This is a genomic window from Providencia sp. CIM-Carb-044 (assembly GCF_033901115.1).
Classification (GTDB): Bacteria; Pseudomonadota; Gammaproteobacteria; order Enterobacterales; family Enterobacteriaceae; genus Providencia; species Providencia hangzhouensis.
Window position 1 is genome coordinate 1 of sequence record NZ_JAXADV010000009.1, and the last position, 57671, is coordinate 57671.

44 protein-coding genes and 2 pseudogenes are annotated in these 57671 nt (G+C 39.7%); 22 read left to right on the plus strand and 24 right to left on the minus strand.

Features of this window, described 5'->3' with window-relative positions:
• Positions 1–217 precede the first annotated feature (217 nt).
• Positions 218–916, plus strand: a complete 699-nt coding sequence (locus tag SJ312_RS16300) for a FadR/GntR family transcriptional regulator (protein ID WP_096863685.1) — start codon at positions 218–220, stop codon at positions 914–916.
• Positions 917–963: 47 nt separating this feature from the next.
• Positions 964–2367 carry a multidrug transporter subunit MdtD gene (mdtD, locus tag SJ312_RS16305; protein ID WP_004906350.1) on the plus strand — a complete coding sequence of 468 codons (1404 nt, stop codon included), beginning with the start codon at positions 964–966 and terminating at the stop codon, positions 2365–2367.
• Here mdtD and rbsR read toward each other — a convergent pair.
• The 6 genes from rbsR to rbsD form a co-directional block, all read right to left on the minus strand.
• Entirely contained in the window at positions 2364–3365 is a 1002-nt protein-coding gene (gene rbsR, locus SJ312_RS16310; protein ID WP_164564183.1) for a ribose operon transcriptional repressor RbsR, read from the minus strand. The genes mdtD and rbsR overlap by 4 nt on opposite strands.
• A gap of 3 nt (positions 3366–3368) precedes the next feature.
• Positions 3369–4298, minus strand: coding sequence for a ribokinase (gene rbsK, locus SJ312_RS16315; protein WP_004906346.1), 930 nt, complete (start codon positions 4296–4298; stop codon positions 3369–3371).
• A gap of 80 nt (positions 4299–4378) precedes the next feature.
• On the minus strand, positions 4379–5269 hold the full coding sequence (rbsB, locus tag SJ312_RS16320) for a ribose ABC transporter substrate-binding protein RbsB (protein WP_004906343.1): 891 nt from the start codon (positions 5267–5269) through the stop codon (positions 4379–4381).
• 18 nt (positions 5270–5287) lie between these two features.
• Positions 5288–6250 (minus strand): ribose ABC transporter permease, encoded by a 963-nt coding sequence (gene rbsC / locus SJ312_RS16325; protein WP_319868092.1) that lies wholly within the window; start codon positions 6248–6250, stop codon positions 5288–5290.
• Positions 6247–7761, minus strand: coding sequence for a ribose ABC transporter ATP-binding protein RbsA (gene rbsA, locus SJ312_RS16330; RefSeq protein ID WP_096863684.1), 1515 nt, complete (start codon positions 7759–7761; stop codon positions 6247–6249). The genes rbsC and rbsA overlap by 4 nt, the downstream gene beginning before the upstream one ends.
• 7 nt (positions 7762–7768) lie before the next feature.
• Positions 7769–8188 carry a D-ribose pyranase gene (rbsD, locus tag SJ312_RS16335; protein WP_094962013.1) on the minus strand — a complete coding sequence of 140 codons (420 nt, stop codon included), beginning with the start codon at positions 8186–8188 and terminating at the stop codon, positions 7769–7771.
• Positions 8189–8468: 280 nt separating this feature from the next.
• Between rbsD and ravA the strand changes: the two genes are divergently transcribed.
• Both ravA and viaA read left to right on the plus strand, forming a co-directional pair.
• Positions 8469–9986, plus strand: coding sequence for an ATPase RavA (gene ravA, locus SJ312_RS16340; RefSeq protein ID WP_096863683.1), 1518 nt, complete (start codon positions 8469–8471; stop codon positions 9984–9986).
• Positions 9987–9988: 2 nt separating this feature from the next.
• Complete coding sequence (gene viaA / locus SJ312_RS16345; RefSeq protein WP_272574883.1) at positions 9989–11446, plus strand: ATPase RavA stimulator ViaA; 1458 nt, start codon at positions 9989–9991, stop codon at positions 11444–11446.
• Here viaA and asnA read toward each other — a convergent pair whose 3' ends face one another.
• Complete coding sequence (gene asnA, locus SJ312_RS16350) at positions 11447–12439, minus strand: aspartate--ammonia ligase (RefSeq protein WP_004906329.1); 993 nt, start codon at positions 12437–12439, stop codon at positions 11447–11449.
• A 161-nt stretch (positions 12440–12600) separates the two neighbouring features.
• Here asnA and asnC point away from each other — a divergent pair, with 161 nt between their 5' ends.
• The 15 genes from asnC (at position 12601) to glmS (ending at position 27549) form a co-directional block, all read left to right on the plus strand.
• On the plus strand, positions 12601–13062 hold the full coding sequence (gene asnC, locus SJ312_RS16355) for a transcriptional regulator AsnC (RefSeq protein ID WP_004906326.1): 462 nt from the start codon (positions 12601–12603) through the stop codon (positions 13060–13062).
• A 91-nt stretch (positions 13063–13153) separates the two neighbouring features.
• Entirely contained in the window at positions 13154–13594 is a 441-nt protein-coding gene (gene mioC / locus SJ312_RS16360) for an FMN-binding protein MioC (protein ID WP_094962009.1), read from the plus strand.
• 377 nt (positions 13595–13971) lie between these two features.
• Positions 13972–15861, plus strand: a complete 1890-nt coding sequence (gene mnmG / locus SJ312_RS16365; protein WP_110592755.1) for a tRNA uridine-5-carboxymethylaminomethyl(34) synthesis enzyme MnmG — start codon at positions 13972–13974, stop codon at positions 15859–15861.
• 1 nt (position 15862) lies between these two features.
• Complete coding sequence (gene rsmG, locus SJ312_RS16370; RefSeq protein WP_004906320.1) at positions 15863–16483, plus strand: 16S rRNA (guanine(527)-N(7))-methyltransferase RsmG; 621 nt, start codon at positions 15863–15865, stop codon at positions 16481–16483.
• A gap of 601 nt (positions 16484–17084) precedes the next feature.
• A complete protein-coding gene (gene atpI / locus SJ312_RS16375; RefSeq protein ID WP_004906317.1) occupies positions 17085–17462 on the plus strand; it encodes a F0F1 ATP synthase subunit I in 378 nt (125 codons plus the stop codon).
• Between the two features lie 33 nt (positions 17463–17495).
• A complete protein-coding gene (atpB, locus tag SJ312_RS16380) occupies positions 17496–18314 on the plus strand; it encodes a F0F1 ATP synthase subunit A (RefSeq protein WP_004906316.1) in 819 nt (272 codons plus the stop codon).
• 48 nt (positions 18315–18362) lie between these two features.
• Positions 18363–18602, plus strand: coding sequence for a F0F1 ATP synthase subunit C (atpE, locus tag SJ312_RS16385; RefSeq protein ID WP_004093904.1), 240 nt, complete (start codon positions 18363–18365; stop codon positions 18600–18602).
• A 58-nt stretch (positions 18603–18660) separates the two neighbouring features.
• On the plus strand, positions 18661–19131 hold the full coding sequence (gene atpF, locus SJ312_RS16390) for a F0F1 ATP synthase subunit B (RefSeq protein WP_004906301.1): 471 nt from the start codon (positions 18661–18663) through the stop codon (positions 19129–19131).
• 12 nt (positions 19132–19143) lie between these two features.
• Positions 19144–19677 (plus strand): F0F1 ATP synthase subunit delta, encoded by a 534-nt coding sequence (gene atpH, locus SJ312_RS16395; protein WP_004906300.1) that lies wholly within the window; start codon positions 19144–19146, stop codon positions 19675–19677.
• A 14-nt stretch (positions 19678–19691) separates the two neighbouring features.
• Complete coding sequence (gene atpA, locus SJ312_RS16400; protein ID WP_004906297.1) at positions 19692–21233, plus strand: F0F1 ATP synthase subunit alpha; 1542 nt, start codon at positions 19692–19694, stop codon at positions 21231–21233.
• Positions 21234–21284: 51 nt separating this feature from the next.
• Entirely contained in the window at positions 21285–22148 is an 864-nt protein-coding gene (atpG, locus tag SJ312_RS16405; protein WP_004906295.1) for a F0F1 ATP synthase subunit gamma, read from the plus strand.
• 34 nt (positions 22149–22182) lie between these two features.
• Complete coding sequence (gene atpD, locus SJ312_RS16410) at positions 22183–23565, plus strand: F0F1 ATP synthase subunit beta (protein ID WP_004906293.1); 1383 nt, start codon at positions 22183–22185, stop codon at positions 23563–23565.
• A gap of 21 nt (positions 23566–23586) precedes the next feature.
• Complete coding sequence (locus SJ312_RS16415) at positions 23587–24012, plus strand: F0F1 ATP synthase subunit epsilon (protein WP_094962008.1); 426 nt, start codon at positions 23587–23589, stop codon at positions 24010–24012.
• Positions 24013–24138: 126 nt separating this feature from the next.
• The gene (gene glmU, locus SJ312_RS16420; protein WP_094962007.1) at positions 24139–25509 is read left to right on the plus strand and encodes a bifunctional UDP-N-acetylglucosamine diphosphorylase/glucosamine-1-phosphate N-acetyltransferase GlmU; all 1371 of its coding nucleotides are present in this window, start codon (positions 24139–24141) and stop codon (positions 25507–25509) included.
• A gap of 207 nt (positions 25510–25716) precedes the next feature.
• Positions 25717–27549 (plus strand): glutamine--fructose-6-phosphate transaminase (isomerizing), encoded by a 1833-nt coding sequence (gene glmS, locus SJ312_RS16425; protein WP_036959190.1) that lies wholly within the window; start codon positions 25717–25719, stop codon positions 27547–27549.
• A gap of 62 nt (positions 27550–27611) precedes the next feature.
• Here glmS and SJ312_RS16430 read toward each other — a convergent pair whose 3' ends face one another.
• The 8 genes and pseudogenes from SJ312_RS16430 to SJ312_RS16465 form a co-directional block, all read right to left on the minus strand.
• Positions 27612–28022 carry a ParB N-terminal domain-containing protein gene (locus SJ312_RS16430; RefSeq protein WP_112308044.1) on the minus strand — a complete coding sequence of 137 codons (411 nt, stop codon included), beginning with the start codon at positions 28020–28022 and terminating at the stop codon, positions 27612–27614.
• A gap of 21 nt (positions 28023–28043) precedes the next feature.
• Positions 28044–29189, minus strand: a complete 1146-nt coding sequence (locus SJ312_RS16435; RefSeq protein ID WP_165880001.1) for an ABC transporter substrate-binding protein — start codon at positions 29187–29189, stop codon at positions 28044–28046.
• Positions 29173–30384, minus strand: a complete 1212-nt coding sequence (locus tag SJ312_RS16440; protein WP_165880003.1) for an MFS transporter — start codon at positions 30382–30384, stop codon at positions 29173–29175. Before SJ312_RS16440 ends, SJ312_RS16435 begins: the two co-directional genes overlap by 17 nt.
• A gap of 2 nt (positions 30385–30386) precedes the next feature.
• Positions 30387–31550 (minus strand): annotated as a pseudogene (locus tag SJ312_RS16445) (NAD/NADP octopine/nopaline dehydrogenase family protein).
• A 10-nt stretch (positions 31551–31560) separates the two neighbouring features.
• Positions 31561–32577 carry a PLP-dependent cysteine synthase family protein gene (locus tag SJ312_RS16450; protein ID WP_112308047.1) on the minus strand — a complete coding sequence of 339 codons (1017 nt, stop codon included), beginning with the start codon at positions 32575–32577 and terminating at the stop codon, positions 31561–31563.
• An 8-nt stretch (positions 32578–32585) separates the two neighbouring features.
• Positions 32586–33980 (minus strand): Y4yA family PLP-dependent enzyme, encoded by a 1395-nt coding sequence (locus tag SJ312_RS16455; RefSeq protein WP_094962000.1) that lies wholly within the window; start codon positions 33978–33980, stop codon positions 32586–32588.
• A 12-nt stretch (positions 33981–33992) separates the two neighbouring features.
• Positions 33993–36164 (minus strand): TonB-dependent receptor, encoded by a 2172-nt coding sequence (locus SJ312_RS16460; RefSeq protein ID WP_165880005.1) that lies wholly within the window; start codon positions 36162–36164, stop codon positions 33993–33995.
• An 84-nt stretch (positions 36165–36248) separates the two neighbouring features.
• Entirely contained in the window at positions 36249–37913 is a 1665-nt protein-coding gene (locus tag SJ312_RS16465) for an IucA/IucC family protein (protein WP_319868093.1), read from the minus strand.
• A gap of 790 nt (positions 37914–38703) precedes the next feature.
• Here SJ312_RS16465 and SJ312_RS16470 point away from each other — a divergent pair.
• The gene (locus tag SJ312_RS16470) at positions 38704–39870 is read left to right on the plus strand and encodes a hypothetical protein (RefSeq protein WP_165880009.1); all 1167 of its coding nucleotides are present in this window, start codon (positions 38704–38706) and stop codon (positions 39868–39870) included.
• 273 nt (positions 39871–40143) lie between these two features.
• Here the strand turns inward: SJ312_RS16470 and SJ312_RS16475 are convergent, their stop codons facing one another.
• Both SJ312_RS16475 and SJ312_RS16480 read right to left on the minus strand, forming a co-directional pair.
• Positions 40144–40695 carry a hypothetical protein gene (locus SJ312_RS16475; protein ID WP_219197697.1) on the minus strand — a complete coding sequence of 184 codons (552 nt, stop codon included), beginning with the start codon at positions 40693–40695 and terminating at the stop codon, positions 40144–40146.
• Positions 40696–40775: 80 nt separating this feature from the next.
• Positions 40776–41314, minus strand: a pseudogene (locus SJ312_RS16480) (TetR/AcrR family transcriptional regulator).
• Positions 41315–41409: 95 nt separating this feature from the next.
• Here SJ312_RS16480 and SJ312_RS16485 point away from each other — a divergent pair.
• Entirely contained in the window at positions 41410–42906 is a 1497-nt protein-coding gene (locus SJ312_RS16485) for an MFS transporter (RefSeq protein WP_110592760.1), read from the plus strand.
• A gap of 48 nt (positions 42907–42954) precedes the next feature.
• On the opposite strand, the gene SJ312_RS16490 is transcribed toward SJ312_RS16485, so the two are convergent.
• Positions 42955–44364: an MFS transporter gene (locus SJ312_RS16490; RefSeq protein ID WP_153673999.1), complete on the minus strand. Its 1410-nt coding sequence runs from the start codon at positions 44362–44364 to the stop codon at positions 42955–42957.
• 74 nt (positions 44365–44438) lie between these two features.
• On the opposite strand from SJ312_RS16490, the gene SJ312_RS16495 reads away from it, so the two are divergent.
• Complete coding sequence (locus tag SJ312_RS16495; protein ID WP_319868094.1) at positions 44439–45101, plus strand: transcriptional regulator; 663 nt, start codon at positions 44439–44441, stop codon at positions 45099–45101.
• A gap of 37 nt (positions 45102–45138) precedes the next feature.
• Here the strand turns inward: SJ312_RS16495 and SJ312_RS16500 are convergent, their stop codons facing one another.
• The 6 genes from SJ312_RS16500 to nagK form a co-directional block, all read right to left on the minus strand.
• A complete protein-coding gene (locus tag SJ312_RS16500) occupies positions 45139–47652 on the minus strand; it encodes a penicillin G acylase (RefSeq protein ID WP_110592762.1) in 2514 nt (837 codons plus the stop codon).
• A gap of 166 nt (positions 47653–47818) precedes the next feature.
• The gene (locus tag SJ312_RS16505; protein ID WP_004906266.1) at positions 47819–48394 is read right to left on the minus strand and encodes a rhomboid family intramembrane serine protease; all 576 of its coding nucleotides are present in this window, start codon (positions 48392–48394) and stop codon (positions 47819–47821) included.
• Entirely contained in the window at positions 48394–53331 is a 4938-nt protein-coding gene (locus tag SJ312_RS16510; RefSeq protein WP_319868095.1) for a DNA repair ATPase, read from the minus strand. The genes SJ312_RS16505 and SJ312_RS16510 overlap by 1 nt, the downstream gene beginning before the upstream one ends.
• 80 nt (positions 53332–53411) lie before the next feature.
• Entirely contained in the window at positions 53412–55613 is a 2202-nt protein-coding gene (locus SJ312_RS16515) for a flotillin family protein (RefSeq protein WP_094961989.1), read from the minus strand.
• A gap of 75 nt (positions 55614–55688) precedes the next feature.
• Positions 55689–56327 carry an OB-fold-containig protein gene (locus SJ312_RS16520; protein WP_110592764.1) on the minus strand — a complete coding sequence of 213 codons (639 nt, stop codon included), beginning with the start codon at positions 56325–56327 and terminating at the stop codon, positions 55689–55691.
• 389 nt (positions 56328–56716) lie between these two features.
• Positions 56717–57628: an N-acetylglucosamine kinase gene (gene nagK, locus SJ312_RS16525; protein WP_094962017.1), complete on the minus strand. Its 912-nt coding sequence runs from the start codon at positions 57626–57628 to the stop codon at positions 56717–56719.
• Positions 57629–57671 lie beyond the last annotated feature (43 nt).

The following is a 57671-nucleotide window of genomic DNA, read 5'->3' on the forward strand; positions in this document are numbered from 1 at the left end:
GCTTTCTTCTAACCGGTTTGTCGTGACAACGGATGCGCATTATAGGGAGTCGAAAAATTCTCGCAAGTGTTTTTTTGCGTTTTTATTTTGTTCGTGTTTTTTTTAGCCAAAAACATATTTATAAGTTAAATTAGGTCTATATGTTGACTATTTAAGCAGCAATCACACATCTACTCACGTAATATATGCATCTAAGAATTATGCTTTGAGATGAATTATGGAATTAAGTAAGCAACAAACAGCCTCACAAAAAAATCGCTCTTATATTATTGCAGAAAATCTTGGCCAGTTGATTTTAACCAGCGCCTATTTACCTGATTCCATTTTACCCAGCGAATTAGAATTATCAGAACAATTCCAAGCAAGTCGAACAGCAATAAGAGAAGCAATAAAAATATTAGCTGCAAAAGGTATGGTATTAGCTCGCCCCAAAATAGGTACCCGGGTTATGCCTCCCTCAAATTGGAATTTTTTAGACCAAGATCTCTTAACATGGTGGTCCAATATCGAAGAGCAATCTGTCGTGATGGAACACTTTAAAATGGTTAGACTAGCGATAGAACCTCAAGCTTGTTATCTTGCAGCTATACATGCAACAAAAGAACAAAAGCAATCATTACAACTGTTAGCAAGTGAAATGCAATTACTAGCCAAAGAATTTGACAGAGCGCATTGGGTGAAAGTTGATTATCATTTCCATTTAACTATTTACAAAGCTTGTGCCAATCCTTTCTTAATTTCTTTTGCTAATTTATTCCGTTCTATTTATCTGCGTTACTTTGATGTCATTACTAATAATGAGGTTATAGAGGTCGAAATTCATCAACAACTTGCCAATGCAATTATTCATGGTAAAAGTACAGTAGCACTCGACCTTTGCTATAACTTACTAACGATTACCCAAAAGCAAGACTAACAAAACAATATTCCATTAAAGCTTTCATTTATTTGTATAGGTAACTGATGTTCAAAACAGCGAAAAATATGTCTGGCCTTCCATGGATTGCGGCAATGGCCTTTTTCATGCAAGCGCTTGATGCCACAATTTTGAATACGGCTTTACCTGATATTGCAAGAAGCCTTGATCACTCGCCGCTTGCGATGCAATCAGCCGTAGTCAGTTATACGCTTACTGTTGCTCTATTGATTCCTGTTAGCGGCTGGTTTGCAGATAGATTTGGTACAAGACGTATATTTATTTTAGCGGTTTCTTTATTTTCTCTTGGTTCATTACTTTGTGCCCTTTCGCCTTCCTTAAATTTCTTAGTGACCTCTAGGGTTATTCAAGGAATTGGTGGGGCAATGATGATGCCAGTCGCCCGCTTAGCCTTAATAAGGGCTTACCCTCGAAGTGAGTTATTACCTATCTTAAATTTCGTCACCATCCCTGGTTTAGTTGGGCCAATATTGGGGCCTCTATTAGGTGGTATCTTAGTAACCTATGCAACTTGGCATTGGATATTTATCATTAATATTCCTATTGGTGTTTTAGGTATTTTTTATGCCTTAAAACATATGCCTGACTTTAAAATGCCAAAACGTAAATTTGATACTTTAGGGTTCTTATTGTTTGGTTCCGGCTTAGTCATGCTATCTGTCAGCTTAGACTTATTCAGTGATAAATCTCTTTCAACATCGATTCCAGTCACTATTGTCTTAGTCGGCTTTCTCTTCTTATTTGTTTATATTTTCCATGCAAGACGCACTAAGCACGCAATAATCCCATTGAATTTATTTAAAACGCGTACATTTTCTATTGGGATCAGTGGTAATATCGCGACACGCTTAGGAACAGGCAGTATTCCATTTTTAATGCCATTAATGTTGCAGGTGGGTTTTGGTTACGAAGCCGTTGTGGCAGGAATGATGATGGCACCACTAGCAATAGGGTCAATCACTGCTAAATCGGGAGTTACTCGGGTCCTAACTAAGTATGGCTACCGTAATACATTATTTGTTATCACCATTATTATTGGATTAATGATCGCACAGTTTTCCTTACAATCACCAAGTATGTCGATTTACCTGTTAATCGTACCTTTATTCATTTTAGGAATGGTAATGTCAGTGCAGTTCACCGCAATGAATACTATTTGCTTGGCTGATTTAACAGACAATAATGCAAGTGCGGGAAATAGTATGTTAGCGGTGACTCAGCAACTATCGATAAGCTTCGGTATTGCAGTCAGTGCTGCAATCTTAAACTTCTATGGTGGACAACCTAATAGCAATACGGTCGATAATTTTCACTACACTTTTATTACCGTTGGTGTCATTACGCTTATCTCAGCTTTTGTCTTCTTATTATTAAGTAAGACAGACGGTGATAATTTAATAAAAAACAAAACCAAAAAAGCGAAGAATTAATATTTTTTAACCGATTGGCGCTCAATTAGCTCAGGGGTAAGAACCAAAACGCTCGCCTTTGCCTCTGGGTTATCCATACGATAAATAAGTTGGTCAACAGCCTGTTGGCCTAACTTATCTTTTGGCTGATGAATTGTTGTTAGTGGTGGGATCATATAAGGTGAAAGATCGATATCATCATAACCAATAATTGAAATATCATCAGGTACTTTCAAGCCCTTTTGGTATATCGCTTGATAAGCTCCCACCGCCATCGCATCATTACCGGCAAAAATAGCCTCGGGAGGGACAGGTAAGCTAAGCAGTTTATTCATAGACTCAAACCCACCAGCAAATTCAAAATCACTGAAAATGATATAATCATCATAAATATTAATGCCGCCATCTGTCATGGCTTGAATAAAACCTTGATGGCGTGCCCTTGCTGGTGATTTGTCTTGTGGTCCTGCAATACATGCAATACGGGTAAAACCAGATTCAATAAGGTAACGAGTGGCTATTTCCCCACCAAGAAAAGAGTTATCTTGAATGATATCGCCATCTGATTCGAATGGTGACCAGTCCATCATAACCGTTGGCACAGCGGGGTAACGAGCCAAAACATTTTTTGATGGCCCTTGAACTTCTGTGCACATAATCAATAGCCCATCAACACGCTTTTGTAGCAACGTTTCTAAACTATGATTCATCCGCTGAAGGTCACCTTCAGTGTTGCACAAAATCAAACTATAACCGCGTTCGTAACAACTCCGCTCTACCCCCCGCACTACTTCTGCGTAGAATGGGTTATTACTTGTTGTCAGTAACATCCCAATCGTATTAGTACGATTCATTTTTAAACTACGCGCTAACGCAGAAGGGGCATAGTTTAACTCTTCAATCGCATTTTTAACGCGAGTGGTAATGCTCTCGCTGACATAGCGATTTTGATTAATAACGTGAGAGACGGTGGATGTCGACACCCCCGCAAGGCGTGCCACATCTTTCATTGTTGCCACAAGTTAATCCTGTTGAGTCAAAAACTGGTCAATTTCTTTACGCCATGGAACAGACGGTTGAGCTCCTGGGCGAGTCACAGCTATCGCCGCCGCCGCATGAGCAAAAATAATCGCTTCTTCGTCAGCCTTACCTTCAAGCAGTGCAGTAACGTAAGCCCCATTGAATGTATCACCTGCGGCAATAGTATCCACTGCTTTTACGCGAAATGCAGAAATTATTTTACCTTCTGCACCTTTTTCACTATACCAAACACCTCGAGAACCAAGTGTTATCATCACTTTACTAATACCTTTTTGATGTAAGGCTTCAGCTGCATCCTGAGCACCTTGATTATCATTAACCGCAATACCTGTTAAGTGTTCAGCTTCTGTTTCATTTGGTGTGATGATATCAACTAATGATAATAATGAATCAGGTAATGATTGAGCAGGTGCAGGGTTCAAAATGACTTTCGTATTGTTTTTCTTAGCTATTTCAGCGGCCATTTGTACTGTTTCAATGGGGGATTCCAGTTGCATCAATACCGCGTCCGCTTCCACAATTTTTTGCTGATAATGAGCTAACCTTGCCTTGGTTAGTTGCGCATTTGCACCTGCATTGATGCCAATTGTATTTTCCCCTTGTTGATTCACATAAATGAGGGCGACACCTGTCGTTTCACCTTCAATTGCATCAATACATTCAGTTTTAATATTATCGAGAGATAACTGTTTTTTTATACTCACACCAATATCGTCATCACCAACACAAGCAATAAACGTTATGTCAGCACCACTGCGACCTGCTGCAACAGCTTGGTTGGCGCCTTTCCCGCCAAATGCAACTTGGTAATGATCGCCTCTAACGGTTTCACCCGGCTGAGGGAAATGCTTAACATTTAATATATGATCCGCATTGATACTACCGAGAACCACCAGTTTTGCTGTACCCATAACGTTTATTTCCTTTTTTGATGACCCAATGAATTGCAAACTAAAATAAACCGCCGCAGTATGCCGCGGCGGTTTTTATCTTATTGTTTTACCACTAATTCTAATTCAACCGGAACCGTTGAATCCACTTTTTCGCCTTTTAAGACTTTATCTGCAATCTGAACACCAACAATCCCAATTTGGTCTGGGCGCTGTGCAATAGTTGCACCTAATTTTCCACCTTCAACAGCTTTGATACCATCATTTGTTCCATCAAAACCGACAACCAGAACATCAGTACGGCCTGCGGTTTGTAAAGCTCTTAATGCCCCTAATGCCATTTCATCATTTTGAGCAAATACCGCTTGAACAGCGGGATGTGCCGTTAACAAGTTTTGCATTACGTTCAAGCCTTTTGTTCTATCGAAATCAGCAGGTTGGCTCGCCAGTAAATTGAATTTGTGCTCTTTTGCTCCAGTACTAAAACCTTCACCGCGCTCACGCGCTGCTGATGTACCTGAAATACCTTCTAATTGAATCACTTTCGCTTCATTGCCTGTTTTTTGTGCAATATAGTCGGCAGCCATTTTCCCGCCCATGCGGTTATCTGATGCCACATGGCTGACAACTTCACCTTTGTTAGCTGCTCTATCCAAAGTGATGACAGGTATATTTGCTTTATTAGCCATTAATATTGAGTTACCCACCGCATCTGAATCCGTTGGGTTAATTAACATTAATTTTGTACCACGAACGGTTAAATCTTGAACGTTGGCTAATTCTTTAGCTGGATTATCTTGGGAATCTAAAACAATCAGCTCATAACCCAATTTATCCGCTTCTTTTTGTGCGCTATCTTTCATCGTCACAAAGAACGGGTTATTCAATGTAGAAATTACGAGTGCAATGCTATCTTTCGCCATCGCATTGACACTAACGGTTGCACTCAGTGCAACTGCAGATAATAACGTTGCTAGTTTGTTCAGTTTCATAATAATTTTCCTGTAGGGTTACTTTTTATTATCAACAAGTACAGCGAGTAAGATGACGACAGCTTTAACAATCATCTGGTAGTTTGACGAAATACCTAATAAGTTTAATCCATTGTTTAAGAAACCAAGGATAAGCGCACCAATCAATGTTCCGACGATACGCCCCTTACCACCAGCAAGGCTGGTACCACCAAGTACAACCGCAGCGATAGCATCAAGTTCATACCCATTACCTGCCATTGGCTGAGCTGATGATAAACGTGCAACTTCAATGACACTCGCCAATGCCGCTAGCAGTCCACATAAGGCATAAACCACTATTTTAATACGGTCAACATTAATACCAGAAAGACGGGTAGCCGCTTCATTCCCACCAAGTGCGTAGATGTAAAGACCAAGGCGAGTATGATGCAACATATACCACGCAGCAGCAAAAACGATGATCATTAACCAGACTGGAGTTGGAATACCAAATGGACGGCCAATACCAAACCAACCGAATAAATCTGCGTTATCACTAAATCCTGTATTGATAGGGCTGCCGTCTGTATAAACTCGTGTCACACCACGCAGTAGTAGCATCATGACTAAAGTCGCAATGAAAGCTTGGACTTTTCCTTTTGCAACAATCACTCCTGTACATGCACCGATAGCAGCACCAAGTGCTAGTGCTCCCGCAACAGCCACTAATGCGTTAACTTCCGCCCCGACCATGGAGGCTGCAACCGCTCCCGTTAAGGCCAATAAGGACCCAACAGAAAGGTCGATTCCTGACGTTAAGATAACTAATGTCATCCCAACCGCCATAATGGCGTTGACGGAGGTTTGTTGTAAGATATTGAATAGGTTATTAACCGTAAAAAAATTCGGGCTTAATGTTGATACGATTGCAATCAAAACTAATAGTGCGATTAATGATTTTTGCTCCATCAGCCATGCTTTGCTGAACCAGCGTTTTGATGATGCGGTAGTTGAACTCATACTGATAACTCCTGAACTGAGCCATAATTTTTACCCACTGCGGCAGCCATTAAGGCTTCCTGAGTCGCGTCTTTGGCTGAAAATTCGCCGCTGATATGACCTTCGTGCATCACCAAAATGCGGTCACTCATTCCTATTACTTCAGGCATTTCTGAAGAAACTAAAATGATACTCAGCCCTTCTTTTTTAAACTGGTTAATTAGTTGATAAATTTCTTTTTTAGCACCAACGTCTACACCACGAGTTGGCTCATCGAGGATCAGTACTTTTGGTCTTGTCATCAAACCGCGCGCAATGGCCACTTTTTGCTGGTTACCACCAGAAAGGTTGCCAATTATTTGGTCCATAGACGGGGTTTTAATATTGAATAACCGAATGAAATCGCTAACGGTTTGCTGCTCTTCACCATGCTTGAGACTTCCCCCCGCACGACTAAAATAACGTAATGCCGTCAATGACATATTTTCTTTCACTGACATGCCTAATACTAATCCATCACGTTTACGGTCTTCTGAAATATAAACAATGCCACTGTTTAAGCCATCTTGTGGTGTTTTCAGTGTTACGGGTTTGCCTTCCAGTTTTATCGTACCTGATTTTTTTGTCGCCGCGCCGTAGATGATTTTCATCAACTCTGTACGCCCCGCGCCCATCAAACCAGATACACCTAAAATTTCCCCACTCTTTAGGGTGAAATTGGCATTTGTTACACCAGGTCCAGATACATCTTCAAGCTGCAGCCTAATTTTTCCAGTTTCTACCTCAACCCTTGGATATTGGTCTTCAAGTTTACGACCAACCATCATTTCAATGAGTTTTTCTTCTTCTAATTCACTCACGGGTTTCTCACCAATAAACTGGCCATCGCGAAACACCGTTACATCGTCGCAAATTTCAAAAATTTCTTTTAAACGATGAGAAATATAAACAATGCCACAGCCTTGAGCTTTTAAGTCTTCGATAACTCTAAATAAGGATTCTGTTTCCGTGTCCGTTAGCGCATCAGTGGGTTCATCCATGATAATCACTTGTGATTGGAAGCTAAGGACTTTGGCGATTTCGACCATTTGTTGTTCGCCGATAGAAAGCTCTGCAATAGTTTGATGGCTATCATAATCAAGGTTAAGCCGTTTAAGCAGTTTGTCAGACTCACTGAACATTTTTTTCCAGTTAATTTTGCCAAATGCATTAACATACTCTCGGCCTAGAAAAATATTTTCAGCGATGGTTAATTCAGGGATCAGGTTGAGTTCTTGGTGGATAATCCCAATACCCGCCTCTTGGGAACTTTTGGGCCCATTAAACGCCACTTCTTTGCCTAAATAGCGGATTTGCCCGGCATCTTTTTTATAAATACCTGTCAGCACTTTCATCATGGTTGATTTGCCAGCCCCATTTTCCCCCACCAGCGCCATGACTTTCCCTGGATAGACATTCAATGTCGCACCACTGAGGGCTTTTACCCCTGGAAATGATTTATCAATCCCGATAAGTTCTAATAAAGGTTGCATAGTCACCTCAGAAAGTCACACCAGAACAAAGAATAACGTTAGCGAACGGTGAACATTCCCCTGTTCGGATCACTGCTTTACTGTCATGAGTGAGTTGTTTAAAACGTTCATGACTGCAATAAATAATTTCAATCGTATTGTTTTGAGTGACTTCTAACTGTTGTAAATGAGCCAAAATAGCGGCTTCCATTTGTGGGTTAATGGTGCTGATTTCCTCTGCTAGAATGGCTTTTTCAACTTGCATCTCTTGGGTGATGACACTTAAAACTGACATGAAATCTGGTAAACCTTGCGTAATGGCTAAATCAATACGTTCCGTTCCTTGATAAATGGGTAAACCTGCATCAGCAAGCGTTATTTGGTCTGTATGACCTAATCTTGCGATTACAGAGGTAACGTTGGCATTAAGTAAAACACCCTTTTTCATTTTTCACCGCCATTCCAGTAAGCGAAACGTTTCGCTCATGTAATAATAGTAAAGATAAGTCACAACTCAATATTGATGATTAATATTTGTGATCAATATCGAAACGTTTCGTTCGTGTTGAGAAAGTTTAAAAACAATAACTTATTGAATCACTTATAGCTGAATCGTTTTTTCTAATTTCTTGGAGCATATCAAAGAAAAATGGAAAAATAGGTCGCAGTATGTAATAAAAGAAATTGATAGTTTTAATATCAACGCTTCTACAATAAAAGGAATGAATATGCAGCTTGCTGAACGAATAGCCCAATTAAGCAATTACCTTGAAAGCGGTTTATATGAACGCCAGCAAGCTATTCGTTTGTGCTTATTAGCCACATTAAGCGGTGAAAGCGTATTTCTATTAGGCCCTCCAGGTATTGCCAAAAGCTTAATTGCACGAAGAATGAAATATGCTTTTCGTCACGCAAACGCTTTTGAATACTTAATGACGCGATTTTCAACACCGGAAGAAATCTTTGGTCCTCTTTCAATACAGGCGCTAAAAGATGAAGGACGATATGAACGTTTAACCAAAGGTTATTTACCAGACGCTGAAGTCGTATTTCTTGATGAAATATGGAAAGCGGGCCCAGCCATTTTAAATACCTTATTAACGGCGGTAAATGAGCGCAAGTTCCGTAATGGTGATGAAGAAAAATCCATCCCTATGCGGTTATTAGTAACTGCATCAAATGAATTACCCGATGCAGATAATAGCCTCGAGGCGCTATTTGACAGAATGCTAGTACGTATTTGGTTGGATAAAGTACAAGAGAAACAAAATTTTCGCGCACTGTTAACAGGAAAATCATCGCTGAATGAATCTCAAATGCCAGAGCATTTAAAAATCAGTGATGAAGAGTACCAACAGTGGCAACAAGAAATTCCTAAAATTACGCTACCCGATCACTGTTTTGAACTTATTTACCAATTACGCCAGCAGTTAGATGCTACAGATAAACAACTTTATGTTTCCGATAGGCGCTGGAAAAAAGCAGTTTACCTATTACAAGCAAGTGCTTTCTTTAATGGTCGCAACAGCGTATCTCCTCTAGATCTTGTGTTATTAAAGGATTGTCTGTGGCATGACATGCAATCGATGAATACTTTACCGCAACTATTGCAGTCATTATTACAAGAAGATGGCTGGCAACAGAGAAAGTTAACTCGCGAAATAGAGCAAATTTATCAGCAATGGATGTCATCGACCCAAGACCAAAACAACCAAGATGCATTTAAAGTCAATAAAAACAATGCGATGTTTGCTCGTAAAGCGTCTTACGTATTGCCCGAAAATATCAGTGACGGTCGAATTACCCTGTTTTTACATCGTCCACTTCAACTGCATAATATGAAAGTTACCTTTGTAACAACTGATAAAAAGTCACTAATAACCTTCTTAAATAAAGGAACGACACTGTCCGCTCATCTAAATGGGATTGGTTTTGCGCAAGACATTGCTGCTGAGGTAAATAATTTAAACCAGATACAGTTATTAGATGTAAGTCATCAATCATCTACTTTATATATTCAAGATAAAACCTCGTCACTTGCGCCAAATACAAATAACCAAGAGTGGCTAGACAAGCTAGATAAAATTCAAGGTGAGATTCAAGCCGCGCGCTATCAGTTTGAAAAACAGCAGCCCAACTTATTTATTGAACCACACTGGCTTGCGGATATTGAACAAAGTTTTATAAAGCTCACTGAAAAGCTAAACCAATTACGTAACCAAATCACGGGTAAAGTGGCCGAATAGCGATGATGAGTTTAGCCACATTAGAAATGCTGCTTTCGGTTAATGAAGGCCAATTAATTGAAGAGATAATTATATCTTTGCTAGCAACTCCTCAATTAGCGGTATTTTTTGAAAAACATCCTCGATTAAAAAAAGCTTTACTCAAAGATTTATCGGGTTGGAAAAAGGATCTCAAACAGCGTATGCAAGATGCGCTTGTTCCCGCACAACTTTCAGAAGAATTTGAACTTTATCGTCAGTCCCTTGGGATTTCGACAGATGCCTTTTTTATCCGATTACCTAATGTCATCGCAAAACTTCACCAACTGGATTCCCCTTTTTACCGTGAGGCATATCAGCTACAGAGTGGGAAAATAGAGAACCGCAGTGCAAGACAATCATTATTTGTTCAAAGATGGCGTATTAGCTTAATTTTACAAGTTACAACACTACATAAAGAGCTACTAGAACAGGAAAAAGAACAATTATTGGCAGAATTACAACGCCGACTGGCTCTAAGTGGTAATTTAGAAGATATTCTTGGCGAAAATGATCGTGCTGCTGGCCGGCTGTGGGATTTAACCAAAGGTGTGAACATGACTTCCGCTTATAATGACCAATTATTAAGCCGATACAGTGAATTTTTACGTCAGCAGCCTGAATTAGAAAAAATAGCCCAATTATTAGGCCGTAGCCAATCCGCTCAATCCATTCCTGATGATAGTGTTTTTCTTGAACCAATGGCTATCATGGAAAAAGTGCCAGAAACGGTTCCTGAGCAAGTTAATGGCTTAAATCAGAGTGATGATATTTTACGGTTATTACCTGCAGAACTCGCTATGTTAGGCCTTGAAGATATTGAATTTGAGTTCTATCGAAAATTACTCGAAAAACAGCTTCTAACTTATCGGTTACAAGGAGATAGCTGGCAAGAAAGAAAAGTTCTGCGCCCTATTACCCACCACCATAATGAAGAACAGCCAAGAGGACCATTTGTTGTATGTATTGATACATCGGGTTCGATGGGCGGTTTAAATGAACGCTGCGCCAAAGCATTTTGCCTCGCGCTAATGAAAATTGCGCTGGCGGATAATCGCTCATGCCATGTGATGTTATTTTCCACAGAAATTGTGCATTACGATTTACTTTCTATTGATGGCTTAGAGCAATGTATTCGTTTTTTACATCAAACATTTAAAGGTGGGACTGACCTTGCGGCTTGTTTGCAAGAAACCGCAATAAAATTGGAATCAAAACAGTGGATTGATGCAGATGCCGTGGTGATTTCTGATTTTGTTGCTCAGCGTTTACCGGATGAGTTAATTCAGAAAATAAAGACTATGCAGAAGAAAGGTAAATACCGCTTCCATGCGGTATCTGTATCAAATTATGGGAAACCCAGTATCATGAAGATCTTTGACCATATTTGGCGTTTTGATACTGGGTTAAAAAGCAGGCTGTTACGCCGCTTTAGCCGCTAATTACAGCATACCTTCAACGGATTCTTGCATTTCAGCACCCCATACACCACATTGCACTTGGCCAATGTGTTGGCGTTGAAGAAGTAGCATAACTAAGCGAGACTGGCCAATACCACCACCGATAGTTTGTGGCATTTCACCTTTCACTAACGCTTGGTGCCACTCTAATTCCATACGTTTTTCATCGCCAGTTAAACTTAATTGACGAGTTAAACACTCAGGACTTACGCGAATTCCCATTGAAGAAAGCTCAAATGCGTCCTGTAAAACAGGGTTCCACACAATGATGTCGCCGTTCAAACCACAAAAACCGTCTTCATTTTTTGTTGTCCAGTCATCGTAGTCTGGCGCACGAACATCATGTGATTCACCGCTAGATAGCTTACCACCGATACCAATTAAGAATACTGCGCCTAATTCTTTTGCGATTGCGCGTTCACGCCCTTTCGCATCTAAATCAGGGTAGCGCTGTAACAACTCTTCACTGTGAATAAAGTGGATTTGGTCAGGCAGGAACGGTGCCAACCCAAATTCTTTACTTACGGCAGCTTCTGTTTCTTTTATTGCCTTATAGATTTTACCCACTGTCTGCTTCAGATAAGGAAGTGTACGTTCCTCATCTGCCATCACTTTTTCCCAATCCCACTGATCAACATAAACGGAGTGGATTGGGGTTAAGCGATCCTCGTCCGGACGCAACGCTTTCATATGAGTGTATAAACCTTGGCCTTTACTAAAACCGAAACGCCCTAAGGTTTTACGTTTCCATTTAGCCAAAGAATGAACCACTTCAAAGGTTGCACCTGGAATTGATTTCACTTTCACTTGAACGGCTTTTTCGCTGCCAGATAAGTTGTCTTGAGTACCATCCCCTAAGCGGCTTAGGATTGGCCCTTGAACTTCAATTAACCCTAATTCTTTTTCAAGTAAACGTGAGAAATATGATTTCACAAAACTAATTTGTTGCTGATGTTCGATAAATGACTTGTCCATAATTTATTCCCATAATTTATTAGCTGTATTAGCTGATGTATAGATTAAGCAACAAAATGAGGTATAAATTCAATATCCATCATTAAAAAAAGCCTTTACTGTTTATTTTGAATAAAAAAACAGGTATAAAAATGAATAATCGTTAAAATAGAGGTGAAATAATGCCAGAAAATTATCAAATCGATAATCTCGATCGTGACATACTTCACGAATTAATGGCAAATGCACGCATACCGTATGCTGAATTAGCCAAAAAATTCGCTGTTAGCCCCGGGACAATTCATGTCCGTGTCGAAAAAATGAAACAAGCAGGAATTATTAAAGGCACACGTATTGATATAAACCCAAAACAATTAGGGTTCGATGTTTGTTGCTTTATTGGCATTATTTTAAAAAGTGCAAAAGATTACCCAACCGCACTAAAAAAATTAGATGCCTTAGAAGAAGTTGTCGAGGTGTACTATACAACAGGGCAATACAGCATTTTTATTAAAGTAATGTGCCGTTCTATCGATTCTTTACAAGACGTACTTATCAACAAAATTCAAACCATTGATGAGATACAATCCACAGAAACACTGATCTCCTTACAAAACCCGATCTTACGAACAATCAATCCGTAGAAAAAAAATGATATAACCACATTATCCACAGGTAGATCCCAGCTCATTCACAGCGTACAATAGCGCCCTATTATTGTGAAAGAGAATCACCATGACAAAAGTAACCTTAATAAGTGGCAGTACAATGGGCAGTGCGGAGTATGTTGCCGAGCACATGGCTGAGATTTTAGAAGAACTCGGTCATGAAACCGAAATTCAACATGGCCCGGAGCTTGATGACTTAACACTTGAAGGCATATGGCTGGTGGTGAGCTCAACACATGGTGCAGGTGATCTCCCTGAAAATATTCAACCTCTTTTTGATTCAATAGAAGAAAGTGCTCCTGATCTAAGCCAAGTTCAATTTGGCTCGGTAGGGATCGGTAGCTCTGAATATGACACTTTTTGTGGTGCGATCCATAAAATAGATGACTTGTTAACCAAGCAAGGGGCTAAAAGGATCGGTGAATGTTTGGAAATTGATGTCCAACAACACGAAATACCCGAAGATCCCGCAGGGGAATGGGTTAAAATTTGGGCAAACGAACTCTAATTTGATTAAAATAACAGCAATCAACTGTGGATAACTCAGGGAAGATCCCGGTATTAACCCGTAGTTATCCAGAGTATAAGTTTTAGGTTCCCCATGCCCTGTGCATAAGTACCCTTTTTGATCCCAGCTTATACGCAAATGGATCACGGATCATTCACAGTATATGATCCTTTACACTTTCATGATCTTTAAAGTGAAAATCCACTTATCCACAGAAACGAGTGATCCTAATAAAAGATCTAATAAAGAGATCTTTAAATAAAAAGATCTTTATATTATATAGGGGAGAAACCTAAAGCTTGGTCTCTTCCTCAAACTTGAGTAGAATTCTCTCCTCAAATGCACAATCCGCATTTTCTAACGTTTAAGGTCCACACATGTTTTATCCAGAGCAATTTGACGTCATCGTAATTGGTGGTGGTCATGCCGGTACTGAAGCAGCAATGGCAGCTGCACGTATGGGGCGTCAAACCCTATTACTGACTCACAATATTGATACATTGGGCCAGATGTCTTGCAACCCAGCCATCGGTGGGATCGGTAAGGGGCATCTGGTTAGAGAAATTGATGCCCTTGGTGGTCTAATGGCCACAGCAACAGACAAAGCAGGTATTCAATTTAGAACATTAAATGCCAGCAAAGGGCCTGCAGTTCGTGCAACCCGAGCACAAGCTGACCGTGTTCTTTATCGCCAAGCTGTTAGAATGGCTTTAGAAAATCAGCCAAATTTGATGATTTTTCAACAACCTGTAGAAGACTTAATTGTTGAAAACAATCGAGTTACAGGGGCTATTACTCGCATGGGCTTAAAATTTAAAGCCAAAGCTGTGGTATTAACCGTTGGTACTTTCCTTGATGGCAAAATTCATATAGGTTTAGAAAATTACAGTGGTGGTCGTGCAGGTGATCCCCCTTCAATTTCACTTTCTCAACGTTTGAGAGAATTGCCTTTACGTGTTAATCGTTTAAAAACAGGAACGCCACCACGTATTGATGCAAGAACTATTGATTTCAGTCAGTTAGCTCAACAGCTAGGTGATGATCCAATGCCGGTATTTTCATTTTTAGGTTCACAAGATCAACATCCACAGCAGATGCCTTGTCATATCACCTATACCAATGAAAAAACCCATGAAGTGATCAGAAATAACTTGGATCGTAGCCCTATGTATGCAGGGGTTATTGAAGGGATCGGCCCACGTTATTGCCCTTCGATCGAAGATAAAGTTATGCGTTTTGCCGATAAAGACTCACATCAGATCTTCTTAGAGCCAGAAGGCTTAACAAGCAATGAAATTTACCCTAACGGGATATCCACCAGCTTACCATTTGATGTTCAAATGCAAATTGTTCATTCCATGAAAGGAATGGAAAATGCAAGGATCATTCGTCCTGGTTATGCTATTGAATATGATTTCTTTGACCCTAGAGATCTAAAACAAACGCTTGAAAGTAAATTTATTGATGGCTTATTTTTTGCTGGCCAAATTAACGGTACAACAGGTTATGAAGAAGCAGGGGCCCAAGGGCTACTAGCTGGGCTTAATGCTGCACAACATGCCTTTGGTTTAGAAGGTTGGTTCCCTCGTCGTGACCAAGCTTATATCGGTGTTCTCGTTGACGACCTTTGTACTTTAGGGACAAAAGAACCTTACCGTATGTTTACCTCACGTGCTGAATACCGTTTGATGCTTCGTGAAGACAATGCAGATTTACGTCTGACAGAAAAAGGCCGAGAGTTAGGTTTAGTTGATGATGTTCGCTGGGCGCATTTTAATAACAAAGTCGAATTGATTGAAAAAGAGCGTCAGCGCTTAAAAGATATCTGGGTTCATCCTAAATCGGATAACCACATAGAAATAGATGGAATTTTAACCGTTCCATTATCTAAAGAAGCAAATGGGGAAGATTTACTCCGTCGCCCAGAAATGACGTATAAGATGTTAACTTCACTCAACCTTTTTGCACCGGGTATTGATGATCCTCAAGCTGCGGATCAAGTGGAAATCCAAGTTAAATACGAAGGGTATATTGCTCGTCAAAAAGAAGAAATTGAAAGACAACTGCGTAATGAAAATACCTTGTTGCCTGTTGACCTTGATTACAAACAAGTCAAAGGGTTGTCTAACGAAGTGATGGCGAAACTAAACGATCATAAACCAACATCTATTGGTCAAGCATCGCGAATTTCAGGGATCACGCCTGCTGCAATCTCTATTTTACTTGTTTGGCTGAAAAAACAAGGCATGCTACGCCGGAGCGCTTAACGTGGATTTATTATCAAAACTTAATCAATTGCTAGTAAAAACCGATATCGACTTAACGGAAAAGCAAAAACAGCAGTTAGTTGATTATGTTGGGTTATTAGCGAAATGGAATAAAGCCTATAACCTGACATCGGTACGTGACCCACAGCAGATGTTAATCCGTCATATCATGGATAGCATAGTGGTGAACGGTCAACTCAACGGAACAAAATTTATTGATGTAGGAACAGGTCCTGGTTTGCCTGGTGTTCCTTTAGCGATTGTTCGACCTGATTCCCATTTTGTTTTATTGGACAGCTTAGGGAAGCGCATACGCTTTCTAAAACAGGTTCAACATGAGTTAGGGCTAACTAATATTGAGCCTGTTCAATCACGTGTTGAAGAATATCGGATTGAAAATGGTTTTGATGGTGTGATTAGCCGCGCATTTGCTTCACTGAATGATATGTTGGGTTGGTGCCATCATTTACCTTCATCTGAAGGGCGCTTTTATGCACTTAAAGGTGTCATTCGTGATGATGAAATGGTGCTACCAGAAGGTTTTGTGATTGAATCTATTACAGAGCTTGAAGTACCTGAACTTGATGAGCAGCGCCATTTAGTTAAAGTTTCTATAAAATAAAGTTGCTTTCTGTCAAAATATTTTGTCTTTTAGAGCGATAGTCGGTGTGTTAAAAAGCACCGGCTATTTCTATTTTTAGCTAAAGAATAAATACTTATTTTTCACGTGTTATTTACATGGAAATAACGAATAAGTTTCAAAAATAAAGTGTTGATAGAAAAAATGCTGGCTAATTGGCAATTTTTACTTAATCGATTTAGCTAGGTAAATAGTTAACAGTGAAATATTTGATTTATCACGTTTAAATTTAACTTAAAAAACTAATTCTTTAATTGTTTGATTTACAGATTAAATCTATTTTTTGTTGTCAGTAAAGTTGAAAGAATAAATAAAGAGGATAAAGTCAAATGTGATATTTATCACATTAATGTGAATATATGCAGCAATTCATTAACTATTTATTAATTATTACAGCGACAATTCTGCGCCAACTCGAAAAAATTAAATATTTATTCACCTTTTCGCTACTTACTGATTGAATTCATTTCGCCTGCCCGTATAATTTGCACGTTTTTGTCTCTTGACACATTTACGCAAAGGCAGTTTTATACAACACTTAGCGTTTCTGAGGCTGAGAAGAGCTGGGAGTAAACAAAAAGTTATGTCTGTATCCCTTTATGACAACAAACACGCTGCAAAGCAGTTGTCTGTTCAGTTTATAACTTTAGTGATCCTCAGTGGGGCTTTCTGTGCAAATAGTATAGAATGGGGGGCCTCTGCTCTTGCTGGTGGGTTAGCATGCTGGTTACCAAATATCGTATTTATGCTGCTAGCACAATTTCAGAAAGCAAAAGGAGAGGATGAACCTGTCCGCATTGCCTGGTTCTTAGCATTAGGAGCAGGGCTAAAGGTTGTTACAACTATCGCTGTCTTAGTTGTTGCTTTCGGTGTGTTCAAAGCGTCATTAACACCACTGGGTTTGACCTATTTAGCGGTGCTAATTGTTCAGATTGTTGCACCAGCCGTTTTTAAACGGTAAGTATTTTTAAACTACAAAAGGGTAAGAGGCATCATGTCTGCATCAGGAGAAGTGATGACTACAGAGGATTACATAGGCCACCATCTGAAAAACCTTCAGTTGGACCTGAGTACCTTTAAGTTGGTCGATCCCCACGCTAGTCCAACATTTTGGACGTTGAACATTGACTCGCTTTTTTTCTCGGTAGTTCTCGGGGCTCTGTTCCTGTGGCTATTTAGAAGAGTTGCAGCCAATGCGACTAGTGGCGTACCCGGTAAGTTACAGACTGCAATAGAACTGATCATTGGTTTCGTTGATAACTCAGTCCGTGATATGTATCACGGCAAGAGCAAAGTTATTGCTCCTTTAGCATTAACTGTGTTCGTCTGGGTATTCTTAATGAACCTAATGGATTTACTCCCAATTGATTTCCTTCCGTATATTGCTGAGCATTATCTCGGGTTACCTGCATTACGTGCAGTACCAACCGCAGATGTTAGTGTCACATTATCGATGGCTATTGGTGTGTTTATCCTAATCCTCTTCTACAGCATCAAAATGAAAGGAATTGGCGGATTTACAAAAGAGCTCACAATGCAGCCTTTTAACCATCCTGTCTTCATTCCAGTCAACTTGATTCTTGAAGGGGTAAGCCTGCTGTCAAAACCTGTATCACTCGGTCTGCGACTGTTTGGTAACATGTATGCAGGTGAATTGATCTTTATTCTTATCGCGGCTCTGCTTCCGTGGTGGTCACAGTGGTTGTTAAGCCTACCTTGGGCTATCTTCCACATACTGATTATTACGCTACAAGCCTTTATTTTTATGGTTCTGACGGTTGTTTATCTGTCGATGGCATCTGAAGAACACTAATTTAATTTTATCAATAATTGTATTAACTGAAACAAACTGGAGACTGTCATGGAAAACCTGAGTATGGATCTGCTGTACATGGCTGCCGCTGTGATGATGGGCTTAGCGGCGATCGGTGCTGCGATCGGTATCGGCATCCTAGGTGGTAAATTTTTAGAAGGTGCTGCTCGTCAGCCAGATTTAATTCCTCTGCTGCGTACACAGTTCTTTATCGTAATGGGTCTGGTCGATGCTATTCCGATGATTGCTGTTGGTCTGGGCTTGTATGTAATGTTCGCTGTTGCCTAATTAACGTTACGGAACACTGTAAGAACATTAATTCACTAATGAATATGAGGTATTGTCTGTGAATCTAAATGCAACAATCCTCGGCCAGGCTATCGCGTTTGTCCTGTTTGTTTGGTTCTGTATGAAGTATGTATGGCCACCGATTATGGCGGCCATTGAAAAACGTCAAAAAGAAATTGCTGACGGTTTATCTTCCGCAGAACGTGCTAAAAAGAACCTGGAACTGGCGCAAACCGACGCAACCGACCGACTGAAAAAAGCGAAAGCTGAAGCACAAGTCATCATTGAACAAGCGAATAAACAGCGCGTTCAAATGATTGATGAAGCAAAAGCAGAAGCGGAAGCAGAACGTGCAAAAATCGTCGCGCAAGCGCAAGCTGAAATTGATGCTGAGCGCAAACGTGCACGTGAAGAGTTACGTAAACAGGTTGCGATGCTTGCTATCGCAGGTGCCGAGAAGATCATCGAACGTTCCGTGGATGAAGCTGCTAACAGCGACATCGTTGATAAACTAGTCGCTGAACTGTAAGGAGGGAGGGGCATGTCTGAAATTGCTACTGTAGCTCGCCCCTACGCCAAAGCAGCTTTTGACTTTGCTGTGGAAAACCAAGCTGTTGCTAAATGGCAGGAAATGCTAGCCTTCACCGCTGAGGTGACGCGCAATGAACAGGTTGGAGAGCTGCTTTCTGGTTCTATTGCACCAGAAACATTAGCTAAAACGTTTATCTCTGTTTGTGGAGATGAAATTGACGAGCATGTTCAGAATCTGATTCGTGTTATGGCGGATAACGGGCGTTTAACGACGCTACCAGAAGTGTTAACGCAATTTATCCAATTGCGTGATTCTCTGGAATCAACCATTGAAGTTGATGTAATTTCTGCTAACGAACTGAGTGAACAGCAGTCAGCTAAAATTTCTGCAGCGATGGAAAAACGTCTGTCACGCAAAGTTAAGCTGAATTGCAAAATTGATAAGTCTGTTATTGCTGGAGTGATCATTCGTGCTGGAGACCTCGTTATTGACGGGAGTATCCGCGGTCGCTTAGAGCGTTTAACTGACGTCTTGCAGTCTTAAGGGGACTGGAGCATATGCAACTGAATTCCACCGAAATCAGCGAACTGATCAAACAGCGTATTGCTCAGTTCGATGTTGTGAGTGAAGCTCACAATGAAGGTACGATTGTATCCGTTAATGACGGTATTATTCGTATTCACGGTTTAGCCGAAGTCATGCAGGGTGAAATGATCGCGCTGCCTGGCAACCGTTACGCTATCGCACTGAACTTAGAGCGTGACTCTGTTGGTGCGGTCGTCATGGGTCCTTATGCCGACTTGGCAGAAGGCATGAAAGTTAAATGTACTGGTCGTATTCTTGAAGTTCCAGTAGGCCGTGGCCTGCTAGGACGTGTTGTGAATACACTGGGTCAACCAATTGATGGTAAAGGTCCTGTTGATAACGATGGCTTCTCTCCTGTAGAAGTTATTGCTCCAGGTGTTATCGACCGTCAATCTGTTGATCAACCAGTTCAAACTGGTTATAAATCAGTCGATGCCATGATTCCAATCGGTCGTGGTCAGCGTGAGCTTGTTATCGGTGACCGTCAAACAGGTAAAACTGCTTTGGCTATCGATGCAATCATCAACCAACGCGACTCAGGCATCAAATGTGTGTACGTGGCTATCGGCCAGAAAGCGTCTACCGTTTCTAACGTAGTTCGTAAACTGGAAGAGCACGGCGCGCTGCAAAATACTATCGTTGTTGTTGCTACAGCATCTGAATCAGCTGCTCTGCAATACTTAGCACCATATGCTGGTTGCGCGATGGGTGAATATTTCCGTGACCGCGGTGAAGATGCACTGATCGTATACGATGACCTGTCTAAACAGGCTGTGGCATACCGTCAAATCTCACTGTTGCTGCGTCGTCCACCAGGACGTGAAGCTTACCCAGGTGACGTTTTCTATCTGCACTCACGTTTACTTGAGCGTGCTGCTCGCGTTAACGCTGAATACGTAGAAAACTTTACTAAAGGTGAAGTTAAAGGCAAAACAGGTTCATTGACAGCTCTGCCTATCATTGAAACCCAAGCTGGTGACGTTTCTGCATTCGTACCAACAAACGTAATTTCGATTACAGATGGTCAGATCTTCCTGGAATCTAACCTGTTTAACTCTGGTATTCGTCCAGCGGTTAACCCAGGTATTTCAGTATCTCGTGTTGGTGGTGCTGCTCAGACTAAAATTATCAAGAAACTGTCTGGTGGTATCCGTACCGCACTTGCTCAGTATCGTGAACTGGCAGCGTTTGCTCAGTTTGCTTCCGACCTCGATGACGCGACTCGTAAACAGTTAAGTCATGGTCAGAAAGTAACTGAACTGCTGAAACAGAAACAGTATGCACCTATGTCAGTAGCAGAGCAGGCACTGTCTCTGTTCGCGGCAGAACGTGGGTTCTTGGATGATGTTGAGTTAGCGAAAATTGGTGCGTTTGAAGCTGCTTTAGTTTCTTTTGCACAGCGCGAGCATGCTGACCTTATGAACGAAATTGGCCCGGCTGGTAGCTATAACGATGATATCGAAGGCAAGTTGAAAAAACTGCTCGAATCATTTAAAGCAACTCAGTCCTGGTAATACTATTCGGCCCAGTTCTTAGGGCCGTCTGGTTAATAAGGAGAAGCAGAAATGGCCGGCGCAAAAGAGATACGTTCCAAGATCGGAAGTGTACAAAATACACAAAAGATCACTAAAGCGATGGAAATGGTCGCTGCGTCCAAAATGCGTAAAACGCAGGAACGCATGGCGGCCAGCCGTCCTTATGCAGAAACCATGCGCAGTGTGATTGGTCACCTAGCGTTAGGTAATCTGGAATATAAACATCCATATCTCGAAGAGCGTGAAGTTAAGCGTGTCGGGTATCTGGTTGTTTCAACAGACCGTGGTCTGTGTGGTGGCTTGAACATTAACTTGTTCAAAAAACTGTTAGCAGATATGAAGTTATGGTCTGAGAAAAACGTTCAGGTTGATTTGGCTTTAATCGGTTCTAAAGCGGTATCATTCTTCGGTTCTGTGGGCGGCAATGTCGTGACTCAAGTTACCGGAATGGGGGATAACCCAACGCTTTCGGACTTGATTGGTCCAGTTAACACTATGCTACAAGCCTATGATGAAGGGCGTTTGGATAAACTGTATGTGGTGACGAATAAGTTCATCAATACAATGTCTCAGGAGCCAACTATTCTTCAATTGTTACCATTGCCTGCAAGTGATGATGAAACACTGAAGAAGAAGTCTTGGGATTACATTTACGAACCCGATCCTAAGGCGTTGCTGGATACCCTGCTACGTCGTTATATCGAGTCGCAGGTTTATCAGGGCGTCGTTGAAAACCTGGCTAGTGAGCAGGCCGCACGAATGGTAGCGATGAAAGCCGCTACTGATAATGGTGGAAACCTGATCAAAGAGTTACAGTTGGTTTACAACAAAGCTCGTCAGGCCAGCATTACTCAGGAGCTTACCGAAATCGTTTCGGGTGCTTCCGCGGTTTAACAGCTAGGTTTACGAATTACGTAGAGGATTCAAGATGGCTACTGGAAAGATTATCCAGGTAATCGGCGCCGTTGTGGACGTCGAGTTCCCTCAAGATGACGTACCAAAAGTGTACGACGCTCTTGAGGTTGTTAACGGTAAAGAAAAACTGGTGTTGGAAGTTCAGCAACAGTTAGGCGGTGGTGTTGTCCGTTGTATCGCAATGGGTACATCAGATGGCCTGAGCCGTGGTTTAGAAGTTGTAAACTTAGAGCACCCAATTGAAGTACCAGTAGGTAAAGCAACTTTAGGACGTATCATGAACGTTCTGGGTCAACCTATTGATATGAAAGGTGATATCGGCGAAGAAGAGCGCTGGTCAATTCACCGTGCTGCACCTAGCTACGAAGAGTTAGCTAACTCAACAGAACTGCTGGAAACCGGTATCAAAGTAATGGACTTAATCTGTCCATTCGCGAAAGGTGGTAAAGTTGGTCTGTTCGGTGGTGCGGGTGTTGGTAAAACAGTAAACATGATGGAACTGATCCGTAACATCGCGATTGAGCACTCAGGTTACTCAGTATTCGCAGGTGTTGGTGAGCGTACTCGTGAAGGGAACGACTTCTATCATGAAATGACCGACTCAAACGTTTTGGATAAAGTATCACTGGTTTATGGCCAGATGAACGAGCCACCAGGAAACCGTCTGCGCGTTGCGTTGACTGGTCTGACTATGGCTGAAAAATTCCGTGACGAAGGTCGTGACGTACTGCTGTTCGTTGACAACATCTATCGTTATACACTGGCAGGTACTGAAGTATCAGCACTGTTAGGCCGTATGCCTTCAGCGGTAGGTTATCAGCCAACGCTGGCGGAAGAGATGGGTGTTCTGCAAGAACGTATTACCTCAACTCAAACAGGTTCTATCACTTCCGTTCAAGCGGTTTACGTTCCTGCGGATGACTTGACTGACCCATCACCAGCAACCACCTTTGCTCACTTAGACGCAACGGTAGTTCTGAGCCGTCAAATCGCATCACTGGGTATTTACCCTGCGGTTGACCCTCTGGATTCTACTAGCCGTCAACTTGACCCACTGGTTGTTGGTCAAGAGCACTATGATGTTGCTCGTGGCGTTCAGTCTATTCTGCAACGTTACCAAGAACTGAAAGATATCATTGCAATCCTGGGTATGGATGAACTGTCTGAAGAAGACAAACTGGTTGTTGCTCGTGCTCGTAAGATCCAGCGCTTCCTGTCTCAACCATTCTTCGTTGCTGAAGTATTTACCGGTTCACCAGGTAAGTTCGTTTCTCTGAAAGACACTATCCGTGGCTTCAGTGGGATCCTGAACGGTGATTACGACCACCTGCCAGAACAAGCGTTCTATATGGTTGGTACCATTGAAGAAGCTGTGGAAAAAGCTAAAAAGCTTTAATCCAGCTGACAGGAGGTTGATATGGTAGCTGCAATGACATACCACCTGACTGTAGTGAGTGCTGAAAAACAAATGTTTGAAGGCATGGTACAGAAAATTCAGGTGACAGGTAGTGAAGGTGAGCTGGGGATTTACCCACAGCATACCCCGCTGCTGACTGCCATAAAACCGGGCATGGTACGTATTACCAAACAGTTTGGTGACGAAGAGCTAATTTACCTCTCCGGCGGTATTTTAGAAGTACAACCAAATGGTGTTATCGTACTCGCTGATACAGCGATCCGTGGTAAAGATTTAGACGAAGCTCGTGCAGTGGAATCTAAACGCAAAGCGGAAGAACACGTCCGTAAAGCTCACGGCGATGTTGATTATGCTCAGGCATCAGCAGAACTTGCAAAAGCAATAGCGAAACTTCGAGTCATCGAGTTAACTAAAAAGCTAATGTAATGATAGCGGTATAGTAAAAAAAGCCAGTTGGTTAAGTCTAACTGGCTTTTTTATTTGAGCGAAATATGTAGTAATTTATAAAGGAAATAGGTTTACTTTCATCCCTAAGTTGGAGTTTCAGGAAAAATGACTGTGCAAAGAAAAAGTGTCGTGATTTTAGCTGCCGGTAAAGGCACACGGATGTATTCAGAGCTACCTAAAGTTTTGCATTTGCTTGCAGGCAAACCAATGGTTCAGCATGTTATAGATACAGCAAAATCCATTGGTGCATCAGATATTCATCTGGTATACGGACATGGCGGTGATTTACTGAAAGAAAAACTGGGTGAGCAAAACCTCAATTGGGTATTGCAGGCGGAGCAACTCGGTACGGGCCATGCGATGCAACAAGCTGCCCCTAGCTTCCAAGATGATGAAGATATTGTCATGCTCTATGGTGACGTGCCATTAATCGCTAAAGATACCTTGGACAGGCTGATTGAAGTCAAACCACAAGGCGGTATTGGTTTACTGACGGTTATCTTAGATAACCCAACAGGGTATGGCCGTATAATTCGTGAAAATAATGAAGTTGTCGGTATTATCGAGCAAAAAGATGCCAGTGAAGAGCAACGTAAAATCCAAGAAATCAATACAGGAATTATGGTTGCTAGTGGCAAAGATTTTAAACGTTGGTTGGCACAACTGAACAACGATAACGCACAAGGCGAATATTATATTACTGATATTATTGCATTAGCACATAAAGAAGGTAATAAAATTGCAACCGTTCATCCTAAACATTTAAGTGAGATGGAAGGCGTGAATAACCGCCTACAACTAGCGGCGTTAGAAAGAGTTTATCAGAAAGAACAAGCGGAAAAACTGTTATTAGCCGGCGTGATGTTGATTGACCCTGCACGTTTTGATTTGCGCGGAACGCTGACTCATGGTCGCGATATTATTATTGATACTAACGTGATTATTGAAGGTAATGTCACATTAGGGAATAACGTACATATTCAATCTGGCTGTATATTAAAAGACTGTGTGATTGGTGATAACTCGGTTATCAGCCCATATTCAGTGATAGAAAACTCTGAATTGTCAGCCGAATGTACAGTTGGCCCTTTTGCGCGTTTACGTCCAGGTGCTAAATTAGCAGCCAAAGCACACGTCGGTAATTTCGTCGAAATGAAAAATGCCTCTTTAGGTTTAGGTTCTAAAGCGGGTCATTTAAGTTACCTCGGGGATGCCCAAATTGGTGATAATGTGAATATTGGCGCAGGTACCATCACTTGTAATTATGATGGTGCCAATAAACATAAAACCATTATTGGTGATGATGTGTTTGTAGGGTCTGATACTCAGTTAGTTGCGCCAGTTTCTGTTGCCAAAGGTGCAACAATAGGCGCTGGCACGACGGTTACACGTGATGTGAATGAAGACGAACTTGTCGTTAGCCGTGTAAAACAAATGCATATTAAAAACTGGCAACGTCCAGTTAAGAAAAAATAAGTAAATATTGAGGAGAGGTAGCGATATCTCTCCTATTATAAATGCGAATTAATCGCGAAAATTAAAATAGCTACTCAAGGTAGCAATATAAAAATAATATCCCCATTTTCTACAAGGCTGGGGAGCAGTGAAAACTGTACAACAATTAGGTTGCGACAAATGAAGGTTTCTCAAGAAAGGAACCTTTTGTCTAGGAATCAAAAAAATATGTGTGGAATTGTAGGTGCTGTTGCACAACGTGATATTGCAGAAATTCTGTTAGAAGGTCTTCGTCGTCTTGAGTATCGTGGTTATGATTCAGCCGGTATGGCTGTCGTTGATCACGAAGGTCATTTGCAACGCTTACGTGAAGTCGGCAAAGTGCAAATGCTAGCTGAAGAAGCGGAGAAAAACCCAGTATCGGGTGGAACGGGGATTGCACATACCCGTTGGGCGACTCATGGTATTCCAAGTGAACGCAATGCTCATCCGCATACCTCTGGTTATATTGCAGTTGTTCATAACGGCATTATTGAAAACTATTTAGAACTGAAAGATGAACTGAAAAAACTCGGTTATGTCTTTAGTTCAGAAACTGACACTGAAGTGATTGCGCACCTTGTTCACCATGAGCAACAAAAGGGCGGTTCGCTGGTGGAAGTAGTTCAACGTGTTATCCCACAATTGCGCGGTGCTTACGGTACTGTGATTATGGATAGCCGTATTCCTGAATTATTAGTCGCCGCACGTTCTGGTAGCCCATTGGTTATTGGTTTAGGTGTGGGTGAAAACTTTTTAGCATCAGACCAATTAGCGCTGTTGCCTGTGACTCGTCGCTTTATTTACCTTGAAGAAGGGGATGTTGCCGAGGTCACTCGTCGTACTGTTCGTATTTTTGATAAAAGTGGTGAAGCTGTCGATCGCGAGCAAATTGAATCAAACGTTCAATATGATGCGGGCGATAAAGGCGTTTACCGTCATTACATGCAAAAAGAGATTTATGAACAGCCGATGGCGATTAAAAACACCCTTGAAGGGCGTTTTAGCAAAGATAATGGCATTGATTTAAGCGAGTTAGGTCCTCGTGCGAGTGAAATTTTATCTCAAGTTGAACATATCCAAATTGTAGCTTGCGGGACATCTTACAATGCTGGCATGGTTGCACGTTATTGGTTTGAGTCTTTGGCCGGTATTCCATGTGATGTGGAAATCGCTTCAGAGTATCGCTACCGTAACCCTGCGCACCGTAAAAATAGCTTAATGATTACGCTATCCCAATCAGGTGAAACCGCTGATACACTGGCAGCATTGCGTTTATCGAAAGAGTTAGGTTATTTGACCTCTTTAGCGGTATGTAACGTCGCAGGTTCTTCACTGGTACGTGAATCTGAATTTGCTTTGATGACCAAGGCAGGGGCAGAAATTGGTGTGGCATCCACTAAAGCATTTACCACACAGTTAACCGTCTTACTGATGTTAGTTGCGTATATGGGCCGCTTGAAAGGTGCTAACCCTGAGCTCGAAGAAAACATTTCTCACGCTCTACATGCGCTACCGGCTCGTATTGAAAGCATGTTATCGCAAGATAAAGTTATCGAGGCATTGGCAGAAGATTTCTCAGATAAACATCACGCATTGTTCTTAGGTCGCGGTGATCAGTTCCCTATTGCAGTTGAAGGGGCTCTGAAATTAAAAGAGATTTCTTACATTCACGCAGAAGCATATGCAGCGGGTGAGTTAAAGCACGGCCCATTAGCGTTAATTGATGCCGATATGCCTGTTATCATCGTTGCACCTAACAATGAGCTGTTAGAAAAACTGAAATCAAACATTGAGGAAGTCCGTGCGCGTGGTGGTTTGCTGTATGTATTCGCTGACCAAGATGCAGGCTTTGAAGCCAGTGAAAATATGAAAATTGTTTCGCTACCTCATGTTGAAGAACTGATCGCACCAATTTTCTACACTGTTCCTCTGCAACTGTTGTCTTATCACGTTGCATTGATTAAAGGCACAGACGTTGACCAACCACGTAACTTGGCGAAGTCGGTGACGGTTGAGTAATTCAGCTGATTTAAATATAAATAAATCCGATTATGTTGTTAATGGCATAATCGGATTTTTATTTACAGGCCTTTTAATAGGCTTAATTTAAAATTAATTGTTGGTAATAATGGCGAAAAATGATGTTTTGTAGTTTTATAAGGCAATAGCTTATTTTGATATAAAATAACTTCAAAAATATTTTTCACATCATAAGGTTGGTCTGAGTTTTGATAGTTGACTTTGACTCGATTATCTTGATAACTCAGTAATATACAAGGTAACAGCGATAGTTTTAGTTGCTTAGCCACTTGATAGCGGTGGTTACCATCCATAATAATACCAGTGTGAATTTCACATGTAATTGGTGTTGTCCAAGTCCCATCACAGGCAATTTTGTGGCTAAGATAATCAACATGCTGTTCATCTGTTTCTTCTGATGAGCAAAAAAATTGTATTGGTTTCAATTCAATATGGTAGGTATCGTTAGTCATAACATCACCTTTATCAAAAAATTACTTATTATCTAAGCTTACAAAGTATCCAGGTTCATAAGGAATAGATAAAAATTTTTCATAGAATGTTTTAAATGTTTTATCTGCATTTAAATCAGCGAATAGTTCTGGGTGGATCCAATGTGCGAGCTGCTGTATAGCAATAAAATCATAAGGGCTATTATAGAATTGATGCCAAATAGCATAAAATTGTTGGTTCTTAACGGCATTACTGCCAGTATAGGCGGGTTTTTTTAAGTATTTTTCTAGTTTTATTTTAGCCGCATTGAGGTTTTCATTTGGGCCTAAGCCTATCCAATCTCCTTCAGGCATGAATTTTGAAAAGTTGGCGCTGGTAATAATCACTTTATCAGGGTTAGCGGCAAGCACTTGTTCAGGATTCATCATATAGAAGGTGTTAGGGGCATTGTTTGCGCCGATATTGTCACCACCAGCAAGTGAAACAAAGCGACCAAAGTTACCATCACCAAAAGTCAGACAGCACTCATCGGTATAACCACCTATGCGTTCAATAAAAATGCGTGGTTTTTGGGGATTATTTTTTGTGAGTACATCACTAACTCGTTTTAGCTGTTTTTCTCTAAATTGAATGAATTTCTCAGTTGTTTTTTCTTTCCCCCATAAAGCACCGAATAAGCGCATGGTTGGTGGTGTATTTTTTGATGGGTTAAAGCGAAAATCGACATAGATAATAGGGATCCCCGCCTTCTGTAATGCTTTATCGTGACCTTGCTCTTCAATAGCGGTTTTAGCTTCGATATTCATAATGATGACATCAGGCTGTAAAGTTAATGCATGCTCTATGTTTAAAGAACGTCTTTCTGTGCCACCAAATGTTGGAATTTTTTTTAGTTCAGGGAAATGCTCACTATATTGGCGCCATGTTGCAGGATCTGAGGTTTGCATATCGTTCCCCATTGCAACAATACGTTTTGCAGGGTTTTCTTTATCTAGCATGGCGACTAGGTAAAGCATACGGCCTTCACCTAAAATGACTTTTTTCACTGGAACGTTGACCTTGACCTTTCTATCTAGAATGTCGGTGACAACAATCTGCTCTGCTGAAATAACAGTAGAGAATAGCAAAGTAAAAGAAAACAATAACAGGGATACTATTTTGATAGATAATTTATGCTTTTCTTTCATATAATTCCTCATTGGATGAATGTTTGATCAGTAAAATGATTGTAATTAGGCTTGTGATATAACCAGCTGAAACATAATAAAAAAGCCAATCAATTCCAGGAAATAGAATAAATATACTTCCTAAGGCAATTCCTCCAATAGAAGCGAATTGATTGATACTTTGTGATAAACCAAGTACATAGCCTTGATGTTCAGAAGATATAGTTGAAGATATTAATGCCGTGAGTATTGGCGTTGTTGCACCAAGTAAAACTCCCCAAAGCAAGTACAGTGAGGCAAACCAAAAAATTATAGGGGTTAATGCAAGACAGATAACAACAATGACACAGGTGAAGATAATCCATTTTAAGCGAACCAATGAAACAGTTATTGATTGGTGTTCAAACCATTTAGCCCATAACTGAGCAGATAGAATAACCCCCATTGCTTGTAGACCATAAATTAACCCAATAACCCAGAAATCTATTGAGTAGGAATGGTTGAGGTATAATGAAAAACTGGGGAGGGTGAGCATTCTGCTCATTAATAAAAGCCCCATTAATAACATAAGGTGTTTCACAACTTGTTGAGGGCGATACTTTTTTTTGTTGTTAGATGTTTTTTTTGCTTGTATCACTAGATGATGTTTTTTATCTGAAGGTAAGAAAACAAATACAGTGACTGCGCAAACACCACAGAGTAGCCCCGCAATTATATTGATCCAAAAGAAATTGAGATAATCTAAGATTAACCCACCACAAAGTGCCCCCAGTAAAGATCCGATATTTGTAGATACTTGTAGGAAGGCAAAAAGCTGTGTTCGCTTTTTAGGATCGGTGACTGAAACGCCATAAGCTTGAGCTGGAGCAATATACCCTGCGCAAGCTCCTTGCACAGTTCTCAGTAATAAAATTAGCCAAGGGTCGTTACAAAATGATAATAAAATTTGGGTAATTGCTAAGCCAAGCAATGCACGGATCATCATTGCTTTATTACCCATTCGATCACCCATTCTTCCCCAAAATGTACTGGTTAACATGACACCAGTCATAGGGGCGACATAAACCATTGTCAAAGAAAAAGACAGTAGCCAACCCGAGCTATTATGTTGTAAATGAATAGGCCAAAATGGCCCACTCATTTCCATCGCTCCCATTGAAACAATTTGGATACCAAATAAGAAACCAATAATCAGATGGCTTTTCAGTAAATTCACGGTTAACTTACCTGATATTGAGTTAGATTTAGCTCGCTGAAGGCAGGATGCGGAATGTTAGGGTCTAGTCCTAGATACCCCATGCACCAAGTGTATATTTCATTCGTATAAGGGAGTGGAATATTGAGATGCTCACCTAAATGAACGAGTAAACTTAGCCCATAAACAATATCTTCCTGAAATACTCGATGTTGTTTATTAAAAGACCAGCCACTTTGCTTATGTTTTATTAATGGTAATTGGATACCATGGTAAGCCTCATTGGTACGAAGTATTGACCAAAGGGTTTATGTATCACTAATTTGTTTAGGATAAACTTCGCGTAATTCATCAATTAAGGACTTTACTGTGACTAAAGGAATACCTAAGTTGTCTATTAAGTGTCGGCAAATAGAGAGTCGTTCTTCATCACAACGCTGTAAATAATAGGCGCTAAGCTCGGTACAATCATTCCACCAGCAGATAGGTGACTCAAAATAGTCATTATGCCATTGAGCGTATGGGCCGATTAGCCCGTAGATTACCGAGCTATGCATTATAGGGTTTGCTGGTGTTAGGGTAATTTCCAAATAGTTATCGAGAATACTAATAGGTGCGGAATATAGCCTTGATAACAATTTATGAAGCTGCTTTTTATTGGATTCATTTTCTCGACGATGAAAAGCAATAAAAAGTGCCGACTTTTCTCCACCGAAACAGACTTTAGTCCCAAGTTCTAATCCCCATGCTATATGAGGAACATCTTTCATTCCCCAAATCACGATATTAGGATTGTTTTTAAAGAACTGTTCAGCAAGCCAGTCAAAACCATTAATTCCAGGAATAGCACCGATAAAAACAGTTTTAGAAGAAGATAGATAAGCAGAAATAAAACGTAACCAACTTGCTTGATGATGGGAAGGGACAGTAAGAATGACTATGTCAGCTTCAGGTATCACCAGTTGTGGTGAATTGGTTATTAATCCAACAGAATGGTTTATTATCTCACCATTATTGTAATGAACAGACAGAATATTGTTTTGCTGTTGATGGCGTTCAACCGTTGTTGCATTTTGGGTCAGTAGTGATGTTTTTATATTTAGATATTGACTAAATAAAGCTACAGCAAGGTGACCCGTTTGACCTCCTCCGCAAATCACAACATTAAGATGTTTTTCTTCCGACATGACTTCCTCCTTAGCTAGCTTTCTCTAAAGAAACAGTATTAGTAAGCCAATGATTAAGTTGATGAGATATATCAGGTGAGGTCAAATTACGAGAGCTAAGCCACTGCTCATTAAATACGGTATTAAGATATTTTTCACCGCCATCAGCTACGATAACAACGATATTGCCGTGAATAGTATCGTTATTAATATACTCTAAGGCTTTATAGACAATTCCTCCGGTAGAGCCTCCTATTAACAAACCGTATTGGCTAGCAATATATCGCGCAGTTTCAAATGCTTGAATATCTGAAACCTGTGTATTATGGTCAATACAGCTGTAGTCCAGTACTAATCCAACTTCGTCCCCTTCAGGAGTGCCTGTACCTGATTGATAATAAGGTTTTCCTGGATATCCAAAAATAATGGACCCTTCAGGTTCAACGGCAACAGTGATAGTTTGTGGATTATGGGACTTTAGGCCTTGAGAAACACCAGTCATTGAGCCGCCAGTGCCAACACAGCCTATATATGCATCAATTCTGCCAATTTGTTCTATTAGTTCACAAACTAATGCAGCATAACCACCTGAGTTTGCTACATTGTCTGATTGATTCATAAACGTTGTATTGGGAAGTTGGGAGGCTAATTCACTAGCAAGGCGCTGACGTTCGACAACAGCTACTTCGTCTTCCTGATAATTACCAGTAACATAACGGATTTCAGCACCTAGTGCTTTCATTATCGCTATTTTGTCAGGAGCGGCGTGATGATCAACAACGGCAATAAAATGTAAATCAAATTCAATAGCAGCAAGCGCAAGGCCAATCCCAGTATTGCCTGATGATGATTCTATAATGGTACTTTTAGGCTTAATTTTCCCCGATTTTAGCCCTGCAATAACCATATTGCGTGCCATTCTGTCCTTCATACTTCCACCAGGGTTGTTCTTTTCTATTTTTAAAAATAAGGCACTTTTTTTATGGGGTACTGCAATACGTAAAATGGGTGTATTACCTATCAAATCAGTGATTTTGTTGTAGATCATAAGCTTACCTATTTAGTGTCTTTGAAAAAGATAAACTGCCCAACATTGTTTTCCTGTACATATAATCGGCAAGGTATTGGGTGCCGATGAAATTGACTCTCAAGTAAATCCATTTGATATCCCGCGGTATTAACGAATCCTAATAAGTCACCTGCTTGGGGAAGGTTGTTAAATAAAATAAGTCTGTGAGTAATAACATCATCTTCTAAACAGCTATGTCCTGCTATCCATGCTCGGATAGGTTGCTGTTTTGATTGTTTGGTAACAATATGAAAAGGGTCGATTAAAAATTCAGAGTTAAACCACGTTTCGCAGGCGCTGAAGCTACTGCCTTCGACAAATATAATAGGGTGTTCGGATTGCTGGCAGGTACGTACAACTCGAAATAGAGTGATGGCGCTTTGATCAACAAGGCTACGCCCAGGTTCTATCGCTAATGTGACATTTAGCTTATTAATATATTGGGCGATTGTTTCATTATCGGTACATTTGCTTGTGAGTAATGTGCTAAGCCATTGTTCTGCTGACTGTTCACTACCATAAGGATAAAAATCTGCTGGAATACGGTGATTTTGATAAGTTTCAGTGGATTGATTATTAACCCAAGCTTGATAATGTTCTGTTGGGACATATTGAATAGGTAGCCCACCTCCGATATCGATAGTTTGGATGTTAAGCCCTAATTGTTGTGATAATTCAATCAGTGGTAATATTTCGTGAAAAGCTTGTACCCGTGAGGCTAGTGTATAGCCACCTAAATGGAAGTGGATCCCTTGCCATTGTAATTTATCATGTTGTTTCACTAATTTAAGTGCATTAACAAAAGCCGGGTATTTCATGCCGAATCGTGAATGGCTTGAATGCGGTTGATATCGCAGTAGTACTCTTGCTTTAAGTGATTGAAATTCTAATAAATGTAGAATATCTTGTAATTCTTCAAGTGAGTCTACGACAATTAGTGAGTTATGTAATATCAGTTGCCAGAGAAAATCATCTGTTTTGGCAGGGCCAGTAGCGCAAATTTTTTCAGGTGAAATGCCATATTGGTTGGCATCTCTCCATTCATGAAGGCTTGAAACATCAACTCCAATATTTTCTTCGATAGCTGTTCTGAGCAGGACGTTTGATTGATTAACTTTCACACCATATAAAATACATCCATTCACGTTGTTTTCTTGAAAAACAGCCTTCAGTTTTTGGATGTTCTGTTTCATCGTATGAGGAAAAACTAAGTTCAATGGTGAACCATACCGCTTAATCAATCCGACAAGCTGTTCATTATTAGAAAAACACAGTTGATGAATCTGAGGATCCATAATAGGAGGAAGCTCTGTTGGGGCTATTGTTTTAGCTGATAAATGAACAACAGTTGATATATTGACTAAGTTAGATTGATCCACCATGATTTTCACCTCTTAAAAGTCCACAGCAATTGATCCCATTACAGTTCTTGGTGAGCCTTGAGCGAAGGTGCTGTACGAAGCAACGCCAGACCAATAGTGTTCATTTAAAATATTATTGATGTTTAGCCTCAATGTTACAGGGGTATTGGAAACAGTTGTTTTATAAGCAGAACCGACATCAACGGTTGTCCATGAAGGAATTGAGTGGGTATTTTCTTTGTTCACATATTGGCGGGTATGATAATTAACATTGCCATTAATACTTAAACCAGAGACTGAAGGAATATCATATTCGGCTCCAATATTAGCCACCCAAGGAGATACACCGATGGGTTCATGCCCTTTGTTTTTCCCTGAAGCAGTTTTAGTCAACTCGGCTTGAATATAGGTAACACCACCCGTTAAACGAAGTGATTCAAAAGGTTTGCCTGATATACTTAGTTCGACTCCTCGGTTTCTTTGTTCATCATTTGCTGAGTAAATCAAACTGTTAGGATCTAATGATCCACTTGGTTTACTAATTTGGAATAGGCTTAAAGTGGTTATTGCAGATGGTTGTTCATATTTAACCCCTAACTCATACTGTTTTGAACGAAATGGTTTCATCATTTCGCCACTATTTTTTGCATTAACTGGTGCGGTGCTTCCTTTACTTAGCCCTTCGACATAATTAGCGTATAGAGAAATATTATCTACAGGTTTAAACAATACACTAACGAGAGGGGTGATTGCGGACTCGTCATAACGAGTTGAAAGCTTACCCAAAGTAAAATTGTCAGACTTTACATTTTGATAGCGAAGGCCTGGAGTTACCATAAAAGAATCATTCAAGAAGCCGATAGTATCGACGAAAGAAACTCCTGATAGTGTATTTTCAGAACGTTTAGTTATTTTAGCGTAAGCAGGGATCTGTTTATCAATATAAGTAGGATTAAATAAATTGGTTGTATAAGGTGTTCCTGCTGTAGTGCCAATACGGTAGCGATCAAAATATTGATTCCACTGCAATGCAAGTTGATGTGATACTCTACCCGTCATGAATTCACTTTTAACCCCAGTACCAACTGAATAACGTTGAGTTTTAGTTTGGAAATTCATGATATAGGTTGAAATATCGCCTTGATTGTTAAGGATTGTATAGATTTGCTCATTAACTCGATCTATACGAGTAAGTGCTCCTCCTATATCCATAAATAGCGATGTATTGCTTAATATGTCATATTCCATATGTAGTAATGCGGAATCATCATTAGATTTCCACCATGTCCAAGGGCTGGCTAAATTGATTTTCCCACTCGGGGCCGAAGGGACAACACCATCAGGACCTAAATAAAATGGTCTGTTTGTAGCATTCATATTTTGGTTTTGAGTTATTAAATCTAAAGATGAGCGAAAGCGTTCATTAGAGTAATCTAACGCAATTGCACCAACACTTTGCTTGCGTGTTTGATGATCGACGGCTGTATCACCATTGGTGTAGCTACCGTTAACACGAATACCAAAGTATTGGTTATTATCTAGATCATATAGGCGACCCATATCTAGTCTGCCACCTAATAGTGAGTCGCTAAGGTACTGAGCGGTTAATTGTGTAATCGGCTGGGCACTTGCACGTTTAGTTACGACATTAATAACTCCACCAACTCCACCTTCAGGAGACATACCATATAGCAGTGAAGCGGGTCCTTTTAAAATATCAACACGCTCGGCATAATCCGTTAAAAGTTGAAAATTAGGGGATACACCATAAATTCCATTTAATGCAAACTCACTGATATTACCTTCAGTAATAGGAAATCCTCGAATATATAAGGAATCAAGAAGACCTCCTTTCGAGCTACTAATTTGTATTGAGGTATCGTGAGATAAAATATCTGAAATTTGCTGTGCTTGTTGCGACTGCATATAAGCCGAATTATAATTTGAGATATTAAATGGAATATCCATAATATCCTTATCACCTATTAATCCTGCTTGCATTATTCTAGATGAAAAGTTATTAGGTTGCTGATTATTATTACTTGTTGTGGTAACTAGAATACTATCTTTATTTTTTTGCTCATTAGTTTGAGCATGTGCTGTTATTGTGCAAGATATCCCAATAACAATATATAACCATGTAGAGAATATGTTTATATTCTTATCTGTGTGTTTAGTTTTATTTTCTATTAAATTATTTTTCATATTTAAATTATCATTCAATTGATTTTTAATAAAATGAAGGGAATAGTATTACACTCGCCTTCTTGGTTAATGGATTTCTATTTGTTATTTTTGAAATAATAGAAAAGGATTTGTTAACCCATGTTGTATTCGATAATTAGTATATTGCTGAATATGCATACTAAGTAGCGAACGAGTTTGCCAAGGTTCATTCATAAACATTTGGTATTCATGTCGCCATAAATTATCATCAACTCGTGGTTGGAGCTGTTTAAAAACATCATGAACAACTGTTTTTAGTTCTAACCAAAGCTGGTGATCAGTCAATCGATAAAATCGAGTTAGGTGTACGGCAAGTTCGTGTAAATGGCAGACTAAACAGGCACTGATTAGAAATGTTCTAACGGGTTCTATATCTTCTTCAAAAACAGTAGGTAAGATGCCAGGCCAACGATAAGCTTGCAGCTGATAACCCCGCTGATTCAATAAAGGTAAAAATATTCGACCATCACCATAATCACGTATTAAAAATTTCTCAGGAATACCTTGAACAGTGAAGAGCACTTGAGTGTTTTGTTGATGGGCTTCCAGAGCAACTCCATAAAGTAAAAACATCGAAATACAAGGTGTTAGAATTACAGTCGCATATTGGTTAAACCATTGTTGAGGTGTTAAACCTGATTTTTCAATCAATTCAGTAAATATTGGTCGTGGTTGATATGGTAAATCAGTAAATAGAGTTGCCACAGTTATTGGCAGTAAGTGATCGTTTTTTTCATAAGCGTTGGTGCAACGAAATACGACAGAAATAAAGCGTCCTGCTGAATCATCTTGTTCTACTGCATGGCGGTAATGGATACCTACATCTTCACGCAGAGACTCCATTTTTCCATTAAAATAATGTTCGTGGTTTAAAATGTCATCTATTAGCTGACTTATTCTAGGTCCCATATGGATAGACTTAGCTTGTAAGCTACGCATTTCACTGGTCATCCAAACGGCGATAGGTAACTTTATAAATGCGGTGTTAATTGCATCTGTTGGTAACATTGTCCTGAATGACATTGTGGGTTTTGTTTCTAATTGAGGGCCATCAGTGAGTAAAATTTCTTCGTCAATCAGTGATGTTGCTTGTTGTTTTACCCAATGATTTAAATGCCAGTCATGAACGGGAAGAGGCAGCCATTGGTATGGATTTTTCCCTTGTTGTTTAAGCCATTTGACCCATTGCCGGCCAACGATAGGGAATCGTTGAAGGAACCAATCATGAATGCTTTCCACATGAGGTAGTGACTCAACATAGGCCATATCTTGGCGTAGCGCCATAACTGTCAAATTTACCGTTGCATTAAACTCAGGAGATAAAGCTGCAACATCTTCTAAGCTCATGTTTGGCCTACTTTTCCATGTAGGATAATAGGGATGGCCTTCCAATGAGCCCCATTGATCAAGAAATAAAGCCGCATCACGTATACTATATTGTCCGGTAACCCAATCAGTCAGATAGTTGGTATTGTATTTTGCCATTTGAGTATTAATCAGTACTGACCATTCGGTACGATAATTGCGAGCGTTAATATCATTATTAATACTGTTTTCAATATCTGATTTTAATTTATTAATATTGTTATTATTAAAGGTTATATTTAACTCTTCCTCTAATTTTTCTAGAAGATAATATATTGTTTGAATAATTTCTTTTTTATTGTTGTTGTTAATTAAATAAATACCACCATAATTAAAGAATGTATCTACCGGATATATTTCCATGTTCTTAAAAAGAATCTTATAAGGGGTTTTCTTAAATTTATAAATATACCCACAATGGTCTATATCCCAATAAACTTGCTTTTTATCAATAAGATTCTCAGCAAATAAACAATGAATTAAACGTCTAAGTGCATTATTATTAGAGTGTTTTTCATTAATGTTAAAAGCTACTTTCTTTATAGGGTTACTTATCATGATCAGCCTCTTAAGCTACGAAAATGAATCAATTAACGGCATCTGTAATCTATATTCACTAAAGGGAGGATATAGATAAGAATATTTGAAAGATGATTTTAATAACGTTAGCATCACATAAAAGAATAGTAAATGATAATTATTCTTTTTTTTATTCTCAATTGTAAGTGAGAGAAATAAATATGTTATTCAAATAATTAACAAGAAAGGTGAAATCTAGAAGATGTAACATGTCACGGAATGTTTCTTGCCATTTGTTATCATCAATATCTATTGACTTAAAGTAGCGGAGCATCCTTGTATACTGTAGTAGCCTTGGGCTTATTTATAGGTTTGTTTGCTTTTTTCAACTTGGTCAACAACCTGAAATTTAAAGGCAAGGGAATAATCGTGTTGACTGTGTTTTAGTGAGCAGTTTCTAACATTCTCCAATTGTGGATTGGGAAAGTGTTAACCTTATTTAGAATTGGTCAATTGATTAATAAAATGTTCATTATTTAATCATAATAAGCCTTTTTATTTTTTTTGTCATAATATAATTTCTATTTTTTGTTTTTTTTAATATAACATAATAAAAAAATAAGGAAATAAACATATGGAAAATATATTTATCGATGTTATTGATAAGGAATATGAATTTTTATGTCAATTATATTGGCAGGTTGAGGGAAATGGTCGATTTTCATATTCAATGATTAAGATAGAAGAAAAAACACAATTAAAATCTAAGGAAATAAAAACTATTGTTGCTAAAAGCTGTAAAGCCTATAGTTTAAAACTAAAATGTGTTTCATGTGGTGAAATAGAATGTCTACGAGATAGAAGCCACTTTTCACATTTAAACGGTCTTGAACATGTTTGTATTGATTGTATTCGTATAGAGAATGAAAAAGAAAGGCAGGAAAAAATTGAATACATTAATGACTTATTATTTTGTAAAAAAGAAAATGCATTAAGTATTAATGATCTTTCTTTTGAAAATAGTGTTTTTTTACTTTCACTTATACGGTATTGTGCGGATGAAAACCTAATTTATTTAGATAGTCTTAACAATCTGAAACATGAGAAATTAACACCTAGTTATAATTTTGATTTATTAATTATAGAACAGCTTTATGCTTCTGGTGTGATAGCAATAAGTACAGTTACTAATTTAAAATATTTAAGTGTTAGTGGTGATTATGTTTATTTTAATGATGAGTTTATGTGCTGGGAAGTTATTGTTAAAGAAACAGATAACTTATCATCGATTATTGATTTACTGGAGAGGAAATTATCTGATTTATATTACTTACAAGAAAATAAAAAATCACTAATTGAACTATGTAAAAAAAATAATCTATTTGAGTGTTTTTTTTATTTAAACCATGAAATGAATGAATATAATTTCACATCTTTTCAAATTGGTGAAAAAACCACGAAAAACATCACCTGTTTATTAGAAAACTTATCTGTAGGGCAAGTTTTCTATATTATATCTAAAACAGTTACCGATGCTTTTATATATCACCAAAAAAAATCGACTAAAATCAACAAAGGGCAAGCTGCGAACTCTGTTGTTGATGCAATGAAGCGAATGCATGAAAGGTATATCGCTAATGGATGGTCAGTCTATTCAAAATATCGGCCTCGTCATTGCCCTCAATCAGTACTTTGTCAGGTTTTATTTGTATTTATCTTGCAAACAGATGATGGTGGTATTCATAAATCGTTAAAGCAAATTATAACTGACGATGATAAGGGGATTTTCTTGAATCATTAACACATAATTTTATGTCTTAATGATTCAATCACCTAATCTTGCTGCATAGGAACGTAAAACACATTTTTCATACTAGATAATTTTAAAATAATATCAGCACCAGCACCAAGAATGATAAAATTAAGTATTATTATTTGTTCATAAATTCACCTTAATTATTATATTTAGTGTTTGTTATTTAAATTCAATATATAAATATATTGGGAAAATAAATTCGTAATATACTGATGATAAGAATAACCCGACAATCTGTTTTTGCCGGGTTATTCTTTATTAAAATGAAAATTTACTTTTTTCATTGTATCTTTCTATTAATATGTCTTTCCCATTTTTTAACGTGATTTTGTGAGTAAATCGATTATCATTTGTTGTTAGTTCTTTGTTTTTATTAGCTATTTTGATTGTGTGATTATTTATTTTATATATGGAACCATCAGGTTCATTTTTTAATAAACTAAACATATTGATAAAAATTGCATTGTCATTATTTATTTTGTTTTTATTATGATTGTGTATTAGCTCTATTTTTTTTGAGTCTGGTGAACTGTAAATAAAGTAAAGATTTTTTTTCGTTAAATCATTTCCAAATGCGTAATTATCGTATTCTGATAATTCTTTTTTTATGTAACTTTGTGGTTTATTCGTTTGTGTTTTTTTAAAACTGTCTGTTTTTCTATCTAACTCTTCAAATTTCTTCTTTAATGAAGCTACACCGTCAGTGTTAATGGGCTTTTCTTTTATATTATAGACAAATGGTTTCTTATTATTAATAAAATTATTGTTTTTATTTGTCTCTATAAGTAATTTTAATTCATTTACTTTCATTTTAAATTATCTCCATTTTATTTCTTATTTTTAGTTTATTGGAGTGGAGTTATTATCGATATCAAAAAAAGAGACTAAGTCTACCCTTTTAATAAATTTTCTAAATCACTAAATATAGATTGCCATTCATTATCATCAATTTCCATGAATCCCATATAGCGCAGCATAAAAGCGCCTTCAGTGGCTAGAAAAACAATTCTGGCCTGTTTACCTTTTTCTGTTGAGGTGTCTAACTTAGCAAGCCGTTCACGGTACCAAATACGCGTACTTTCCAGATATTCAGGGTTTGTAATAAGGATGCCATTAAGGAAGCGCCTTTTGCCATCGAGACTTTGTCGTGCTGGTGGGTCGCTTGCATATGCGCAAAAATTTTCCCTTCAGGGGAGTTATCTTGTTCAATTGTTTGATTGAAAATTTCATCATAGGACTGGCCCCAACGCTCAAACATTGCATCGATTAAGGCATCTTTATTGCCAAAACAATATTGAACCCCACCTTTAGATATCCCCATCGCTTTGGCGACTGCGTCGATAGTGAGCGCTGTAGCGCCTTGCTGTAGAACAATGTCTTCAGCAGTATCAAGTAATTTTTCTCTATCGATTGTTCGTTGACGTCCCATTTAGAAAAACCTCTTTTCAATACGTACGTATGGATTTATATTGTAGCACGATCAGCACAGAAATCATGATCAAATAAACTCATTGAGAGAATTTTATGTTAACCGATTATAAGCGCTGGATAGTGCTTCTATTAGTTTCAAGTGTACTGTTTCTTATCGTTATTGATGTCACTGTACTGTATACCGCATTACCTAAATTAACCCATGATTTAGGCGCTACGTCATCTGAAAAACTGTGGATAATGAATGCGTACCCACTGGTTGTCGCTGGGTTATTACCTGCAGCGGGGATGCTAAGTGATAAAGTCGGTCACAAACAAATGTTTTTGTTGGGGCTGCCGTTATTTGGTTTAGCCTCGTTGTGTGCTGCATTTTCACCAACAGCAACAAGTTTGATTTTGTCTCGTGGCTTTTTGGCTGTAGGTGCCGCAGTAAGTATGCCTGCCACCCTTGCGATTGTAAGGCATGTTTTTTTAGACCCGAAAGAAAGGGCGTTAGCAATTGGAATATGGTCGGCAGTTGCTTCAGGTGGGGCGGCAATAGGCCCTTTGATCGGCGGTATCTTACTTAACCACTTTTGGTGGGGCTCTGTTTTTTTAATTAATGTACCCGTCGTTTTATTGGTTATTCCGTTCGCTTGTTATTTAATCCCCAAATGTGGTGGTAACAGCGATAAAAAAATCGATATTTTAGGTTCCATTCTAGTGTTAATTGGTTTAATTGGGGTTATTTATGCGTTGAAAGAGCTCGGTAAACCTTATACCGACTGGCCGGCGGTATTGGTTTCAGGTGTTATTGGGGTTTTCTTTTTGGTGGCATTTAGAAATCGACAAGTGAAATCAACATCACCAATGATTGATTTTACGCTATTAAAGCACCCTAAATTCAATGCAGGGTTGATGATGGCGATTTTATCCATTGTGGTTATTGTTGGTGTCGAATTATTACTAAGCCAACGTTTACAACTGGTATTGGGCTATACCCCATTTCAAGCTGCGTTGTACATCATCCCGATACCCTTAGCGTCAGTATTTGCAGCACCTTTAGCTGGTATGTTCTTACATAAGTTGGGTGAGATTAAACTTACCATTTTAGGGTTTAGTTGTACGCTAATTGGTGTTGTGGGATTGGCTGTCGTTTATCAAACATCTACGGGTATCTTACTGCTTTCATTTCTTTTTCTTATTGGTTTTGGTCTTGGTGCGATATTCACGACAGCATCAACGACAGTGATGTTAAACGCCCCTGATGAAAAAGCGGGTATGGCAGCATCAATTGAAGAAATTGCTTATGAAATTGGCAGTGTCTTAGGTGTCACCTTTATGGGGGGGTTAATGAGTGCTATCTATACGTTAAAACTCTCATTACCTGAAGACATGACTGTCAGCGATAAAGTTTATGACAGTATTGATGAGGCTTTATTAGTTTCTGAATCACTGCCAGTAAATACTGCATCAGCATTGATAAATCAGGCAAATATTGCCTTTGACCATGCTTTCTTAGGGGTGATGGTAGCAACTATTTTTGTTCTGCTGATCAGTATTATTGTTCTGCCTTATTTGTTACGTTCCAAAAAGGCATTAGTAAATTAATTAGGTTGATTTTCCCGCAAAAAGGGAGCTTTTACTCCCTTTTGCTCTTTATTTTATTTTGCGGATTAATACCGTTGCTAGTAATGGGCTAATTGCAAATAGGGCGAATAACCAGATTGAAGCTTGCTGTGCCCCCGCGATCCCCCCAGGGTTAATTAGCCCGCTATTATTGACGACGACTCCTACTAAGGCCGCAGATAGCGCAGTTGCATACAATTGAATGGTAATAATAGAAGATGACGCAAGGTTTTCCTCTCCCTCTGGCGCATTCTTAAAAACACGTAATACCAGATGTGGCCAACACACACCAATTCCTAGACCAACCCCTGCCATGGCGATGAGATAAATAACGAATAATGGCCATGATTCGATAAGTTGTTGATTATGAGTTAGAACAGCAAGCGCAATTAAAGAAATAAATATGATGACCGGGCCTGTTCGAATAATTCGGATAACAATAGCACCTGTTTTATTGGCACTAAAGAGTGCCCCAAGAGTCCAACCCGCAGCCATTATTGCGGTTAAATAACCTGCTGTGAGCGGAGAAAACAGATGGATGGTTTGTAAGAAATAAGGGACATAAATTTCTGTTGTCATGCCTCCAACTAACAAACACATGGTTAAAAATATGACGCCAAGTGGACTTTTGAGTGAATAGGCTCCCGTCGGTAATAAACGTTTTTCATTTTTGCCATCGAGTAAGGCAATCGTCAGCAGTATGGCTAGGCCAATTAATAAACCAATAAGGTTCATGAATAAGCTGTCAGACAAACTTCCAATTGAAATAGCAAGAACGGATATCACTAACAAAGAAATCGCTAAGAATGGGATTTTGTTAGTTTTTGGTGCCTGGGATTGTTTTTTGGGGAGTTGATTGATGACAATGAGCGCTAGAAAAATAGCGACAGGTAGTAAAGCCCAAAATGCCCAACGCCAATGGCCACTTTCAGCAAAAATACCTCCAATTGCAGGGCCACAGAGTGTTGCTATTCCCCACATACCCGAAACGACACCCATGGCTCGGGACCATAAGTTTTCAGTAAAAACAATGCGAATTAATGCGTAGCTCAGAGCAAATAAAATACCGCCACCCAGTCCTTGTAATGCCCTGCCTCCCAGCAACACTAGCATTGATGGGGAAGCTGCACACCAAATAGACCCTAAAGAAAAGAGAATGAGTGCGAATAAATAAGAAAATTTAGGCCCAAAGCTGTCTAATACTTTACTGGAAAGGGCTGAACCGACAATTGATGTTGCCACAAATAAAGTGGTATTCCATGCATAATATTCAAGACCGCCAATATCATTAACAACACTAGGCAATATGGTTGTTACGATATAAATATTGATAGCGTGTAGCGCAACACCACCAGTTAAGGCGATAGTGAGTAATGCATTGGTGCCACTAAGTAAATCAGCCCACTTGGCTTGAGATACGGTTGATGTTTCATTGCTCATAGAGAGACCCGCTAGACGGAATAGTAGAAAAAGATGTATTATACAAGTAATCGCTTGGATAATAGAGTCGCATAATGATTAATGCAAGTAATTACTTTGATAATTTAAATCTAACGCAGGCTGTGGATAAGGTTCTATTTTGTATCAAAACTAAAGGACCAATTTCTACCGCAGTGATCGCAAATGACTTAAATATGACTGGGGAAGCTGCAAGGCAACACATTCAAAAACTCACTTCGTTGGGGCTAGTTGAAGGTGCGCAGTGCTTATCACAAATAGGGGCAGGGCGCCCTCGGCAAAATTGGGTGTTAACGGAATTAGGGCATCAACGTTTTCCTGATACTCATGCGCAACTTGCTCTTCAATTAATTAATTCTGTTCAAACTATTTTTGGTGATGAAGGGCTAGAAAAGCTGATTAGCCAAAGGGAAATGGAAAGCCGAGAAAAATATTTTGCCCGTTGTAAAAATTTACCATTAGCTGAGCGGCTTGAAGAGCTGGCTGAAGTGCGTAGCGAAGAAGGGTATATGGCGAAGGTTGAACAAGATGATGACAGTTGGTTGTTTATCGAAAACCATTGTCCAATTTGTGCAGCAGCCACCGCTTGCCAAAACTTTTGTCGTTCGGAATTGGCGTTGTTCAGTGAGATTGTGGGTGATGATGGTAGCATTGAGCGCGAACAGTACTTATTAAATGGTGCTGGGCGCTGTGTATATCGTGTAAAGGTTAAAAGCTAAATACCGAGACACCTTGGTATTTAGCTTAATAATAGTATTATCTCTCAATTATTAGTGTTTCAGTTGACTCAACATGTGGTGCCAGCTCTTCGCTATCAAGCCATAGCGGCTTTTTACCAAACTGTTGGTATAATGAGAGTTGGTCTTGGTAGTGAGGTGACGGTTTTCCTTGCGGGGAAATAAAGCCACTTTGCCCTGGAGCAACAACATCCCATGCATTCACTCCTTTTTCGGTAAATACGATTAGGTCGTTTTCCGTTCCCCGGTTGTGATATTCATTTTGATGAAAATTTTCTTGAGGTAAGGCTTGTGGTACACCAAAAAAATTATTTTCACGGAAGGTTAATGCCGTGGCTGGTGTTTGCCAATTAGCTGGGTTATCACCGTATTTTACTCTCATTTTTTGGTAGGTCGCATTCAGTGCTTTTTTAATTACATCATTCCGCGATTGTCCTAAAAATAAATCGATAGGCTGAGGTATTGGTGATTTATCTTCTAAGAGAGATTCATACAGTAATTTTGCGCCTGTACTGATATTTAACGACCCAGTAGGGCCTTCTTGTGTCGTTTCATAACCACTTGCTAGATACCATTTATCAAATGGTGCGGGGACGGTTTGGCCTAGGGTGGCTTTAAGCATTTCTTTTAGCCAGATATCGAGAATAGCAGACCCAGGGTGAATATAGTGTTTCCCATCACTTGATAACTGGTTTATACCATCCCATTGCTGGAGAATAGACACTAATTTGACCGCATTGTCAGTTGACGGCAAACCTTGTGTCGCTTGAGCTAAAAAAGGGGTAAACAAGCGATGATTGAGGTCGACACGGCTAGTTTGCTGCAAAATCGTCCACATATCATCAGCTGTTAACTTATCATAGGCCTCAATGCGGCTATCGATTTCTGTCACCCTGTCTGCACTTCCCCATAAGAAGGCAAACAAGTCGCTAGCGGGATAATTTTTAGCTGGGGAGTTATTCCAGTTGGCGATGTAGCCGGATTTGGGATTATAGACTTTAGGATTATTTGCAAAGGGCTGTATCCCTTTCCAGTCCCATTCTCCCGTGCCTGATACGGGTAAACGAGGGTCATGGTTTATTTGGCGCTCGGGGTAGTGCCCGGTATGGACATAGCCAATGTTTCCGTCTTTATCCGCATAATACCAATTGATTGTCAGTGCTTGGTTTTGTGCTTGGTCTAGCCATTGCTGCCAGTTTTGCGCTTGCCCTTGCTTCACCCAAGCCATTAAGGATGTAAGCTCTTTGCCATCCCATGCGCGAGCTTTGCTGTATGCGGTGTGAGTTGTATTATCTCGCTTGACCACATTACCATGAACAGTACGGTACACATCAAAAGTAATGGGTTTTTCACCTTTTACATTCAATGTCTCTTGGCGCGATAGCATTTGTTTCCACTGCCCTTGGTGGAGGTAGCTATTTGGGTCTTCAGGTGAAATCTGTTCTGCAAAAATATCAACGCCGTCACCAAAACCAGCCGTAGAGCCCCAAGAAATTTGCCCGTTATGACCGAATAAAATAGCGGGATAAGCAAACGGTGTATTTCCAACAAGATTAAACCCTGCTCCATGTAAACCTATACCGTATGTATATGCTGGGTTAAACCAACCAAATTGTGGACCATTAAGTAAAATGGCTTTTGCGTCAGAAGCTTTTGTTTTTCCAACAAGCCAAACATTGCTGGTGGTTGGGTACCCAGCTAGCCCATTAGCACCACCTTGCTCATATTGCTGAGCGATTAGCGCATTATTTTCCTGAGAAGAAAGCGCAATTAATTTTCCCGTTGCATCTTTTGCCGTGCGTTCAAACATTGGAGCAGTAAGTCGGTAATCACTAATTTGATTCAACTGCGTTATATTTTTTGTTTTTTGTGAGTCTGAATAGGTAAATTCTTCTGATGATATTGTTGTGGGTGCATTGGGATTATTAAGCCAATTAATTTGGTTAAAGAACGCTACTCCCATTTGTTCACCATACTTATCTTTAAGCGCAGTGAGTAATGCCAGATTATCAATTTCACTATTCATATCAGAAAAGCGGTTTGCCATTGTACCGACCATAATCATCGCAACATCAAAACTTGTCCATTGGGATGGTAAAAAATCATAATCAATAAACTGTTTAGGCATTAAGTCATCAGGTTTAGCATTGATTTGTTTAATCCATGCATTCATGCCATCTGCATAACCTCTTAAAATATCTTGTTCTTTAGAGGGTAGCTGCGTGATTTGTTTGTGGATGGAATCAGGCCAATAGTTATTTCTGATTTCTTTATCAAAAGAAATGTAATCTTTACCTAATACTTCGGAAACCGTACCTTGAGTACTGCGTTTAGCCATTTCCATTTGGAATAATCGGTCTTGTGCCACTGCATAGCCGTATCCATAGAAAAGGCTATAAGTATCACTGGCATAGATGTGAGGAACGCCGTAGTTATCTCGTTCAATTTTAATTTGAGTTGACTGAGAAAATGATGAGAGCGATAGCGAGCTTAAACTAAAAGCAATAGCGATTGAAATGAGATGTTTTTTCATTTATTGAGTCCCATGTTGTTATTATTTTTTGAGACTAGCATTATTATATTGTTAATAAACGGTTAATTTGTGGTTAATTGTTAATATATGAATCATGATCACAAAAAAGGATACATAAATTTAGATAAATTACAAAAAATGAGTCACAACTGTGTTGGGATACTATTTAAGGTGAGAGATTATGGGTTTTTTGATGGAAACGATGACTTAGCCATGCATAGATGACCCCAGCAATAGCCCCTGCTATATGGGATTCAGTTGAGATGTACAAGTGAGTCGGTAATAAGCCGCTAGCCATTGTGCCAAAATAGAATAGCACTAATAACGCGATAGCTATATCAACCCAGCTTCGGCGGAAAAAACCTTGGGCGATGAGTAAGCCCCATAAACCAAAAACCCAACCACTGGCACCGATATGAATAGCATTACGACCTAATAACCAAACAGCAAAACCCCCAACAACAATAATAAATAGTGATGCAAGCAAATATGCCTTAATAGTACGGTGCAGTAATAGGGCACTTAGTATGATAAATGGCGGTAAATTACTGAATAAATGCTCCCAATTACTATGGATAAATGGGGCAAAGAATATACCGATAAGCCCAGTCGCTGTGCGTGGTATAATTCCGAATGAAGTTAACCCCCCAGCCATTAAGCTATTAATAAGCTGTACCGCAATAAAAATTGCGACAATGCAGACTAATAGCTTAATGCGAGGATGCCCTTGTAAATATTTCATTAGTGGTTACCCAGCGCTTGTACACTTTCAACAAGCGACGCTAACTGACCAACAACCCGATCACCAATATCTGTATTATCACCACCTAAAGATTTATTACGCATAAAGTCTTTCTTAATTTGTTGCCAACGTGCTGCATCTTTTTCGGTAAGTGTTCCTCGTAACTCAGCGAGTTTGAGTAAGTTTTCTTCTGCGCCGGTTGTGAGCAGCTGTGCCTCACCCAAGTAGTGGTCATCTAGTAATCTTTCAAGTTCATCATTATTCATAACGGAAGAGACTTTTTCGCTGAGCTTATTCATATTACGGTAACTACCTTGCAAGCGAAATGCGGGTTCTGTCCGGTACTTATCGGATTGTGCTGCACTGGCGATATAGTGTTGATTCACTTTCAATACAACATCTCGTAACTTGATTAATTTACTGATTACCGATGTGATTTCATTAATTTCTGCATCAGAGTACGGGTAACTTAAAGTGTTGGTAGAGACAGATTTACCCATCGCTTTATCAACAAATAAGTACAGGTCGTTCAGGTCTCGTAATGCAAGAGGGGCTAATACTGGGTTTGATGTCAGGCTGTTTTCTATATAGCTCAGGGAAAATGCTTCATCCATACCACCTAATACCTCACCAAGGTTATAAATATCAGCGCGGTTTGCAAGCATATCAGGGATTCGGAAAACTTCCCCTGACTCGGTATAGGGGTTACCTGCCATAACGACACAGAATTTTTTACCCCGCATATCATAAGTTTTGGTTTTGCCTTTCCAAACGCCTTCAATACGTCTTGTTCCATCACATAAGGAAATAAATTTTTGCAAAAACTCAGGGTGAGTGTGCTGAATATCATCAACGTATAACATCACATTATTACCCATTTCTAAAGCTAAATTGAGTTTTTCTAGCTCTTGTCTTGCCGTTGCATTAGGCGCTTGTTCAGGGTCTAGAGAAAGCACATCATGACCAAGAGCAGGGCCGTTGACCTTCATAAAAATTAGCCCTAAACGGTCTGCGGCATATTCCATTAAGGTAGTTTTACCGTACCCTGGTGGTGAGATCATTAAGAGTAGCCCCATGAGGTCAGTGCGTTTACCTTCCCCTAAAGCCCCAATTTGTTTTGCCATGTTATCGCCTATGATAGGCAAATAGACATCGTTTATCAGTTTATTACGTACAAAAGAACTTAGTGGTTTTGCTTTATATTCATGCAGTTTTAAACGGCTACGCTCTTCAGTAACAATCTGTTGGCGCAGTGCTTGATACTGACGAAATTCGGGGATAAAACGTTTCCGTTGCCCTCGCATACGGCTGAAGTAGTTATCTAAACTCAGTGATAGAGTTTGGTTTTCAATGGTCGCATGTTCGCCAAGTAACCCGTTAACTTTAAAGTAAAGGTCAGCTTCACTAAAGCGAGCGGAAGCCGCTTTATCTAAGATAATAATGGCAATAGCACCGGGTATGTATGGAACAAGGTGAGAAAATTCAGGGGTTGAGCACAGCCCTTGTAACCAGTTTTGAACTAATGACCAGCGCTGGGCATAGCGAGCCCCTAAATTTTGTTGTGAGCGATTAAAATCTCCCCACATATGGGCTTCTTCTAAGCGGCTCTGGAGTGCTAAAACTAATTCTCTTGCATATTTGCTATAGACGAGTTCTATCGGGGTTCTTGCAAGTGCAAAGCTAAGATATTCGGCGGCTTGAGTCTGCTCATAAGCTTGGCATTGAATGGGGTTATCTTGTAAAAACAAGCTAATTCCCGCTTCGATTTCGGCTTGTAGGTCAAGTAATGCATTGTCATTATGGAATAATTGGTGAATATTCATGGCTGTTCTTGCACGTTCAGGCCATAGTGCAGGAAAATCGTCATTTTGAACTTGTTGCCAATAAATAGCTGCGATAGCACGGGCTGTTGGGCTATACCGTAATAGATCAGCACTTTCACCGATTGGCAGTAGTTTTTTCAGTAAAGCAACAGCATCGTGGTCATGAATACCTTTTTCATAACCTTCTTTATAACGTGGGCTCGCAAAATCACGGACAATTTTTTCAAGTTTTTCCGTTGATGTTAATGCGTTTTTTAGGATATCAAAATTTAGCCCTTCTTGGCGTTTTGTTGCTGCATAGATAATTGAATAAGCAAGATATTCCGCGCGGTAAACCGTATCAGATTCAGACTCTAATGAGGCGCTCCAATAAGGTTTTAGCTGTGATAGTTGTTCATTTTCTATTGGTTCTTGGAAATCTGTCCCGGTGAGATAAACCCATAGTTGTTCATTTTTCGGTAAAATGGTGAGGTCGAGCTCTTGGGTATTTACACTGAACCGGTGACGCCCGAGCTTAATGACATTTCCACCATTTTCAAAAATATCTATTTTATCACGTAAAACTCGAATGGCTTGGTCCCGAGAAGATTTCAGGCGTGCGTCAATATCATCAGCTTTAACGTTATCGTTAATTTCCCTTAATTTTTCAATAATTTCACGGGTTTTAAGCGCCAGAGGGTCTGAGGCAAAGAAAGCATTGAGTTCATCTTGAGACTGTAAACGAGTTGTTCGTCGTTGCAGGCTGTCTAGTAGACGGTCTGCAGCAGTGACTAAATTTTGTGCGCGGCGCTGGCGGTCATCAATAAGAACTTGTTTATGAGATTCAAAGGTTTCGAGTAATTCTTCACGCTTTGCCAATATATCATCAAGAAATTCATCATGGCTGCTAAATTGGCTTTCGAGCTCTTCTAATTGAACAAGTAATCTTGATAGCTGATCATCACAACGTTCAGGGTCGGTGGCAAGAGATAGTGCATTGGTAATGCCTTGGCTGAATAGGCGAAATTGTGCACCAAACTGTGCGACAGTTTCTACATTGTTTTGTGATTTTCGTTTTTGTTGTAAGCGAGCTCGGGATTGGTTTAACTGAGCATAGATTTGAGAAATAGCATCAATAATGTGGGTTTGTTGTGTAACATCGTTGAAGCTTAGTGATGCCATTAGGTTTGAAAGCATATCTAAGTCAGCAGACATTTTTTCCATATCTTTCATGGGAATGTCTAACTGGGCACTGTTTTGGGCTTTTTCTATTTGTTCTTCGAAAACAGTTAATTGTGTTTTAAAGGGCTGTAACGCTTTATCACTAGCAAGAAAAACAGCGGTTTCTTGTGATACATATTGTTGATTTTTCTCTATTTCGCTTTCCATTTCGCTAAGTTTTTCTAAATCCATATAGCGAAATTCACGCAGTGAAATCAAGTGCCCACGTTGAGCACTTAGGGCATTTAAGCCATCAACAAATTGTTGAATATCAGCCCAACTTTCAGGCAATGTTAATGAAAGCAGTGATTTTTGGCGGCTGATGGCTTCATTCATTGATTTGGCAGATTGCTGCCGTATGCTTTCGACCTTTTCATATTCATCAAGGACGAGCTCACTTGTTTGAGTGATTTCTTTAAGCAATTTGCCAATATCAAGGCATTGCTCATCACCAAACCAGTAATAAATATCCAGTAAATTTTTTGCTCGTTGGCTGAGTTGTTCGTAGCGAGCAATAGAAATTTGGCTGCCTTCTATTTCTTTGGATACATGCAATATTTCAGAAATACCACGAACTAAGTCTGCATTACCTATACGGCCTAAAAAACCGCTACGAGTAGGCTGTTTGTCGGCAAACTCTTCTGAGTAAAATGGGGTCTGCCAAACTTGCATTGGGTGAACGCGAGTCGCTTCTTCCCCTTCGCCTTCAAATAACACCATTTTTCCATCTTCCAGCATGGCATAACCATGCCCAATGAGTGGAATTGAAAGTGTTCGTTCAATTAAATTGTAATTGAATAGGGCAATACGACCTTGATTTGGTGAATAGAAAACATATAGAACATCCTCTCCATTTGGGGAACGACGTAAACGGCGAAAACGCATTCCATCCATAGGCTGTTCAAACGTTTTATAATCACCATTTTGTAAGTAGTAACCGCCAGGGAAAATAATACCGTGGTCTTCTGGTAACTGGACGCACGCTTGCCCAATAGCATCAATACGTTGTACGGATTGGGATAACGTGTTGTAAACTAAATAACGCCAAGTTTCTTCCCGATAAGGTAAAACTTTTAAGATAATTAAACTGCCAGTTTGTGCGTATTCAATTTGGGCGTCGTCTAGTGATTGGTTTTTATCAAGAACCGCTTCTCGGTAAATCCCCAAACCATCTTCAGTGTTATTTTCACACTTGATGGTTAAATCACCGCCGATAGTTTCAATGAATACGGTGTCAAGAATATTGATGTGAGGGTATCGGCCGTTAACGGTGTCTTCTCGCGTGGTTTTTTGCCATTCAAAGTCATAGGCTGGTGGGAGGGCGATATCGCGTTCACCCCGGTTATCAATATACTCAATTTTGCGTTTGTCGCTGGAGATTGACCAGCGAAAAACTCGCACGTCCGTGATGCGATCGCCAATTTGAAAACTAGCAAGAAGTTTGCCGTCCCGTTCAACAAGTTGCAGTAACTGTGTGTTCTTATAATAGGTATAGAGTTCAGTAAAATCTTGAACAAAGCGATTATCACTCAAGAAGGTATCTTCATAAGGGACTGCTTCAACATCAAACTCATTGTCGTTTTCAATTAACCGATATAGTGAAAATACATCTTCGAGGTGCGTTTCTTTTTTTAGGCCGAGGAATACGTTATAGCCAAATAAAAGCCACTCGCCAACGCGGACAATGTCCCTTGCTTGGCAATTATTTTCAGTACGAATGCGAATGCGGCCAATGATATCCATTTGGCTCTGGCCGAATTCATCCAACCGCATTTCATTGAGTTGAGCGGCTTTTTGATGAAGTTGTTGCCCTTGGTCGGTCAGGCGTTTGCGTAATATTTCATAAGCACCACCTTCTGCAACAGCACTATCGAGTATTTCTTGTTCGCGATCCGTATCCTGAATATCTGACATTACGCAGCGAATTCCCTTAACTAAGACAATAAAAATGAAAAACAATAGGGGTAGGTTCACTACCCCAATGTGCTAAAGGTTTACAGTTGGTCATCCGTTGGTGGAATCGGTTTTGATATAACCGTTTTTGCTGGCTGATTAGCCCCTTTAGCTGCCATAAAACCGTTTATAAGATCTTGAACTTCGGGGTTTTTCAATAATGCGGCAATATCAACTTTTTTGTCTTCTTTGCTACGATTAATGAGTTTTTCAACATTTTCTTTTGCGAAACTGCTTTTATCCATAAAACCATCAACGGCTTTTCCGAGGCTTAGTGCTTTAGAGAAGGTGTTGAAGAAGCTGCCATCACCGCCCACAATTTCAATATTGGTTTTGCTAAGCGCTGCAGCCAATACATCAGCTTGCTCCCGGGCAATTTCTTTATTGGCGTCGATAGATGCCATGGCTTGTTCAAATTCTTTCTCAAGGCGCATACGAAACTCTTCATGAGAGCGAGCGGTATCGCTGAGATGATCCATAGATTTAAATTTGTCAGTTAAACCATCGGCTTCAGCTTTCAAGCGTTGGCGGATAACTTCTGCTTGTGCTGAACCTAATTGGCCTTCTCCTCGAGCTTGTGCTGCCAGTTTTTCTTCCAGTACTTTCGCATCAGCCAAGCCTAGTTTTTCTTTGGCATTGGCTTGTTGTTCTTCACCACGAGCTTGAGCGGCTAATTTCTCTTCAAGGATTTTCGCTTCAGCAAATCCTTGTTGTTGTTCTGCTTTGGCTTTGGCTTCCATTACCTGAGCTTCCGTTAAGCCTTTTTCTTTCAGCCCACGTGCTTCCGCTAACAATTTCTCAGCTGTAATGTTGGCAAGAACAAGACCTTCTTTTTCTTCCGCCTCTGCGGTTGCTTGGCGAACTCGAGCTTCTGCTAAACCTAATGCCGCATGTTCAGCTTCAACCCCTTCAGCTAAGCGTTTTTTGGCTTCAGCTTGTTTTGCTGATGCTTCTAATTCTGCTTGTGCCATGGTGCTTATTTCTTCTGCACGGTGCTTAGCACTGGCTTCATCGGCTTCGGCTTTTTTCACTTGGCGAACTAACGATTCTTCCGCTTCTGCTTGTGCATTAATCACTGTGACTTGGCGCATACGTTCAGCTTCAGAGACTTCACGAACTTCTTTGATTCGTTCCTCTTCCTGTGCCACGGTTTTTTCAACTGCTACACGTTCACGTATAACATTGGAGATATTTTTGCGTTCTTCTTCGAGTGCTTTTTCTTTTTCTATGCGCTGTAATTCAACTTCTCTTTCACGGGCAACAATTTCAAGCTCACGTGCTCGGCTCACTCGCTCTTCTTCGATAGCTACAGCACGAGTACGGTTTTGTTGAGCGACTTCAACTTCACGCATGCGGTTTTCTTCACGGATTTCAATTTCTTGCTGGGTTTGAATACGCGCTTGCTCTGCTTTAAGGCGTTCTTCTTCTTGAACACGTAAAGTTTCAGCTTGTTCACGGGCACGAATATTATCAATTTCACGTTTTTGGCGAGCTTCGGCATCGGCTTGTTGGCGCTCTAAAGCTAAACTTGCTTCGCGGGTTTCAACGTTTTTCTTTTGAATTGCGAGCTCTTGGTCACGCTCTTTTTGGTTGGTCTCAATATTGTGAATTGCGGTGATTTCAGTAATTTTACGAATACCTTCGGAGTCAAAGATATTATTTGGGTCTAAGGCTGATTTAGGTGTTTGTTCTAGGTAATCAATAGCTACATCTTCAAGGGCGTAGCCGTTAAGGTCCTTTCCTATCACATCAACAATGCGGTCACGGAAGTCTTGTCGGTTTTCAAATAAAGTGGCTAAATCCAGTTGCTTACCTACTGTTTTTAAGGCTTCAGAGAATTTTGCACTGAATAACGTGCTGACCGCTTGATGGTCTGATGCACGGTCAACACCGATAGCTTTTGCAACTTTCAGCACGTCTTCCGTCGTTTCATTCACTCGCAAATAGAAAGCAACGGTGATATCAGCACGTAAGTTATCATGACAAATCAAGCCATCTTTACCGCGGCGATCAACTTCAAGTGTTAGCAAAGAAATACGCATGAATTCTTTTTTGTAGATGACAGGGTAAACTAATGCCCCTGTAAAATGCACTTTAGGCTGTGATGACATGTCATTGACAATCAAAGCAGTACCTTGTGGGACTTTGATATAGAAGGCTTTGAATAACCCAAAGAACCCTAAAATAACTAGGATGATCCCCCCGATAATTGTTAAAAAGGGCATTAGTGCAGCCAAGTCCATATTGATTCTCCATTGGTTCTGACGATGACGTCATTTCGATTATGCAAGCAAGATATTTATTTTTAAAAAGAGAAGTTATCCGTGGCGAAATTCATTTTCACTGACAACTTGATAACTGTGCGATGCTGCGTCATAGCTAATGATGACTACACGATCACCGCGTTTTAACTGTTCTGAGGATGGGGCGCGTATTTGTAGAATTAACCCAGCTCCACCATCTTCTAATAGTGCCTCGCCATTTTGTTCAGTTACCGCTCCTGACCGTACAGTGGCGTATTTACCGATAAGTTGTTGTACTGTTTTTGGTTTATTGAGGCTCACTAGTTTTTTACGCACAGGTTTTAAGCACAAAGCGGTTAAATGAAGAGAGATAAATAGGGTGATCGCAAAAACGGCGAAGCTGACGAGATAGCGTAATAAGTCAGTATCAATGAAGCGAATAAAGATATGTACGCTGAAATAACTGATTATCCAGCCAAAAAGAGTAAATAACGTGACAATAATGGTGACAGGGATCCCTGCTAAGCCAAGCTTAGTTAACCAGCCAGCAAAACCGGTTGCATCAATACCGGCATCAAATTCGGTATCAATATTAAATACGTCGATATCCAATAAACCAAAAGCGGCACATAACCAATAAAATAAAACAATGATTAGCAAACCACTAAAGATAATTGTTGGGAACATCAAACTGTTATGGAAAAACAAACTCATAGGGTTTTCTCTTTATTATTAATACATTATTGAGTTTACGTGAAAAGTAACGTTTGTTTAATTTATCACCATAAAATAATTTAACTTAATAATATATTTTTTAATTAATAGCAGTATCAGACTAGTCTATAAGCACTTTTATTTTTTGGGAGTTTCTTATAACACTGGTTGTTTATCCAGTTTTATTTGGTGAAGTTATTCCTAAAGTCTTATTGATAATAACAGGGCATTGATAGGAGAGAATTTTACCATTAATCGTTAAGTTGATGATAATCATTCTCAAACAAAGAATGGGGGTTTAAAGTACAAAATGGGGAGAATAGAGTTGATTAAGGTGATAAATTTGCGCTTCACTGTTTAAAGCATCTATGAAGCGCAAAAAAGTAAGATTAGTCTATCAAGTTCAGGAATGCCGCACCTCGTGCACCTCCAGAGTCACCATAACGTGCTTTTTCAATTGCAGGTAGTGTTGCGATGCCATAAAGGTATTGTGGAAGCACTTCTGGTAGTTGTTTATAGATTTCTTCAAACTGTGACAAACCTCCGCCAATAACCACTAAATCGGGGTCAAAAACAGTGACAATTTGCCCCATAAACATCGCAAGTAATGACATATAGCGGTTAACATGTTCTTTTGCTTGAATATCACCTTGTTTATATTGTTCGATAATTTCGATAGCGGAACGTTTTTCATTGGTGAATGAGGAATAAATACGCTCAAAGCCTGGGCCTGATAGGTAGGTTTCAAAACAAGCAGTTTGGCCACAGCCGCAAGTTATTTCAGGAACTTTTTCCCCTAACAGCTTGGCTCCACGAACGCTGAGGTTCATATGGCCAATTTCTCCAGCGATTCCATTTTTACCGGATAAAACTTTGCCATTTATAATAAACCCACCGCCCACACCAGTCCCTAAAATTAAACCAAGGACGGTAGGATAGCGTTTGAAGTCAGGGTCCCAAGCTTCTGATAATGCAAAGCAATTTGCATCATTTTCTACTTTTACTGGGCGTTGTAATATATTAGCAAGATCATGAATTAAAGGTTTGTATTGTGCAGTAGGGACATTGGTTGTAAATACGGTTCCTTCAGCATGGTTTACGATACCGGGGACGCCAACACCAACTTTTCCTTGGCAATTAAATTTTTCATCTGCTTCGAGTGTGAGTTCGAGAAACGTATTTAAGAGCGTTTGGTAGTCATCTTTGGGTGTAGGAACACGCTTTTGCCAGACCTGATTTAATTCGTTGTCAAAGACGGCAAGCTCAATTTTTGTCCCGCCCATGTCAAAGCCGTAATACATTTTCATCTTCCCCTAATGGTTTATTTATTAAAAAGATAACGTA

Bases quoted from the DNA above. Each gene is read 5' to 3' on its own strand.
- atpB (WP_004906316.1), top strand. From the start codon at position 17,496: ATGTCTGCATCAGGAGAAGTGATGACTACAGAGGATTACATAGGCCAC.
- SJ312_RS16450 (WP_112308047.1), bottom strand. From the start codon at position 32,577: ATGATCTACAACAAAATCACTGATTTGATAGGTAATACACCCATTTTA.
- SJ312_RS16300 (WP_096863685.1), top strand. From the start codon at position 218: ATGGAATTAAGTAAGCAACAAACAGCCTCACAAAAAAATCGCTCTTAT.
- SJ312_RS16460 (WP_165880005.1), bottom strand. From the start codon at position 36,164: ATGAAAAATAATTTAATAGAAAATAAAACTAAACACACAGATAAGAAT.
- SJ312_RS16430 (WP_112308044.1), bottom strand. From the start codon at position 28,022: ATGACTAACGATACCTACCATATTGAATTGAAACCAATACAATTTTTT.
- asnC (WP_004906326.1), top strand. From the start codon at position 12,601: ATGCCAGAAAATTATCAAATCGATAATCTCGATCGTGACATACTTCAC.
- SJ312_RS16415 (WP_094962008.1), top strand. From the start codon at position 23,587: ATGGTAGCTGCAATGACATACCACCTGACTGTAGTGAGTGCTGAAAAA.
- atpA (WP_004906297.1), top strand. From the start codon at position 19,692: ATGCAACTGAATTCCACCGAAATCAGCGAACTGATCAAACAGCGTATT.
- mdtD (WP_004906350.1), top strand. From the start codon at position 964: ATGTTCAAAACAGCGAAAAATATGTCTGGCCTTCCATGGATTGCGGCA.
- glmS (WP_036959190.1), top strand. From the start codon at position 25,717: ATGTGTGGAATTGTAGGTGCTGTTGCACAACGTGATATTGCAGAAATT.
- rbsK (WP_004906346.1), bottom strand. From the start codon at position 4,298: ATGGGTACAGCAAAACTGGTGGTTCTCGGTAGTATCAATGCGGATCAT.
- rbsA (WP_096863684.1), bottom strand. From the start codon at position 7,761: ATGCAACCTTTATTAGAACTTATCGGGATTGATAAATCATTTCCAGGG.
- ravA (WP_096863683.1), top strand. From the start codon at position 8,469: ATGCAGCTTGCTGAACGAATAGCCCAATTAAGCAATTACCTTGAAAGC.
- rbsD (WP_094962013.1), bottom strand. From the start codon at position 8,188: ATGAAAAAGGGTGTTTTACTTAATGCCAACGTTACCTCTGTAATCGCA.
- mnmG (WP_110592755.1), top strand. From the start codon at position 13,972: ATGTTTTATCCAGAGCAATTTGACGTCATCGTAATTGGTGGTGGTCAT.
- atpE (WP_004093904.1), top strand. From the start codon at position 18,363: ATGGAAAACCTGAGTATGGATCTGCTGTACATGGCTGCCGCTGTGATG.
- SJ312_RS16515 (WP_094961989.1), bottom strand. From the start codon at position 55,613: ATGGACTTGGCTGCACTAATGCCCTTTTTAACAATTATCGGGGGGATC.
- rbsB (WP_004906343.1), bottom strand. From the start codon at position 5,269: ATGAAACTGAACAAACTAGCAACGTTATTATCTGCAGTTGCACTGAGT.
- atpG (WP_004906295.1), top strand. From the start codon at position 21,285: ATGGCCGGCGCAAAAGAGATACGTTCCAAGATCGGAAGTGTACAAAAT.
- SJ312_RS16495 (WP_319868094.1), top strand. From the start codon at position 44,439: ATGATTAATGCAAGTAATTACTTTGATAATTTAAATCTAACGCAGGCT.
- SJ312_RS16500 (WP_110592762.1), bottom strand. From the start codon at position 47,652: ATGAAAAAACATCTCATTTCAATCGCTATTGCTTTTAGTTTAAGCTCG.
- SJ312_RS16465 (WP_319868093.1), bottom strand. From the start codon at position 37,913: ATGGAAATATATCCGGTAGATACATTCTTTAATTATGGTGGTATTTAT.
- SJ312_RS16490 (WP_153673999.1), bottom strand. From the start codon at position 44,364: ATGAGCAATGAAACATCAACCGTATCTCAAGCCAAGTGGGCTGATTTA.
- SJ312_RS16520 (WP_110592764.1), bottom strand. From the start codon at position 56,327: ATGAGTTTGTTTTTCCATAACAGTTTGATGTTCCCAACAATTATCTTT.
- SJ312_RS16475 (WP_219197697.1), bottom strand. From the start codon at position 40,695: ATGAAAGTAAATGAATTAAAATTACTTATAGAGACAAATAAAAACAAT.
- SJ312_RS16505 (WP_004906266.1), bottom strand. From the start codon at position 48,394: ATGAAATATTTACAAGGGCATCCTCGCATTAAGCTATTAGTCTGCATT.
- atpH (WP_004906300.1), top strand. From the start codon at position 19,144: ATGTCTGAAATTGCTACTGTAGCTCGCCCCTACGCCAAAGCAGCTTTT.
- viaA (WP_272574883.1), top strand. From the start codon at position 9,989: ATGATGAGTTTAGCCACATTAGAAATGCTGCTTTCGGTTAATGAAGGC.
- nagK (WP_094962017.1), bottom strand. From the start codon at position 57,628: ATGTATTACGGCTTTGACATGGGCGGGACAAAAATTGAGCTTGCCGTC.
- SJ312_RS16510 (WP_319868095.1), bottom strand. From the start codon at position 53,331: ATGTCAGATATTCAGGATACGGATCGCGAACAAGAAATACTCGATAGT.
- glmU (WP_094962007.1), top strand. From the start codon at position 24,139: ATGACTGTGCAAAGAAAAAGTGTCGTGATTTTAGCTGCCGGTAAAGGC.
- mioC (WP_094962009.1), top strand. From the start codon at position 13,154: ATGACAAAAGTAACCTTAATAAGTGGCAGTACAATGGGCAGTGCGGAG.
- SJ312_RS16470 (WP_165880009.1), top strand. From the start codon at position 38,704: ATGGAAAATATATTTATCGATGTTATTGATAAGGAATATGAATTTTTA.
- SJ312_RS16485 (WP_110592760.1), top strand. From the start codon at position 41,410: ATGTTAACCGATTATAAGCGCTGGATAGTGCTTCTATTAGTTTCAAGT.
- rbsC (WP_319868092.1), bottom strand. From the start codon at position 6,250: ATGAGTTCAACTACCGCATCATCAAAACGCTGGTTCAGCAAAGCATGG.
- SJ312_RS16435 (WP_165880001.1), bottom strand. From the start codon at position 29,189: ATGAAAGAAAAGCATAAATTATCTATCAAAATAGTATCCCTGTTATTG.
- atpD (WP_004906293.1), top strand. From the start codon at position 22,183: ATGGCTACTGGAAAGATTATCCAGGTAATCGGCGCCGTTGTGGACGTC.
- atpI (WP_004906317.1), top strand. From the start codon at position 17,085: ATGTCTGTATCCCTTTATGACAACAAACACGCTGCAAAGCAGTTGTCT.
- asnA (WP_004906329.1), bottom strand. From the start codon at position 12,439: ATGGACAAGTCATTTATCGAACATCAGCAACAAATTAGTTTTGTGAAA.
- SJ312_RS16455 (WP_094962000.1), bottom strand. From the start codon at position 33,980: ATGGTGGATCAATCTAACTTAGTCAATATATCAACTGTTGTTCATTTA.